The sequence below is a fragment of the Humidesulfovibrio sp. genome (assembly GCF_031082295.1).
Classification (GTDB): Bacteria; Desulfobacterota; Desulfovibrionia; order Desulfovibrionales; family Desulfovibrionaceae; genus Humidesulfovibrio.
Genome location: NZ_JAVHLD010000005.1, coordinates 1 through 55,036 on the forward strand (window position 1 = coordinate 1; position 55,036 = coordinate 55,036).

The window sequence follows — 55,036 nt, forward strand, 5'->3', positions numbered from 1 at the left end:
CCAGGGTGGACGGCTCGCCGCCCGCGGGCCAGGGTTCGGCGAGCAGCGCGCCTTCCGTTCCCGCGAGCAGGGCCGGGTCCAGCTGGCCCGGATCGGCCGTGGCGGGCCTGCCGCTGACGTTGGCGCTGGTGGCGACAAGTGCGCCGCCGACGCGGCGGCAAAGCTCGGTGGCCAGGGGGTGCGGGGTGATGCGCACGGAACTTAGGCCCTGGGAGTCGCGCACCAGGGTCGGCAGCTCGGGCCGGGTGGGCAGCAGCACCGAGAGCGGACCGGGCCAGAAGCGCGTGGCCAAAAGCGCCAGGTCGATCTCCAGGGGCTTGGGCAGCGGCGCCAGCAGGGCGCGCAGTCCTGCCATGTCGGCCACGATGAGCGGGAACGGCTTGGACTCCGGGCGGCCCTTGAGCGCGGCCAGCCGGGCGCAGGCGCTGGCGTCGCGGGCGTCGCAGCCCAGGGCGTAGAGGGTCTCCGTGGGGTAGATGACCACCCCGCCAGCGCGAATGCTAGCCGCTACCGACTCCATGTCCATGCACTTCTCCTGTGGGCCTGAGCCCTTGTCCATAACTCGGGCCGGGGACACCGGGCCGAGGTCGCGGTCTGCTAAACGTTTGCCGGCCGCGCGCTTTTCATCCGCGCCCGGATGCCGTAGAAAGCTCCCAGACCTGGAACATGAGGAGGACCAATGGCCCGTCCGCTCCCGTCCGGCTTTCCGGCCCCATCCATAGCCCTCCCGGCCCTTGCTGACAAGCTCCGGCAGGCCCTGCCGCAGTGGTGCATGGGTCTGGAAGAGCCCGGCATGGCCCGCCACCTGGCCGCCAGGGCGCTCCTGTCCGGCGATGCCGACCTCTTCGCCTGCGGCGCGGGCCTGGCCCTGTGGACCTGGCAGCGCGCCCCCCTTGAACCGGAGCGCATGGCGCTGTTGCTCGAAGCCCTGGCCGCCTTCGGCCCGTCCTCCATGTCGGCCGCAAGCCCGCTGGGCGCCCTGTCCGAATTTTTGAACCGCCTCAAAGCGGGCCTGGAGGGGCAGCCCGACCCGGACGAGGTCGCCGCTCTCCTGGCATCGGGCGACACCGGCCTGGCCGTGCGCCTGCTGCTGCCGCGCCTGCGCGATCCGGCCCAGGGCCTGGGCTGGCTGGCCTCGGCCTGGGACGGCATGCTGCGCCTGGGCAGCCAGGACCTCTGCGCCGCCGCCCTCGCCGCCTGCCCCTGGCCCGAGGCCTTTCTGCCCCTGCGCGCCCGCCTGGAGGCGGAGCTGTCCTTTCTTTTCGACGCGCCCGAGACCGCCCTCGCCGCCCTGGACGACGTGGACGACGTCCTGTTCGGGGCCTGGGCCGAGTATCTGCGGGCTGAGCTGCTCTTGCGGCTGGACCGCGGGCAGGCCGGTCGTGAGCTGTTGGCCGGGTGCTTCCAGGCCATGCCCTGGCACACGCACCTGGGCCTGAAGCTGCACGGCCTGGCCTTTCCCCTGCCGGTGGCCCCGCCAGAGGCCGCCAACGACGCCGTCATCCTCGTGTACTCCTGGAACAAGGCCGCGCTGGTGCGCCAGACGCTTGAAAGCCTGGCCCGCACGGACATCGCGGGCGCGCGCATCGTGGCGCTGGACAACGGGTCGACCGACGGGACGGGAAATGGCGACGGGACGGGCGAGACCATGGAGCAGTGCAGGGCGTTGTTCGCGCCCGGGGCCATGAGCGTGGTGCGCCTGCCGGTGAACATTGGCGCGCCCGCCGCGCGCAACTGGCTGTTGTCCCTGCCCGAGGTGCGCGAACGGGCCTGGGCCGTGTTTCTGGACGACGACGTGCTCCTGCCGGAGCGCTGGCTCCTGCGGTTGCTGGGCGCTGGCCGGGCCGAGGAGCGGGCCGGGGCCGTGGGCTGCCGCATCGTCTCGGCCAGTCGGCCCGTCTGCCTGCAATCCGCCGACTATCAGCTCTTTCGGCCCGGCACCGGCGCGCGGACCTTCGAGGGCCGCCCGGACCTGGTCAACGTCTTCGACAACTGCTCGGGCGGGCTCGACTTCGGCCTGTTCAGCTATGCGCGCCCGGCGGCCCATGTGTCCGGCTGCTGCCACGCCCTGCGCATGAGCGTTTTGCCCGAGCTGGGCGGCTTCGACATCGCCTTCTCGCCCACCCAGTTCGACGACCTGGACCGCGACCTGCGCTCCGCCGTGGCCGGGCGCGGGGCGGTCTATTGCGGCGACGTTGCGGTGGCCCACGTGCAGCACTCCAGTCTGGCCAAGGCCAAGGGGACGGCGGCCATAGGCCAGGTCATGGGCAACAAGCTCAAGCTGGAAGGCAAGTACGCCCAGGCCGATCTTGAAGCCGTTTCCGAGGCCGGGATGAACGCCCTGTGGGCGGACCTGGCCGCCAAATGGGCGGCGTTGGCCGAAGTCTGAGTGAACCGCAAAAGGGGCCGGGGCTGGGCGGCACAGCCGGAAGGGCTTTGCATTTTCGGCCCCCTGTGCTAGGGCTGCAATCATGGAACAGGTATTTCGATCTTCTCCGTGGCCCGCAGTCCGCTGGCCGTTGCGTTTGCCGTCTTTGGCGTTGTTGGCGCTGGCGGCGCTGACGCTGTGCAGCTGCGCGCCGGTGGCCCAGGACGTGGCGCACCTGCGCCGCGACGCCTGGTCCCTGGAAGAGCCCCGCTCCCTGAAGGTGAACTTCATTCGCTTCGACTACCAGATCCAGCCCGTGGGCGGCGAGGTGGCCGGGGTCAAGGGCTGGGCCTACCTGGATACCACCATGGTGCCGGACTGGGCCAAGTGGGTCGATTCCCTGGCCTTGACCGTCTACCTGAGCGACCCCGAGGGCCACGTGATGGCCCAGGATACGCGCGAGTTCCTGCCCCGTCCGGCCAGCGCCGCCGAGGGCGTCCCCTTTGAGTTCTCCCTGCGCCCGGAACAGTGGGGCAAGCGCGCCCTGTTCGTCACCTTCGGCTACAGGATTGTCCTGACCGAAGGGCGTGACGCGGCGGGCGGCAGCCAAACGTTTTTCGCAAGCGAAGACGCAATCACGAGGTGATCCATGCCCCTTCCCGGCGGTCAAGACACAGTCGTCATGAAGCGCGTGAGCCAGGGCTCGTTCCTGCAGCGCACCGTGCTCAAGCACAACGTCATCTTCACCGAGGGCAGCAAGGGCGACGAGGCCTATCTTCTGGTGGACGGCAAGGTGGAGATTTCCGGCGCGGTGGACGGCCGCAAGAAGGTCTTCGCCATCCTCCAGCCTGTGTCCATGTTCGGGGAGATGGCGCTGTTTCTGGATGATCGCGGGCGCACGGCCACGGCCATTGCGCTGGAAGACTCAAAGGTCGTGGTGCTGAACCGCGACGATCTGGAGGGTTTCATCCAGGCCGCCCCGCCCGCCATCTCGGCCATGCTGAACACCATGGTCGCCCGGCTGAAGAGCACCACCAAGAAGGCCCTGCGCGCGCCCAACGTTCCCATGGGCATCGTCCGCATCCTGGACCTCATGGAGTCCAACGGTTGCAGCGAAATCGGCTATGACCAACTGGTGCGGCACATGTCGGACATCTTCGTGTGCAGCCCGCAGACCATCGAGGGCTATATCCAGGGGCTCGCGTCCAAGCACCATGTCCTCGTGGACACCAGCGGCGGCAGCGGCCCGGCCACCAGCGGGCGGCGCGTGCTGCGCATCCTGACCCCGCAGCTGCTTCAGGAAGTGATGAACGCCCCGAAGCCGGAGGCCTAGCCCTCCAGCGCCACCAGTTCCATCTTTCCCCACACCCCGAGCTTGCCCCCGGCCTGGGCGAACACGCCCTCCAGCCCGAGGGGCGCCATCTTGCGCGCGCTGGCGAGCACCAGGTCCAGGTCGTCGCCGCTGTCGATCAAGTTGGCCAGTGCCGTGGCCGCTGCGTCGGCAAAGGCTCCGCTCTTGGAGCGCACCACCACCAGTTCGCCCTGGCCGAGGGACAGCGACGGTCCGATGGTGGCCGAGGACGCGCACAGGCTCACGGGGAATTCGTTCTTCTTCAGCCGCAGGCCCAGGCGCGCGCCGCTTTTGGGGTCGCCCAGAAGCGCCACCAGGCGCTCCCTGGTGGAGTGCATGGTGATGTCTCCGCCGTTCTCGACGATGATGTTGGGACTCACGCGGGCGAAATGGTCGGCCACAAGCTGGGCGAAGGTTCCGGCCACCGCAGCCATGGGGCCGACGTTGGCCAGGTCGGCGGCGCGGGCCATCTCCTGCGCGATTCTGGGGGCGGTGTCCGGTGCGGGAACAGGGCGCAGGCTTTCGCGAAAGCCGGGAGTCAGGAGCATGAAGCTCTTGAGCTCCCCGCGCAGGGCGCGCACCAGGTCGAGCATGGGCTCGCTCAAGTCCCGCTCGGCGGTGACGAAGAGGTCCGTCTGCTCCACGACGACCTGGAACGTCACCTCGCCGTGTTGCGGCGCAATGGCCTCGCGATAGTTGCGGTGGGGCGAAAGGAAGGCTTGCTTCGTCATGCGTTAGAGGGTACCAGAATCAAGCGGCGGCGAAAAGAGACAACTCTCGCTTCCGCCCGAGCCGGGCAGGCCGCCGGGGGCTTGACGAGCGCCGTCGACCCGGCTATAGGGCTTGGTTCCGCATCGGCGGAGAAAAAAATAGACCGACACTCCCAGGAGAAATAATATGAGCAAGCGTACTTATCAGCCCAGCAAGATCAGAAGGAAGCGCACCCACGGCTTCCTCGTCCGTTCCCGCACCAAGGGCGGCCAGGCGATGATTCGCCGCCGTCGCCAGAAGGGGCGCAAGAGATTAGCCCTTTAGGCTGGCCAAGAAGCCGCCGCCTGCTTGCGAGCTCCGGATTCACGGCCTGCTACGAGCAGGGCCGGAAGTTTTACACCCGGCATTTCGTCCTCTTTGTTCTGTCCCGCGTAGACGCGGGCGAGGGCTTCAGGCTTGGGCTCACCGTGAGCCGGAAGGTCGGGCGGGCGGCGCGGCGCAACCGCATACGACGCGTGTTGCGCGAGTATTTCAGGCTGCACCAGGAAGATATCGACAGGCCCCTTGACATCGTCGTTGTCCCGAAACGCAATCTGGACCCGAAGACCGTCGATTTGGCCCTGGTGGAACAGGAGTTCCCCCCCGTGCTCTCCCGCGTGCTGCGGGAGACGCCGGCGGCGGCGCCCCACGAGAGGCCCTGATGCGCATAGACCTGCGCTCTTCACTGCGCGTTCCGGCGCAATCCGTTCTGCTGGGGCTCATCTGGCTCTACCAGCGGCTTCTCTCCCCCCTGTTCGCGGGCTCTTGCCGTTTTGAGCCCTCCTGCTCTGAATACGCCCGGCAGGCCGTGTTGATTCACGGTCCGGCCAAGGGCAGTCTGCTGGCAGCTGCGCGACTTTTGCGTTGCCAGCCCCTGTGCAAGGGCGGGTATGATCCCGTGCCGCCGCACATCGTACACAACGTCCCCGACCCCTACGCGAGATGACACCATGGATACAAAACGCCTGATCATCGCCCTTTCCCTGTCCCTTGTCGTCCTTTTCGGCTGGAGCTACCTCTTCCCGCCTGCCGAGCCCGTCACCGCGCCCGCTCCCGCCGCCCAGTCCGATTCCAAGACCGCCGCTGGCGCCAGCGCCGCCGTTTCCGCCGCAGAGGCCGTTCAGGCCGTGGCCCCGGCCAGCCAGGCCCGCAAAATTTCCGTCAAGACGCCGCTGTTCTCCGCCCGCTTCAGCAGCCAGGGGGGCGTGCTGGAGCGTTTTGACCTGCTCAAGTTCCGCCAGACCATCGACCCCAAGTCCCCGCCCATCGACATGGTCGGCGACAAGGCCCGCGACCGTTCTGCCCTGGGCGTGATCCTCAAGCCCGCCGGCCAGGAGATCCACACCTGGAACAGCCCAAACTGGACCTCTGACGGCCAGGATATGGAGCTGAAGGCCGGCGAGAAGAAGACGCTGACCTTTACCGGAGAGGCCGGGGGAATGCGCCTGGAGCGCCGCCTGACCGTGAGCGCGGACTCCTACCTCATCACCGAGGAACTGCTGGTGACCAATCCAGGCCAGGACGCCATCGCCGGACACGTCGCCTTCACCGCCGCCTCCGAGGGGCTCTCTCCGAGCGAGGATGACAAGTACAATCCCACGCGCATCGCCTACGGCTCGGTCAAGACCGGGTTCGAGGAAGTGACCAGTGTGGACGACATGGAGAAGCAGGGCGTCGACTCCAAGGGCGCCGTCAACTGGGGCGCCATCGAGAGCAACTACTTCCTCTTCGCCATTCTGCCCGGCCAGGGCGAGTCGCAGCTGAACGGGCTGCTCAAGTCCGGCGTGTACAATCTGGCCGTGTCCCAGCCCGCCAGCATCGCCGCGGGCCAGACCCAGAGCTTCAAGTGCTCCTACTACATGGGCCCGGCCGATCGCGACATCCTGGCCGACATGCCCAACAAGCTCGCCGAGGCCGTGGATTTCGGCTGGTTCCACCTCATCGCCGTGCCGCTGCTCAAGCTGTTGAACTGGTTCTACAAGTACGTGCACAACTACGGCGTCGCCATCATCCTGCTGACCGTGCTCATCAAGATCATTTTCTGGCCATTGTCGCAGAAGAGCTACAAGTCCATGGACCAGATGAAGAAGCTGCAGCCCATGCTGACCAAGCTGCGCGAGAAGTATGCCGACGACAAGGAGCGCATGAACCAGGAAGTCATGCAGCTCTACAAGACGTACAAGGTGAACCCGGCCGGCGGCTGCCTGCCCATGGTCGTGCAGATTCCCGTGTTTTTCGGCCTGTACAAGGCGCTGCTCGGCTCCATTGAGCTGCGGCACGCCGCGTTCATCAGCCATGTTCCTTTCACGGACCTGGTGTGGATGGCCGACTTGTCGGTGAAGGACCCCTACTATGTGACGCCCCTGATCATGGGGGCCACCATGTTCATCCAGCAGAAGATGACCCCCACCGGAGGCGACCCCACCCAGGCCAAGATCATGCTCCTCATGCCTGTGGTCTTCACCTTCATGTTCTTGAACTTCCCGGCGGGCTTGGTCGTGTACTGGCTGGTGAACAACGTTCTCTCCATCGCCCAGCAGTGGTGGATGATGCGCAAGGCTTAAGCCGGGTGGCCAAGAACGACCTGCTGGGAGGACAACCGTGAGCGACGCAAAAGAATTCCAGGGCAAGAACCTGGACGAGGCCATCGAGGCCGCATGCAAACATTATGATCTGAAACGTGACAAGCTGGAGATCGAGATCATCTCTGGCGGCTCCTCGGGCATCTTCGGCCTGGTGGGCGTCAAGAAGGCCACCGTGCGCGCCAAGCCGCGCGGCAGCTTCAAGGCCCTTGACGACCACGCAGAGCCCAAGCCCGAGCGCCACACTGAACGGCAGGCAGAAAAGCCGCGCCGCGAAGACCGTCCGCGCCAGGAAGACCGTCCGGCCCGCACTGAGCCCGAGGCCGACGCAGCGCACGAGGTGCAGCCCATCGTCCCCGGCCAGCCTTCCGCCCGCCCTGATGTGCCCGAAGGCCAGGACGCGCGCGGCGGCGAGCCCCGGCGCAGCGAACGTGGGCGCCGTGGCCGCGGCCGTGGCCGTGGCGACCGTCAGCCCGAGTGCGACGGCACCCGTCCGCCCGCTGGGCAGGATGAGCCCAACGGCAACCGCATCCCCGAGGAGAAGCCTCTGCCGCCCGACCGCGACGGCAACCGCATCGCCACGGAGCCCCGTTCCGGTCGCCAGTCCGAACGCCAGTCCGACAGAGGCCGTGGCCGTGGCCGCGACCGCGACCGTGATCGCGACCGTCCGCGCCGCGACTCCGGCGAGTCCCGTCCCCCGCGCCGCGACGCCCAGCCGGGCGACTTCGGCTCCGAGGAGGAGAATGGCGCTCCCCAGGGCATCGGACATCTGGACCAGGCCCTGCTTGAGCAGGTGGCCCTCGAGGTGACCCAGAAGCTGCTCCTGCCCCTGGTGGAGAACGCCCAGGTCAGCGTGACCCTGCTCTCCGACCGCGTCAGCGTGCGCATCGAGGACCCCGAGAATTCCGGCCTGCTCATCGGCCGCGAAGGCCAGACCCTGGCCAGCATCCAGTATCTCGTGAACCGGCTGGTCAGCAAACGCATGGACGCCTCCGTGCGGGTGCAGATCGACGCTGGCGACTACCGTGAAAACCAGGACGAGAGGCTGCGCCAGATCGCCCGGCACCTGGCGGACAAGGCCATGAGCACTGGCCGCACCCAGAGCACCCGGCCCATGAGCTCGTACCACCGCCGCGTGGTGCACCTGACCCTGCAGGACGACGAGCACGTCTTCACCCGCAGCAAGGGCGAGGGTTCCATGAAGCGCGTGCTCATCATGACCAAGCGCAAGGGCAAGAACGGCGAGTACATCGAGGACGGCCCCGCGGATTCTTCCGAGCCCATGGGCCAGTCGAACCAGCCGAGCCAGCCGAACCAGATGGACCAGCAGGAACATCTGGATAAGATCTACCAGGATTTGAGCGAGCCAGCCGCGGAGTAGCCCCGGCCAGACCCGACACGCCGCCGCCGGGGCAGGGGACGCAGCTTCGCGTTCCCGCCCCGGCGATTTCTTTTGGAGGCCCAGTGAGCAATAGCGCCCGCGATACCGTCCGCGACACGATCGCGGCCATCGCCACGGCCCCTGGCCCCGGCGCGGTGGGCATCGTCCGCGTGAGCGGGCCACAGGCCCACGTCCTGGCCCACGCCCTGTTCCGCCCCAGCCACCCCGGCTTCACCGGCCTCAAGCCCCGCCGCCTGCACCACGGCAGCCTCCTTGATGCCGAAGGGCGCGTGCTGGACGAGGTCCTGGCGGCGTTCATGCCCGGCCCCGGATCCTTCACTGGCGAGGACACCGCGGAGTTTTTCTGCCACGGCGGTCCGGCCGTGCTGCGCGCCGTGCTGGAGGAACTGCTCGCGCGCGGGGCTCGGCTGGCGCGGCCCGGCGAGTTCACCCTGCGCGCCTACCTGAGCGGCAAGCTCGACCTGACCCAGGCCGAGGCCGTGGCCGAGGCAATCGCCGCGCCCACGCGGGCGGCCCTGCACCTGGCCCAGCTCAAGCTCTCGGGCGCGCTCTCGCACCGCATCGCGACTCTGCGCGAGGCCCTGGAGTCCCTGCGCGCTCGGCTGTGCCTGGCTGTCGATTTTCCGGAGGAGGACGTGGAGTGCCTGCCTCTGCCCGAGTTGCGGCAGGAGGCGCTGGCCGCCGCGCAGGACGTTGACCGCCTGCTGGCCGGAGTGGAGCGCGCCCGGGCCTGGCGCGAGGGCGTGCTGGCCGTGCTGGCGGGGCGCGTCAACGCGGGCAAGTCCAGCCTGCTGAACGCGCTTGTGGGCCGCCGCCGTGCCCTGGTTTCCGCAACGCCGGGCACCACCCGCGACTACCTGGAGGAGCAGCTCGACCTCTCCGGCCTGCTGGTGCGGCTGGTGGACACGGCGGGCCTGCGCGGAGCCGCTTCGGGGTCGGGGCCGGAAGACGTGGACCCCGTCGAGGCCGAGGGCCAGGACTTGAGCCGCGACTTCATGGGCCGCGCCGAAGCCGTGCTCTACGTGCTCGACGCCTCCTGCCCGCTGCATGGTGTCGATCGCGTGTCGCTTGAGGGGCTCGACCCCGCGCGGACCCTGGTGGTGCTGAACAAGTCGGACCTCGCCGCCAGCCGGGAGCCGGGCGACGAGTCGCAAGTCGTGGTCAGAGGCCTCGGGCTTGATTGCGTGCGTGTGTCGGCCAAGACCGGCGACGGGTTGGAGGAGCTGTGCGCACGGCTGCGGGAGCGGTTGCTGGGAACCTGCGCGGAGCCGGATCAGGACGAGGTGGCGCCCAATGCGCGCCAGGCCGCGGTGCTGCGGCTTGCGAGGGCGGAGCTTCAGGCCCTGGCCGCCGACGCCGAAGCCGGGCTGCCCTACGACATCCTTGGCGTGCGCCTGGAGGCTGCCTGTCGGCAACTCTCCGAACTCACCGGCGAGATTGCGCCGGACGAGGTGCTGAACAGCATCTTCTCAAAATTCTGCCTCGGAAAATAGCCCTGCTTGTGCCCGTTTCGGGCCGAGCCGCACGACTTCGACACGCATGGCAGCCGCATGGCCGCATGTCCCTTCCTCCGCGCCGACCGTCCTTCCGCAACTCCACAGGGAACTCCTGCTCTCCAGATGCAAAATACGAAAGCGCCGGATTGTCAAAATGGAAATCGTATGATAAGCTTTAAAGACTTTGGGGAGATGCGCCTGGGGCTGCGGGGCCGATGGGGTCGGCCGGATGCATGGGACGTGGCTCAACCCGGCGTGCAACATTGAGGGGGAACCTGTGAAGAGAGTATTTGCCTTGCTTGTCGCCGGACTTGTGGTGTGCCTAGCCGGAACCGCCTTGGCGGAAGGCCCGCACGACTTGAACTGCATGGACTGCCACACGACCCACTACGCCAAGGGTGACTATGCGTTCGGCGTTCAGCCGAAGGTCATGATGAATCCCGCGAGAACCAGAACCTCCGCGGACATCGACTCCCTCGACGCCCTCTGCCTCGGTTGCCACAACGATGAAACGGGCATCAAGCCCATCAAGATGCACACCACCCACCCGACCAGCATCCGGCCCGTCTCCGCCAAGGTTCCGGCCAAGCTGCTCTGGGACGGCAAGCTGACCTGCGTGAGCTGCCACAATCCCCACCCGTCGAACGCCAACAGCAAGTATCTGGTGGTTCAGACCAAGGGCGCGGGCATGGGCACGTTCTGCGCCGTGTGCCATCCCGATCAGTCGAGCCCCGAAATCATGAAGAAGATGTCCTCGGTGGTGATCCATTCTGACGCTGCCCAGGCTCCCATCGTGCAGGTGACTGGCGTCAAGGCCGCGCCCAAGGCGACCCCGGTCGTGAAGAAGCCTGCTCCGGCTCCCGCCAAGGCTCCCGCGCCCGCTCCGGCAAAGCCGACCGCGCCCGCGGCCAAGCCGGCCGACATGCCCTACTAGTTCCGGGCGAACAAAAAACGCACAGGACCCCGCGGCGAGAGCGCTCGTCGCGGGGTCTTTCGTTGGTGTCGCACAGTCGCCCCGGGCATTCGCGCGACCGACCGGCGCAAAACAAAACGGCCCGCAGAAGCGGGCCGTCCAGATTGCTCCCTGCACCGGGCTATTCGCCCTTCAACTCCCGGCTCATAAGGTCGCGCACGGCCTGGGAAGGATCCTTGTCCTCGTAGAGGATGCGGTAGACCTGCTCGGTCAGGGGCAGCTCCACGCCCAGGTTGCGCGCCAGAAAGTGCACGGACTCGGTGGTGCGCACGCCTTCGGCCACGGTCTTGGTCTCGGCCAGGATGTCCTTCAGCTTTCGGCCCTGGCCGAGCTTCATGCCCACCTGGCGGTTGCGCGAGAGGTCGCCGGTGCAGGTCAGCACCAGGTCGCCCATGCCGGACAGGCCCATGAAGGTCTTGGGCTTGGCGCCCATGACCTTGCCCAGGCGGCTCATCTCTGCCAGGCCGCGGGTGATGAGCGCGGCGCGGGCGTCGTGGCCAAAGCCGAGGCCGTCGCAGATGCCGGCCGCGATGGCCATGACGTTCTTGAGCGCCCCGCCAAGCTCCACCCCGAGGAAGTCCTCGTTGGTGTAGACCCGGAAGGAATCGGTGGAGAACAGGGCCTGCAGCTCCTTGCCGAGCTTCTTGTCGGCGCAGCCCAGGCTCACGGTGGTGGGCATGCCCAGCGCCACCTCCTTTGCGAAGCTGGGGCCGGAGAGCACTGCGTAGCGCGGGGACAGCGGCTCCAACGCCTCGGCCACCACCTGCGACATGGGGGCCAGGGTGCCGTTCTCGATGCCCTTGCTGGCGCAGACCACGATGGGCTTCCTGGGCAGGATGTCGCGAAAGCTTGTGAGGGTGGAGCGCAGGAACTGGCTGGGCACCACCAGCAGGAACACCTTGGCGCCGGCAAAGGCCCGGGCCGGGTTGGCGTGCAGCGCCAGATCGGGAGAAAGCTCATGGTCCGGCAGGAACCATGTGTTGCGGCCCTTTTCCTTCATCTCGGCCAAGAGCTCGGGCTCGCGCACCCAGAGCGTGGTGGCCACGCCCTTTCGGGCCAGCATGTCGGCCAGGGTGGTGCCCCAGGCACCAGCGCCGACAACGGCGATCTTCATGGATTATGCTCCTCGGCGGGTTTGATGCCCCGGTGCGTCAGGCGCCGGGACGGTGTGCCCTTCTACCCCCACCGGGGCCTGTGACGCAAGCCCCTGGACGACGTACCCCCGCGCGGGCTGGTAGAGGGCCATCCGCGAGTTGCAAGCGCCCGCGCTTGCGGGTACAAGAACCCGTCCTTGCCTTATGAAACGACTTGAACAAGCGAGCGCCACATCCCATGAGCCACACCGCAGCCAAGAATCAAGCGCCAACATTCACCGAGACCGAGCAGCGCATCCTGGCCCTTGCCGGGGCGGATCTGCCCGACGGCCCCGCGCCCTTCGCCGCCATCGCCGAGCAGGCGGGCTGCACCGAGGACGAGGTGCTCGCGCTCCTCGCCCGCCTGAAGGATGACGGCGTCATCCGCCGCTTCGGAGCCACCCTGCGCCACCAAAAGGCCGGGTACGGGCACAACGCCATGGTCTCCTGGCGCGTGGACGATCCCGAGGAGGCCCAGCGCGTGGGCAAGCTCATGGCCGAGCGCCCGGAGATCAGCCACTGCTACATCCGCCGCACCTACCCGCAGTGGAAGTACAACCTCTACACCATGATCCACGGCAAGGCCCCCGGCGACTGCATGGAGGTGGTGAACGCCATCTCCCGGGCCACGGGCGTCACCGACTATCAGATTCTGCAAAGCGTGCGGGAGCTCAAGAAGATCTCCATGCGCTACTTCTAACCGAAAAACGACGGAGAGCAGCATATGCCCAGCAAGTCCGAAGCATTGTTCCAGCGCGCCGCCAACATCCTGCCCGGCGGCGTCAACAGCCCCGTGCGCGCCTGCAAGAGCGTGGGCTGCGAGCCCGTGTTCATCGACCGCGCCAAGGGCTCGCGCCTGTGGACCGTGGACGGAGAGGAACTCATCGACTACGTCATGAGCTGGGGGCCCATGCTCCTGGGCCACGCCGAACAGAGCGTGCGCGACGCCGCCCTGGCCGCCATGGACAAGGGCGCCAGCTTCGGCGCGCCCTGCCCGGCGGAGGTGGAACTGGGCGAGCTGATCCGCCAGATCATGCCGAACATGGAGATGGTGCGCATGGTGAGCTCCGGCACCGAGGCCACCATGAGCGCCGTGCGCCTGGCGCGCGGCTACACCAAGCGGGCCAAGGTGCTCAAGTTCGACGGCTGCTACCACGGCCACAGCGACGGCTTCCTGGTGTCCGCAGGCTCCGGCGTGGCAACGCTCTGCATCCCCGGCACCCCGGGCGTGCCCGACGCAATCGCCAACCTGACGCTCTTGGCCCCGTACAACGACCTGAAGGCCGTGGAGGCCCAGTTTGCGGCGCACGGCGCGGACATCGCCTGCGTCATCATCGAGCCCGTGGCGGGCAACGTGGGCCTCGTCGAGCCCGCGCCCGGCTTCCTGGCGGGCCTGCGCGAGATTTGCACCAAGCACGGCGCGCTGCTCATCTTCGACGAGGTCATCACCGGCTTCCGGGTGGCCCTGGGCGGCGCCCAGGAGCGCTATGGCATCAAGCCCGACCTGACCACCCTGGGCAAGATCATCGGCGGCGGCTTCCCCGTGGGCTGCTACGGCGGCAAGCGCGAGATCATGGAGCACATCGCGCCCAGCGGACCGGTGTACCAGGCGGGCACCCTGTCCGGGAACCCGGTGGCCATGGCCGCGGGCATCGCAACGCTCAAGGGCCTCATGAAGAGCGACTACGCCGCCCTGGAGGCCCGCACCAAGGCCTTCGCCTCGGAAATGGCCGACATCCTGCGCGCCAAGGGGCAGGCCGTGACCCTGAACCACCTGGCCAGCATCTTTACGCTGTTCTTCACGGCCACGCCGGTGACGGACTACGAGACCGCCAAGACCGCCAACGGCGCCACTTACGGCGAGTTCTACCGCCAGATGCGCGCCCAGGGCGTGAACCTCGCGCCCTCGGGCTTCGAGTGCGGTTTTACCTCCTTCGCCCACACCGACGCGGACCTTGCCAAGACCCTGGACGCCGCGCGGGCGGTGAAGCTGTAGGACGCAGGCCGCGTCATGCAGTGGCGCAGGGGCGGGTACACCGTCACGGATGACCGGGCGGCCCTGGACACGGAGGTTGTGTTCGGCTTCCTGAGCGAGTCTTACTGGGCCAAGGGCATCCTGCGCGAGACCTGCCTGCGCTCTCTGGAGAATTCGCTCTGCTTCATGCTGCTGCAGGGCGACCGACAGGTGGGCTTCTGCCGTGCAGTCACCGACCGCGCAACCTTCGCCTATCTTGCGGACGTGTTCGTGCTGCCGGAGCACCGGGGCCAAGGTTTGGGCAAGTGGCTGGTCGCCTGCGTCCTGGCGCACCCGGAGCTCCAAGGCCTGCGCCGCTGGATGCTTGCCACTTCGGATGCGCACGGACTTTACTCCAGCCAGGGCTTCAACCCCGTGCGCGATCCGGCTGTTTTCATGGAGATCGTGCGCCCCTACAAGCCCTAGCAGGGCTCCGCTCCGGAACTCCGCCGGGGCTCTGCCCCGGAACCCCGCCGGGGGGAATGATTCCCCCCGGACCCCCTTTCGCTGGAAATGGGATTCCAAAGGGACTCGTCCCTTTGGCCGCAGGAGGCATATTCTCTTCCGCTAGGGCTTGGCCTCGCGCACGGGCCAGACGTGGAACTCCGCGCCGGGCTTGAAGCCCACGCCCACGGCTCCCTTTTGGACGTAGAGCACGAAGGCCCAGGCCGGATCGAAGCCGCTGGTGGTGGCGGACCAGAATCCTTCCGCCGAGAGCGCCACGGGCAGGGCCAGCTCCGCGGCCAGTTCGAGCGGCAGAGCCGGGTTGGCGCGGTCCGCATCCACCAGGGACTCCAGCTCGTTGATGTTTGGCAGCCGCCAGCCCGAGCCGAAGGACGTGGCGACGCTAACGGCCTCGTGCCAAATGCGGATTCGTTCCGGCAGGAGTTGCGGGGCCAGCCAGCACAGGCCCGTGAGGCGGTCCAGCAGACCCTCACCGCTGTGCGTGAAGCGGGGCGAGGGCCAGGCCTCCCCTGCCTTCAGGTCGGCGTCCTGGCCTGTGCCGGGGCAAGGGATGGCCTCGCCCCTGGCACCGAAGCAGGAGTTTTGTCCTGTCCTGGACAGGGTATCACTCGTGCCCCGCACGGGCCAAAGCAGGCGGAACTCGTCCTTGCGGCTGTAAAACAGGCGGCCGCCTTCGAGGTGGACATTCCAGGCGTAACCGGTTTGCCCGGCCTTGGTGGTGCTTGTCCAAACCCAACCCAAGAACACGTCGCGGAAGGGGTGGCCTGTGGGCAGGGCGGGCTGCTTCGCGCCGTGGCAGATGAGCGAGCGCAGTTCCCGGCGGTTCGGCATGCGCCAGTCGCGCGCGCCCAGGAATGCGTCCCGGTTGAACCCGGCCACGGCGTCCAGGGCTTCCTGCCAAGTCAGCGCCGCGCCCAGCGGGTTGGCCGAACGCGTCCAGATGAGCCCGGTGTCGGCGTCCAGCACCACCTCGCCCTGTTCGATAAAGCGCGCGGCGGCACCCGGCGCGTCATTGCCTCCGGTCCTGTCGGCGGCGGTGCAGTCGTCTGGGTCGGGGATGCGGAAGGTCATGAGTCCTCGCTGCGGTTGGTGCCTGCCGACCATACACCCAGCGCCTAATTCTGCGCAAGGGCAGGTCAACTCATGCCGTGTTTCTTGGGAGCCGTAAACTGCTGTGATGTGTTCGGAATCAAATGCTTCGCCGCTGCTGCTGCAGCAAAATCTGATACAAGACGCGTCGGATATGATTAATGCTTGATGTCTGAGGGGCGAGAGTTTCAAGAAATGTGTGCTATCGGCTGGTCAGAGTTGATGTTCTATGGTAACGGTACTTGCAAGTTCGACGGATCCTTTGCACGCAACAATTAAACAAGGAGCATGGGAATGAAACTGAGCAAGCTTTTCGTAATCATATTGATGGCTATGGCTTTGCTGCTTGGTCTTTGCGGTTTGGCTGGCGCCCAGATGTACGGCCCGGGCATGATGTACGGCCCGGGCATGATGGGCGGTGGCGGCTGGGGGGGCGGTGCAGATTCTGGTCTCACCCAGGAGAAGTACGCAGCCGTGCAGAAGCTCTACAGCGAGCACTACCAGGTCACGGCGGAGATCCGCCAGCAGCTCTATGCCAAGTCCTCCGAGCTGAACGCGCAGCTTTACGGCGGCAAGACAGACGACAAGCGCGTCCAGGCCCTGACCAAGGAGATCTCCGATCTCAACGCCAAGCTCTTCGCGGACCAGGTGAACCTGCGCAAGGAGCTGGTCAAGCAGGGGCTGCCCGTCGGCGGCATGGGGTACGGCGGTGGCATGATGCACGGCTACGGCGGTGGAATGGGTCACGGCGGGGGCATGATGATGAATGGCTATGGTGGCGGCATGGGCCCCGGCTGGGGCATGCACGGCGGCTACTAGGCCCCAGCGCCGGAGCACATCAATGACAGGGGGGGAGCGCACGCTACCCCCTGTGGATGTGCCGGTACGAGATGTCGGCCGGGGCGGCGTTGGCGATTGCTTCGGCTATTGGCTCCGGGCCGCGCGGATGGCCCTGAGGGTGTCTCCAAAGGCGGGCCGCGACGGCTCGAGGCTTACGGCGCGTTCGGCCAGGGCCTCGGCCTCGGCGGGCGCCTTCTTGCGGGTGTGCAGCAGCCAGGCCAGGTTGTTCAGCACCTCGGCATTCTCCGGCAGCGCCTTCTGGGCCGCGCGGTATTCGTCCTCGGCGTCGCCGAGCTTCCCCTGTCCGAACAGCAGATTGCCCAGGTATAGATGGGCCAGTGGCTCCTGCCGGACGGCAAGGCGGTACTCGGCGTCGGCCCTGGATGTTTCGCCTTTAGCCTCGTAGGCCATGCCGAGCTTCAGGTGCTCCTTGGGCGTGAGCGGGTCGTCGTGGATCACGATGTGCGGCAGGGCGCAACCGCCCAGCAGGGCGAGGCAGACCGCCAGCAGCAGGGGCAGCAGGAGCCTGTAGCTCATGGCTTGTCCTTGCGGGCCACCAGCAGGGCCCAGTTGTCCGCGCCCTTCCAGGCTGTGAGGAACGCCTCCCAGGACATGGGCTGCTCCCTGCGGCGGCCGGAGTTCACCAGCACGCCCTGCGGCTCGTAGCCCACCACCACCATGTAATGGAAAAGGCGGATGCCGCCGAAGCCCTCGTCGACCATGACCAGGAGCGGGAGCCCGTCGTTCGCGGCGGAGACGACGTCGGCCGCGGTGCCGCGGAAGAAGCGCGTGGTGAAACCGCGCGTGCGGGGGTACAGGGCCAAGTCCAGGCTTACTGTGCCGCGCAAGTCCGAGCGGAAGATGTCCCGGGCGATGTCCTCGGGCGTCACCGGGTCGCCCAGGCGGTTCAGCACCATGGCCAGGGCCGCCGGGCCGCACTGGTGGTCTTCCTGCGGGTGGAAGGGCATGTCCTGGAGCACCGCGCGCGTGTGCGGCGGCGTGAAGCCGGCTGGCAGGCTCCCGGCGCAGCCGGAAAGCAAGAGGCAGAGAGCGGCGCAAAGGACCGCCCGGACAAGCGGATGCGTCATCCGTTCCAGGCGGTCCTGTCGCGTCGTGCGGTCGTGGCTCAATGGACGCTGACGGTCTTGTTGCTGAGCTTCAGGATGACCACCACCAGCAGCACGATGACCAGCAGCGTGACGACGATGCCCAGCCCGTCGCCGCCGGCGTCAAGGGCGTTGAGCTGCGAGGCCAGGCTGCTCAGCTCGTCGTTGGAAAGCAGGGACAGTTTGCCGGAGATTTCCTGGTCGGTGTAGCCGAGGGCGGAGAGCCTGGCCTTGACGGCCTTGTTCTCCAGCACCTTCTGGACTGTGGAGAGGTCCTGGTCGCGCGCCTCTGCGACCATGGTCAGGGATGTGGGCACCATGCTGGCCTCAGCCCTGGGCACGAAGGCCAGCGTCGACATCAGCATGATGAGCAGGAACGCTGTGTTGCGCATGACCATTGCACCGGGAAGTGTCGTCATAAGCTCCTCCAGTCGCTGAGTGTTGACCATGCCGACAAGCCGGGGCCGACGCACTGCCAACCGCCGCACCGACTCGTCATCGTATCTGTGTGTATAGCTCAAGGCCCAAGGGATGGCAATATGGATGGGAATATAGTAGAGCGTTGCAGCGCCCGGTGAGAGACGGGCGCTCTCCTAGCCTGCCTGCGCCTCTTCCCGCACGGCCTTGGCGAACTGCTCCACCTCGGCCTCGGTGGTGGCGAAGCTGGTCATCCAGCGCACCACGTTGGCCTCGTGGTTCCACACGTAGAAGGCGAAGCGGGCCTGAAGCCGCGCGATGGCCGCCGGAGAGAGCTGCGCGAACACGGCGTTGGTTTCGACGCCTTGGATGATGGCGACGCCGGGGATGCCCGCTACGCGCTCGGCCAGCAGCCGGGCCATGGCGTTGGCCCTGGCGGCGTTTTCGCGCCACAGGCCGCCCTGGCCGTCGTCGCGCAGCAGCTCCAGGAACTGCGCGGCGATGAAGCGCATCTTGGAGCAGAGCTGCATGCCCTGCTTGCGGATGAAGGGAAAATCGCCCACGAACTCCGGCCGGAAGAATACCACTGCCTCGCCGAACATAAGCCCGTTCTTGGTGCCGCCGAAGCTGAGCGCGTCCACGCCTGCGTCGGCGGTCATCTCGCGCAGCTCGCAGCCCAGGGCGACTGCGGCGTTGCCGAGGCGCGCACCGTCCATGTGCAGCCACATGCCGTGCTCGTGCGCGAAGCGGGCCAGGTTGCGGATCTCGTCTAGGGAGTAGAGGGTGCCGAGCTCCGTGGCCTGGGCGATGGACACCACGCGCGGCTGGTTGTGGTGCTCGTTGCCCAGGTGGTGCAGGAAGGGCAGCAGCAGCTCCGGCGTGAGCTTGCCGTCCGGCGTGTCCACGCTCATGAGCTTGCAGCCCAGGTGGGCCTCCGGGGCGCCGCATTCGTCCACGTTGATGTGCGCGCTGGACGCGCAAAGCACCGCGTGGTGCGGCCTGGTCATGGCCTGGAGCGCCAGCACGTTGGCGGCGGTGCCCAGGAACACGAAGAAGGCCTCGGCGCTGTCGCCCAGCAGCTCCTTGAACCGCGCGCGGGCGGCCTGGGTCAGCTGGTCCGCGCCATAGGCCGGGGCCGGGGCAGGGGTAATGCCGCCATAATCAGGGCCGCCATGTTCGGGGCAGTCGTTGGCGGCGGCCAGGGCGGCCATGACGCGCGGATGCACGCCCGCGTAGTTGTCGCTGGCGAAGCAGGGCTGCATGTGGCTTACGCCCTCCGTCTACAGCGAAAGCGCGCGCTTGATGCGCGCCAGCGATTCGGCCTTGCCCAGCACGCACATGGTCTCGAACAGGCCGGGGCTGGCGGTCTTGCCGGTGAGGGCCACGCGCAGGGGCTGGGCCACGGCCTTGAACTTCAGCTCCCTGGCGTCCAGGAAGGCCTGGGTCGCGGTTTCCAGCGCCTTGTGGTCGGTGTAGTCGCTTGCCTCCTCGTAGATGGGCAGCAGTTCGGCCAGCAGCGCGCGCGCCTCGGGCTTCAGCTGGTCGGCCACGGCCTTCTCGTCGTACACCAGCTTGTCCGTGGGCAGCAGGAAGAAGCGGGCCATGTCGGCCATCTCCACCAGGGTCTTGGCGCGCGGCTGGAGCAGCGGGATGATGCTCGCCAGGTAGGCCGGGTCGAGGTTCAGGCCGTCCGTGTCCCCGAGGAACTCCGGCAGCAGGGCGGCCAGGCGCTCGGGCGCGGATTCCTTGATGTAGTGGGCGTTCAGCCACTCCAGCTTCTTCATGTCGAAGACCGAGGGCGAGTTGCCGAGGTTCCCCGCGGGGAAGAGCTTCACCAGCTCCTCGCGCGAGAAGATCTCCTGGTCGCCGCAGGCCCAGCCCAGGCGGGCCAGGTAGTTCACCAGCGCCTCGGGCAGGTAGCCGAGCTTCTTGTACTCCATCACGGAGAGCGCGCCGTGGCGCTTGGACAGCTTGGCCTTGTCCGGGCCGAGGATCATGGGCACGTGGCCGAAGGACGGCACGTCCCAGCCAAAGGCCTGGTACAGCAGGATCTGGCGCGGGGTGTTGGCCACGTGGTCGTCGCCGCGCAGCACGTGGGTCACGCCCATGTCGTGGTCGTCCACAACCACCGCGAGGTTGTACGTGGGCGCGCCGTCGCTGCGGCGCAGGATCATGTCGTCAAGCTCGCTGTTTTGCACCGCCGTCGGGCCTTTCACCTTGTCGACAAAGGCGGTGACGCCGTCCTGCGGGGTCTTGAACCGCACCACGCGGCCCGCCCCTGGCCCGAGACCGAGCTCGCGGCAGCGGCCGTCGTACTTGGGCTTCTTGCCCTCGGCCCGCGCCTTTTCGCGCATGGCCTCGACCTCCTCGGGCGTGCAGGAGCACCAGTAGGCGCGGCCAGCGGCCAGCAGCTGGTCGATGTAGCTGTTGTAGAGGTCGAAGCGCTCGCTCTGGAACACCGCGGTGCCCTCGGCGGCAAGGTCCAGCCAGGCCATGGCCTCGATGATCGCGTCAGTGGCTTCCTGGGTGCTGCGCTCGCGGTCGGTGTCTTCCACGCGCAAAAGGAACGTGCCGCCTTGGCTCTTGGCCAGCAGCCAGCTGAACAGCGCGGTGCGCGCGCCGCCGATGTGCAGATAGCCAGTGGGGCTGGGCGCGAAGCGGGTGACGGTGGTCATGGGGTATGTCTCCTGAATGTATGGTGAATAAAGAGGCGAGGGCGAGCGTTGCGGAGCGTTGTGGCGTTAGGCCTCGTCCACGGCGACGACGGCCTTGAGTCCGCGCACTTCGCGCAGGACGATGCGCTCCACGCTGCCCTGCAAGGTCTGCTGGGACATGGGGCAGGTCTTGCACCGGCCCGTGAGCCGGACCTTCACGATGCCCTTGTCCGTGACCTCCACCAGCTCGACGTCGCCGCCGTCTGCCTGGAGCATGGGCCGCACCTTGGCCAGGGCGGCCTCGACCTTTTCGCGCATGGGCCTTCCTCCCGAAATCGATGCGCGCAGAAGTACGGGGTTTGGCCTGGGCTGTCAACGCGAGCGGCCTTGGCGCGCGGGGACATAAGGGCCTCCGGACTCCCCAGTACGCCGAAAGGGCTGCTCCAGGTTCCTCCTGAAGCAGCCCTTCCGGCGTGAGTCTGTCCCGTGGCTAGTGGCCTTCGCCGTGGTGGCATTCGTGTCCGTCGCCGTGGGCCATGCACAGGATCTGCTTGTCGGCCAGCTTGCCGTCCTTCCAGGCCTGCAGGGCGGCATCCACGGGTCCGGCGGCGCCGCGGACGACCTTGATGCCTGCCTGGCCCAGGCGCACCACGGCGCCCTCGCCCATGTTTCCGGCGATGAGCTGGGACACGCCCATCTCCACCAGTGTGGGGATGAGGTTCGACTTGCAGCCGCAGGCCGGGGGAGGAGTGAAGCTCTCCTGGCTGGCCACGGACTTGTCGTCGTTCAGGCTGTAGATGGTGAAGGATTCGCAGTGGCCGAAGTGTTCGTCCACGGCCCCGCCGCGGGTGGGAATGGCGATCTTGAGCATGATGAATCTCCCTTTGGGTTAGGCGTTGGTGTCCTTGGTCGCTGGGCCGCAGGCGGACGCGCCGTGGCAGCCTTTGCGCCGGAAATTCTCGCTGCCGCAGGCCGGGCAGGCGTCGGGCCGGCCGGTGCCGAAGGGCTCGGTCCAGGAGTGGGCGCAGGCGGCGCAGGCAAAGGCGCGCACCGTGGGCAGCTGCGCGGCCTCGGCCTCGGGCACCTCAATGCGCAGCACCAGCCCCAGCACCAGCGCCAGCGCGACCTTGCCGCGCGCGGCCTCGATGGTCCGGCCGAAGGTCTGGCGCGAGACGCCCATGCGTCCGGCCGCCTCCTCCTGGTAAAGCCCCTCGTAGTCCGCCAGGCGGATGGCTTCGTACTCGTCGAGGCTCAGCACCGCCTCCTCCACCGAGGACGCGGGCACCCCCATGGGCTTGAACAGTTTGCAGGCGGGTTGGCCGGAAACCTTCCGGCAGCATTTGGGTCGCGGCATGAGAGCCCTCCGTGAGAGGGATAATTATGGGCATATGCTCATAATGTCAACAGGGAAAATGGCGGCAGCCTGACTGGGGACGAAGGCTAGCGCTTGGTGAGGCCGTACTTCTTGAGCTTGTACTGCAGGGTGCGGCGGCTGATGCCCAGCGCGTCGGCGGTTTTTTCGCGGTGCCCGGCGTAGGTGTCGAGCGCGCGCACCAGGGTCTCGCGCTCGGCGTCGTCCATGGCGCTTTCCAGGGCGTGGGGCGCGTCGGCCAGCAGGGCGCTTTGGATGTCGCCGGGGACGGCGCAGGCGTTTTTGCTGACGAGCCCTGCGAGCTGCGCCGGCAGCAGGTCCGGGCCGAAGGTGTCGGAGCGGGCCAGGATGAGCGCGCGTTCCAGCACGTTCTCCAGTTCGCGCACGTTGCCGGGCCAGTTGTGGCGGTTCAGGGCTTCGAGGAAGCCCGGGCTCACGGCGCGGATCTCCTTGTGGTTCTTCTGGCCGAGCTTGCGCAGCAGAAAGCTGGTCAAAAGCGGCAGGTCTTCCAGGCGCTCGCGCAGGGGCGGGATGGGAATCTCCAGCACGGCAAGGCGGTAGTAGAGGTCCTCGCGGAAGCGGCCCGAGGCAACGTCGGCGCGCAGGTCGCGGTTGGTGGCGGCCAGCACGCGCACGTCGGTCTCAACAGGCTTTACGGAACCCAGCGGCTCAACGATCTTCTCCTGCAGGGCGCGCAGCAGCTTGGCCTGGAGGTGGCTCGGCATGTCGCCGATCTCGTCCAGGAACAGGGTGCCGCCGCTGGCCAGCTGGAAGCGGCCGGGCTTGTCCTTCACGGCGCCGGTGAAGGCACCCTTCATGTAGCCGAAAAGTTCGCTCTCCAGGAGGTCGGCTGGCAGGGCCGCGCAGTTGACCTTGATGAGCGGCTTGCGCGAGCGGGTGCTGGCGCGGTGCAGGCCGTCGGCCACCAGCTCCTTGCCGGTGCCGCTCTCGCCCAGGATGAGCACTGTGGCCTCGCTTGGCCCGGCCTGTTCGATGAGCTCCCGCACCCGGGCGATGCCGGGGCTGGCGCCGATGATGCCTCCGCCCTGGTCGGTGCGCTCGGCGCGCAGGCGAGCGTTTTCCTCGATGAGGCGGCGGTAGTCGTAGCTCTTCTCCAGAACCGCCTTGAGCTCCTCGTTGTCGGCGGGCTTGGTCAGATAGTCGAAGGCGCCCTGCTTCATGGCGTCCACCGCGGAGCCTACGCTGCCGAAGGCGGTGAGCAGCACCACGGGCAGCCCGGGCATGCGGGCGTGCAGCTCGCGCATGAGGGTCAGGCCGTCCATGCCGGGCATCTTCATGTCGACCAGGGCCACATGGGGCTGGGTCTTGCCGAGCAGCGCCAGGGCCTTGTCGCCGCTCTCGGCGTCGGCCACGGTCCAGCCCTCGTCCTCCAGCACGGCGCGCACCATGAGCCGGTGGGCGGGCTCGTCGTCGACAATCAGGGCGGTGCGTTCGTCGGTCGTGGTCATGCGTCGTCACCTCCGTCATCAGGAGCGGAATTATCGGGGCAGTCCGGGAAGAACAGGCGCACGGTGGTGCCTTCGCCGGGGGTGGAGTCGATGAGGGCGCGGCCCTTGTGGGCGCGCATGATGCCCTGGACGATGGCGAGCCCAAGGCCCGTGCCCTGGCGCTTGGCCGTGAAGAAGGGCTCGAAGGCCTGGTTGCGCACGGCCTCGTCCATGCCGTGCCCGTTGTCCGTCACGCTGACCCAGACGCCGGGTCCGTCCAGGACGCCGTCCGCCGGGCTGGAGCGCCGGGAGGCCAGGGTGAGGCTTCCGTCGTTTTCGGGGAGCGCGTCCAGCGCGTTGACCATGAGGTTCAGCAGCGCCTGCTTGAGGCCGTCCTGGTCGGCGCAGAGCCGCGTCTCGGCCAGGTCGAGCCTGGGCGTCACGCCCTTGGCCTCCAGGTCGAAGCGCAGCAGGCCGTGCAGGCTTTCCACCACCTGGGTCAGATCGATGGGGTCCGGGGCCAGCTCGCGCGGGCGGGCCAGGTACAGAAGGTCCGTGACAACGCGGTTCAGGCGGTCGGCCTCCTGGACCATGGTGCAGGCGTAGGACGACAGCGGCTCCTGGCCCTTGAGCTTGGTGGCGAAGAGCTGGGCGAAGCCGCGCAGGGACGACAGCGGGTTCCTGATCTCGTGCGCCACGCCTGCGGCCAGCGAACCGATGGCCGCCAGACGCTTGGCCTCGGCCAGGTCGTCCTCCAGGCTCTTCATGCGCGTGCGGTCACGCAGGAGCACCAGCTTTTCCTCGGTGGGGGCCGGGTGCTGGCCCGCCAGGGCGCATGGCGGCTGGCACGTCCCGTCCTCGGTCTGGAGCGGCAGGCAGAGCACCTCCAGCAAGCGCCCGTCGTGTTCGTACTGGCGCCACTGGTCCGGGCTGGTGCCGTCCGTGGCGGCCATCTCGGCAAAGGGGAAGTCGCGGAAGTTGCGGCCCGTGAGGTCTCCTTCCGCCCCGGCCTCGGCATCCGCGGCCTTGTCGCCCAGCAGCAGGCGCGCGGCAGAGCCGTTGGCCGAGAGGATCAGTCCGCCTGGGCCGAGGGTCAAAAGGCCGTCTGGCATGTTGTCCAGCAGCTTGGAGTGGAAGCGTTCCAGACGCGCGGCCTTGAGCGCCTGGTTGCGGCGGCTCAGATAGGCCAGGGCCAGGAACCAGAGCACGGCGGCCGCGCCGAGCACGTAGCCCGTCTGGAGCAGGGCCGCTCGGCGGTAGGCGTTGAACTGGGCCAAGTGCTTGGAGGGGCTCAAGGCCGCCACCAGGAACATGGAGGGCACCTCGGGCATGCGGGCGGTGCCGGGCTCGTCCGGCGGCGGCATCATCCCACGGCCGCCACCGGCGCCCATGCCAAGGCCCATGCCACCGCCGCGCCCGCGGCCCATGCCGCTTCCTGGGCCACGGCCAGGGCCGCGCTGGCGCATTTCCGGGGGCAGGATGGGGACGCCCTGGATCACGTCGGAGCAGATGCGCGAGAGGCTGGGGCGCGCGCGCAGGGCGGCGAACAAGGCTGTCTTGCCTTGGTAGCGCAGTGGGCCTTCCCAGTGGCCCCTTGTCTCCAGCTCGGCCAGAATCTCCTCGGGCAGGGCGATGGATTCCGGTGTGTCGTCCTTGGTCGAGGCCACGACCAGGGAGCCGTCATCGGCGAAGACGCCGAGGAACACGATGTCGCCGGAGGCGGTGATCTCCTGGAAAAATTCCTTGATGGTGGGGAAGAGGTGGTTGCCCATGTCCGGGGAGCGCGCCATGGAGTGCATGATGCGCATGAGGTTGGCCTCGACCCCGTGCAGCACGGCCCCGGCCGAGAGCAGCAAGTGCTGGTCCACCAGCTCGCGCTGGCGGCGGATGTTCTGCCAGGTGAGGAAGATGCTGCCCGCGCCCAGAATCAAAAGCGCGACCACCGCGGCAAGCAGCGGGCCTTTGTCTTTGTTGAAGGAGCGCAGTTCCATGTTCCTGTACCCGTTGCCGCGGCGGTGTGTGGTGGTGGCCTGGATTTCAACCAGGCTCGTTTGTGAATGGCCGCTTCAGCGGCGGCTGTCAACAAGCCTGGGGGATTTATGGGAAAGGCGGCCCGGCTGGGGGGAGCCAACCGGACCGCCTGAAGGGAAGGTCGTCGTAGAGGTAAAGTGGGGCTAGTAGCCGCCGCCCATCATGCCGCCACGGGGGCCGTAGCCGCCGCCAGCGCCCGGGCAGTCGCCGCTGGTGATGCCGGGGCAGCCGCCGCCAGCGCCGCCGCCGAAGCCCATGCCGTAGCCGCCGCGATGGTAGCCGCGACCGAAGGAGGTGATGCCGGTTTCCTTTTCGATCTCGGCGCGCATGGCGTCACGCTCGGCGTTCATGGTGGTGCGCAGCTTGGAAATGTCGCTGATCAGGGACTGGATGTCGTTCCTCTCGGCCTTGCCGGAGCGGCTCAGAGCCTGGAGCTCGGTCTGCTTGGCCCAAATCTGCTCGCGCAGCTCGACGAGCTTCACATGGTGCTTGTCAACGATCTTCTCGACAGCGGCCTGCTTCTCGGGGGTCAGGGTGGGCTCGGCGTTGCGAGCGCGGTTGCCCTTTCCGGCGGCCATGGCGAAAGCCGACATGGAAACAAGGGCCAGGACGGTCATGGCGATGATGATGCGCTTCTTCATGGGGGATCTCCTTAAGGTTGAGTTATGCTCTGTGCGTTTGTGCGGGCTGTCCGTGCCTCGCTCCGCGTGTGTTGTTTCCTGCTTAGCATCCTCCGTGCCAACATTGAAATTTAGTAATATCAATATGTTGAATGTTTGAAACGAGAGGTTTTGTGCATCATGCTGCACAACCATTGCACAAGTAGCCTTGCGCAAGCGCTGCACAAGAGGTTGTGGTCTTGACAGCCCGCCCGCGAGGACACACCTTTCCGCAGAGGATTCGCCAAAAGGAGCACGCCATGCCCATTTACGAGTATGCCTGCAAAAAGTGTGGGAAATTATTTGAGGAACTTGTGTTTTCGGCCTCGGACGAGTCCGGGGTGGTCTGCCCGGACTGCGGCGCGGCCAAGCCTGAGCGTTGCCTGTCGGCCTGCGCGGCGGTCATCGCTGGCGAGGGGGGCGGTGCCGGGGCGGGCGCACCGGCGCTTGGCGGGGGCTGCGGATCGACCAGCCCTGGCGGCGGCGGGTTCCGCTGAGGGGCGTAGATCCTGGCTTCGGTCCGAAGCCGTTCAGGTGAAATTTACGATTTCAGCCATTTGTCCATGCCGCACAGGCCGCACGCCTCGCAGCCGCCCTTGGGGCAACCGGGGGTGTGCAGGGCGCGTCCGGCACGGGTCCATTCGCGCCACAGGCTGGCGCGCGAAACGCCCGTGTCGATGACCTCCCAGGGGAAGGCCTCATCCTCGCCGCGCTGGCGGTCGAGAATATTCGCCGCCTGGTCGGCCCAGAGGCGCATGGCTTTTTTCCAGCCGCCTTCGCTCGCGGCCAGCTGCACAAGCTCGAAGGCTTCCTCCCCCCCGCGCGAAAGCACGCCCTGGAGCCGTGCCTGGAACGGCGCGTCCACCTGCAGGGCCACTCCGCGCAGGTGCCTGGTCATGTCCTTCAGGCGCTTTTGCGCTGCCAAAAGCGTCTCTTCAGACGCCATCCCGGCCCACTGCATGGGCGTCCAGGGCTTGGGCACCAGCGAGCTTGCGCCGAGGGTGATGCGCATGAACTCCTTGGTCTTCCTGCCGTGGCCCCGGTCTCTTGCCTCGCAGATGCGCGCCAGGAAGCCCTCCAGTTCGTCGTAGTCCTCAGGTCCCTCCCAGGGCCAGCCCAGAATCAGGTACACGCGCAGGTGGTTCACGCCCAGGCGCGCCGCGCGCTCCACGGCGGCCAGGAACACCTCGGCGTCGAGCTTCTTGTTTGCCGCGTGTCGCAGCCGTTCGCTCGCGCCCTCAAGGGCCAGGGTCACGGTGCGGATGCCGCACTCGCGCAGGAAACCGAGCAGTTCCTCGGTGAGGCCGTCGGCCCGGAGCGACGACAGCGAAAATTTTGTCTTGCGCGCATGCAGCCAGCGTAGGAAGGCCAAGAGGTCCGGCCAGTCCGTGAGCGCCGTGCCCACTAGGCCCACCTTGGGCGGGTCGGCCTCCTGCACCAGGGCTTGCAGTGACTCGATGCTGGCGTGGCGCGGCGGGCGGTACACGAACCCGGCGGCGCAGAAGCGGCAGGCGTGGGGGCAGCCCCTGTTGACCTCCAGCAGCAGTGCGTCTGGGAAGGCGGCCTGCGGCCCGGTGAAGCACGACGAGGCTGGCGCGCCGAGAAGCCCGCAGTCGCCGGGGCTTATGTCGAGCACGCGGCGAACCGGGGTTTTCGAGAGCCCAGGCACGTAGATGCCCGGCATGTCCTTCACTGAGTGGAGGAAGTCCTGCTTGCTCACGCCGTCGAACACGGCCTCCTTGAGCTTCAGGCAGAAGTCTACGAGCCCGGCCTCGGCCTCGCCCACGAAGAAGGCGTCGGCCAGGGGCGCAAGGGGCGCGGGGTTCAAAAAGGCGATGGGTCCTCCCACAAGCACCAGCGGATAGTCCGGGCGTTCCGTCCGGGTGGACGGAACGCCCGCTGCGGCGAGCGCCCTAAGGAAGGGGAGGAAGTCCTCCTCAAAGGAGACGCTCGCCGCCATCAAGGGGAAGAGTCTGAGATCTCTCTGACTGTCCGCTGAGACGGGCGCATCGAAGCCCTTGCCGAGGAAGAAGCGTTCCACGGCGATCTCTGGCCTGGCCGCCAGCAGGCGATACACTGCCTGCCAGCCCAGGGCCGAGAGGCCCAAGCCTTCGTCGCCGGGAATCACAAGGGCCGCAGGGAGTCGGCCGCCGTGGTCCGGTGGCGCGGGCATGGACTTTCCGGGGCGGGTGGCGGGTGGGCGCCTGCGCTGGCGCTTCTCCTCCGCCCCGGAAGGGCGTCTCATGAGCGCTCCTAGTCCGCGTTCTTGCGGATGTAAGCCGGGGTGTCCAGCTCGTCATCCTCGAACAGGAAGTCCTCTTCGCCGGGCGCGCCCATGGCGCGCAGCGCCTGGCGCTGGGTCTGGGCCTGGCCTTCCACCGGGGCCGCGGCGCCGAAGCGCATGAAGGCCGGGACCTCGCGGTTGTTTCCGGCGATGACGCTACTGATCGTGTTGCGACGCGGGCGCGGGGTGATGCCCTGCACCGGGGTCAGGATGGCGCGCGCGCCGCCGACCAGGGTCTCCGGCTTGGGCGCGACCTCGCGCTGCTCGATGCTGGTGGCGATGACCGTGACGCAGAGCTCGTCGCCCAGGCTGTCGTCGGCCACGACGCCGAACACGATGTTGGCCTGCTCGTGGGCTTCCTTGCTGATGAGGTCGCTGACCTCCTGGATCTCGTCGGTGCCGAGGTCGGCTCCGGCGGTGATGTTGTACAGAACGCCGCGCGCACCGGCGATGGACACGTCCTCCAGCAGCGGGCTGGTGATGGCCTTCAGGGCGGCCTCGCGGGCGCGGTTCTCGCCGGAGGCGATGCCGGTGCCCATGAGCGCCATGCCCGAGCCGGTCATGATGGCCTTCACGTCGGCGAAGTCCAGGTTGATCAATCCGTGCACGGTGATGAGGTCGGAGATGCCCTTGACGGCGTAGAACAGGACCTCGTCGGCCTTTTTCAGCATGTCGGCGAAGCCGGCCTTCTTGGCGGCCATCTGGAGCAGGCGGTCGTTGGGGATGGTGATGATGGAGTCCACCACCTGCTTCAGCTCGGCGATGCCTTTCTCGGCCTGCTGCATGCGGCGCTTGCCCTCGAAGTAGAAGGGCTTGGTGACCACGGCCACGGTGAGCGAACCGGCCTCGCGGGCGGCCTGGGCGATGACCGGAGCCGCGCCGGTGCCGGTGCCGCCGCCCATGCCCGCGGTGATGAACACCATGTCGGTGTTCTGGAGCACGTCGCGGATCTGGTCGATGCTCTCCAGCGCGGCGTTGCGGCCCACCTCGGGGTTGGCGCCGGCGCCAAGGCCCTTGGTCAGCTTGCCGCCAAGCTGGATGGTGTGGTCGGCCAGCGACTTCTCGATGTCCTGTGCGTCGGTGTTGGCGGCAATGAAGCTGACGCCGGTCAACTGCGACTGGATCATGTTGTTGATGGCGTTGCCGCCGCCGCCGCCGCAGCCGATGACCTTGATTTTAGCGCTCATGTCGTTGTCGATCTCGAAATGTGCCATGACTTCCTCCTCCCTGGAGCTGTGATGATGCGTGAAAAACCCCTATGGCCACACCGCGCTTAGGCGATGTCCACAAACCATTTCTTCATCCGGCCGAGAATGCGGTTGAACACATTGTCGTCGCGGATGCGGAAATCACCCCCGCCGCTTTTCACGACCCGGTTTTCGGCTCCGTAGAGCAGAAGGCCGACGGCAGTGGCGTATTTGGGGTTGTTGACCATGTCGTGCAGGCCGCCCACATACTCGGGGTAGCCCACGCGCACCGGCAGGTCGAACACCTGCTCGGCCAGGTCCTGCATGCCGTGGATCAGCGAGGTGCCGCCCGTGAGGACGACGCCCGCGGCGATCTGGTTCTTGTAACCGCTCTTGATGAGCTCCTGGTCCACCAGGGCGAGGATCTCCTCGCACCGGGGCTCGCAGATCTCGGCCAGCACGCGTTTGCTCATGGCTCGGGAGTCGCGCCCGCCCACGCTCGGCACCTCGATGCCCTCGTCCACCTTGACCAGTTCGGCCAGGGCGCACCCGTGGTCGATCTTGATCTTTTCGGCGGCTGTCATGGGGGTGCGCAGGCCAAAGGCGATGTCGTTGGTCAGGTTGTTTCCGCCAAGGGCCAGCACGGCGGTGTGCTTGATGGAGTCCTTGGAGAAGATGGCGATGTCCGTGGTGCCGCCGCCCAGGTCCACCAGGCACACGCCGATCTCGCGCTCCTCTGCGGAGAGAACGGCTTTGCTGGAGGCCAGGGACTCGAGCACGATGTCGGCCACGTCGAGGCCCGAGCGGTGGCACGAGCGCACGATGTTCTGGGCCGAGGTCACCGCGCCGGTGACGATGTGGACCTTCACCTCCAGGCGAACGCCGGCCATGCCCAGCGGATCGGCGATGCCGCGCTGGTCGTCGACGATGAACTCCTGGGGCAGGGTGTGGATGACCTCGCGGTCCAGCGGAATGGCCACGGCCTTGGCGGCCTCGATGACGCGGTCAACGTCCTTCTGGGTGACCTCGCCGCCCTTGACGGCGATGACCCCGTGGCTGTTGAAGCCCTTGATGTGGCTCCCCGCGATGCCCGCGTAGACCGAGTGGATCTCGCACCCCGCCATCAGCTCGGCCTCTTCCAAAGCCTTCTTGATGGACTGCACAGTCTGTTCGATGTTCACCACCACGCCCCGGCGCAGTCCCGTTGACGGACTTGTGCCGATGCCGATGATGTCCACCACTCCGTCGTCCTTGGCTTCGCCCACCACGGCGCATATTTTCGTGGTGCCGATGTCAAGGCCGACAATGATGTCGCTCTTGGCCATGTTTTCCTCCCTTGTTAGACTCGCCAAAGGGCCGGGCCTTCCCTATTCTTCCCCGTCAGGAAGCCCCGTGCTTCTGCCTCTTCTCCACCCAAACTTTTCCGCCGCTGGCCTCGATGGCCGCAACCTGCCCGGCTTCGCCGCGCAGCTTGAGGTCCCGCCAGACGGTTTCAATGCGATTAAAATGCGTCTCCCAGTCGACCAGTTCCGTGCGCACGCGGATGCGCAGCGCGTCCAGGTACATCTCCACCTGGCCGGAGTCCGTGAACTTCACCCAGGCCATCTGGCCCAGGGCGAAGGGCAGGTCCTGCTTGTTCATGCGCGCCACCATGGCCTCCACCACCTGCTGCTGGTCCGCAAGCTCCGGGGAGATGTCCAGCAGCGGCAGAGAGGCGGAGTCGCCTGGCGCCAGCTGCGTGATGATGGCTCCCTTGGCGTCGGCGAAGTAGAGCTGCCCGTCCTGGCGCACCCAGAAGGAGGGCTGGCGCTCCACCATGGTGATGAAGAGCTTGTCCGGCAGCTCGCGGCGCACGGTGACGAACTCCACCCAGGGGTTGCGCGAGAGCGAGGCCTCGACCCGGCTCACGTTGACGCCGAGGCTGTTCTGGCCCAGGCGCAGGCCCGCGATCTCCAGCACCTGCCCGTAGGCCAGGCGCATGTTGCCGCTGACGGTGATCTCGGTCAGGCCCAGGGCCGGGGTGGTTGTCACGAAGCGGTAGCCGTAGATGAGCCCCGCGCCCAGGCTGCCCAGCACCGCCAGGGCTGCGAAGAACAGCATGACGTTCTTCACGGCCACTGCGGTGTCCATGACCAGCCCGGAGCCCACGTCCTTGCGCGGCCGGTTCAGCCGGACCGCCGGTTTGCGCGTCTCGCGCGGCTTGCGCTGCACTCCGCCGGGGCGAATCATGTGAGCACCACCACTTCGGTTTCAAGGTTCAGGCTGAAGCGGTCGAAGACCATGGCCCGCCCGTGTTCCAAAAGCTCCAGGGCCTCGGCCGCCGTGCCGCCGCCCTCGTTGACCAGGAAATTCGCGTGCACCGTGGAGAAGGCCATGCCGCCCAGGCGCTTGCCCTTGCACCCCGCCTCGTCGAGCAGCCTGCCCGCGCCCATTCCCGCGGGCAGCCCCTGCGGGTTCTTGAACACGCAGCCCGCGCTTTTGGCGGTGACGGGCTGGGTGGCCTTCTTTCTGGCGTAGTTCTCCTCCATGCGCTTGCGAATGGCGAAGGGCTTGTCCGCGAGCAGGATGAACTCCGCCTCCCAGATGAGCCAGAAGCTGGCGCCCATCCGGGGATCGAAATGCCGGTAGCCGAAGGAGCAGTCCCTGGCCTCGCGCCAGGTGAGCCCGGTCTCGGGCGTCCAGATGCGCACCCGGGAGAGCCGCGCGCCCAGCTCCACGCCGTAGGAACCGGCGTTCATGGCCACGCTGCCGCCGATGCGGCCCGGCACGCCGGTGAGACCTTCCAGCCCGGTGAGCCCGGCGCGCTGGCAGAAGCCCACCAGCCTGGGCAGGCGCAGACCAGCGCCCGCGCGGACGAGGGTTGTGCCGTCCTGCTGCTTGAAAATCTGTGCCGGGGCGTTGTTGGCCGCGCGCACCAGCACCAGCGCGTGGGGGGGGTCCGCCGCCAGCAGGTTGCTGCCCGCGCCAAGCGCCAGGGGCCGACCGCCCAGGCCGGGCAGGACGCGCGCCAGTTCGTCCAGCCCGGCCTCGCACGAGACCACGGCCTCGGCCAGGGCGGGGCCGCCCAGGCGAAGGGTGGTGCGCTCCTTCAGGAGCACGTCGCGCGTGAGGGTCAGGGGCATGTGCGTTTACGCCTCGCTCGAAATGGTTGCGTCGTCTTCGGGCTCGTTCAGCCAGAACTCGCCGATCTTCCAGATGCTCCCGGCGCCCAGGGTCAGGAACAGGTCGCCCGGTTTCAGGATTTCCTTCAGCTGGCGCTCAATGCCCGCGAAGTCGGGGAAGAAGCGCACCTTGGTCTTGCTCACCTGCTTGATGCCCTGGGCCAGGGACAGGCCGTTGACGCCGGGGATCGGGGCCTCGCTGGCCGGGTAGATCTCGGTCAGGAGCAGCAGGTCGGCCTGTGAGAACACGGTGCAGAACTCGCCGAACAGGGCCTGGGTCCGCGTGAAGCGGTGCGGCTGGAAGGCAACGATGAGCCTGCGGTCGGGGTAGCAGGCCTTGGCGGTCTCCAGCGTGGCCTTGATCTCGGCCGGGTGGTGGCCGTAGTCGTCCACCACGAGCACGCCGTGGCGCTCGCCCTTGCGCTCGAACCTGCGGCCCACGCCGCCGAAATTCTCCAGCCCCTTCATGATGGCGTCCTTGGGCAACCCGGCCTCGATGGCCACGCCGATGGCGCCCAGGGCGTTCAACACGTTGTGCAGGCCCGGGTGGGCCAGGGTCACCTGCCCCCAGCTCTCGCCGTCCATGCTCACCTCGAAGATGCTGCGCAGGCTTGAGGCGGTGATCTGGCCGCGCAGGCGGTTCTTCTTGCCCAGGCCGTAGGTCAGGCAGGGACGCTTGATGAGGGGCAGCAGGCGCTGCACGCCCGGGTCGTCGCCGCAGACCACGTTGACCCCGTAAAAGGGAATGGCGTTCATGAACGTGGTGAAGGATTTGTCGATGGCGTCCATGTCCGCGTAGAAATCCATGTGGTCCTTGTCCACGTTGGTCACCACCGTCATGATGGGCGAGAGGCAGAGGAAACTACCGTCGCTCTCGTCGGCCTCGGCGATGAGGAACTCGCCCTCGCCCAGGCGGGCGTTGGAGCCGTAGGTGTTCAGCCGTCCGCCGATGATGACGGTGGGGTCCAGCCCGGCCTCGGTGAAGATGGTCGCCAGAAGCGAGGTGGTGGTGGTCTTGCCGTGGGTTCCGGCCACGGCGATGCCCGTGCGCATGCGCATGAGCTCGGCCAGCATCTCCGCGCGGGGGATGATGGGGATGGACAGCTCGCGGGCGCGCACCAGCTCCGGGTTCGAGTCCTGGATGGCGGTGGACTTGACCACCACGTCGGCCTTGCCCAGGTTGTCGGCCCCGTGGCCGATGAACACCTGCGCGCCGAGCTTTTTCAGGCGGTGCACGGCGCTGCCTGCGGCCATGTCCGAGCCGGTGACGGTGAAGCCCATGTTCAGGAGCACCTCTGCGATGCCGCTCATGCCCGCGCCGCCGATGCCCACCATGTGCACGGTGGAGACGCGGCTGTACATTGCCGGGCTGGCGCTGCGGCCGGGGACTGCGATGGTTGTCGTCTCTGTCATGGTTTCACCTCTCTCTTTCGCCTGCCGGTGCTACCGCGCCGCCTGGCGGCACAGTTTTTCCAGTCCGTCGACTATGGCCGAGGCGGCGTCCGGCCGCGCAAAATCCTTGGCCGCGCGGCCCATGGACCCAAGCCGCGCCGCGTCGCCCAGCAGCCCCAGCACAAGGATCGCCAGGGTCGTGCCGTCGAGGCGCTTCTGGTCGGCCAGGATGGCCGCGCCCAGGGCCTCCAGGGCCTTGGCGTTGACGCGCTGGTGGTCGTGGGCGGCAAAGGGGAACGGCACCAGCACCGACGGGGTGCCCGTGGCCGCCAGCTCGAAAATTGTCGAAGCCCCGGCCCGGCACAGGGCAAGATCCGCCCAGGCGTATGCCCCGGCCATGTCCTCCACAAAGCCCTGCACCTGGGAGTCGTCCGCCCCGGCGGCGCGGTAGGCGGCGCGGATGCGCTCCACATCGGCCTTGCCCGCCTGGTGCAGGATGTTCACCCGCGCGGCCATGAGCTGCGGCAGGGCGGCCACCACCAGGTCGTTCAAGGGCTTGGCGCCCTGGCTGCCGCCCAGCACCAGCAGGTTGCGCCCGGCGCCCGGGGTGCGGTCCACGCTGGCGATCTCGGCGCGCACTGGGTTGCCTGTGCGCAGCACCTTGGAGGCGGGGAAATTCTTGTGGCGGTCCTCAAAGGACACGAACACCTTGCCCACCAGCTTGCCCAGGATGCGGTTGGTGACGCCCGCCACGGAATTCTGTTCGTGCACGGCGCTTGGGATGCCAAGCAGCGCCGCGGCCAGCACCGGGCAGAAGCCCGCGTAGCCGCCGAAGCCGATGACCGCCTGGGGCTGGAAGCGCCGGAGCGCGCGCGTGGCCAGGATGACGCTTTTGCCCACCCAGACCGTGGCCAGCAGCGCCTTGACGCCCTTGCCGAGCACGCCGCTGGCGGGCAGCGCCTCAAAGGACAGCCCGGCCTTGCGCGCCAGCTCGCCCTCCGGGCCGTTGCCGCCCAGGAAGAGCACGCGGGCCTCGGGGGTGCGGCGGCGCACTTCGGCAGCCACGGAAAGCGCCGGGAAGATGTGCCCTCCCGTGCCGCCGGTGGTGACCACCAGCCGTGAAATGTGCTGCGCCGTGCTCATGTGCGGTTCCTCGAAAGGTTGAGGAGGATGCCCACGCAGATGAAGGACACGATGAGCGAACTGCCGCCGTAGCTGATGAAGGGCATGGGCACGCCTTTGGGCGGCACGGTGCCGAGCACCACCGCCAGGTTCATGCACGCGCCCAGCGCCAGCACGATGGTCATGCCGAAAGCGGTCAGCCTGTCCATGAGGTCCTCTTGCAGGAAGGCCACGCGGAAGGCGCGCAGGAACAGGAAGCCCATGAGCAGCAGCACCAGCGACAGGCCGAAGAAGCCCAGCTCTTCGCCCACCACGGCCATGATGAAGTCGTTGTGGGCCTCGGGCAGGAAGAGCAGCTTCTGCTTGCCCGCGCCAAGCCCGGCCCCGAAGAACCGGCCCGAGCCGAAGGCGTAGAGCGACTGCACCAGCTGATAGCCGGTGGTCTTGGCCGTGGCGAAGGGATCAAGGAAGGCGGTCCAGCGCTTGAGGCGATAGGGAGAGGAGGCGATGAGCAGCCAGCCGCCCCAGCCGCCCGCCAGCATTGCGCCCACCAGATAGATGATGCGGGTGCCGCCGGCCAGGCACATGAACATGAGCAGGATGGCCAGGAGCATGGCGCCGCCGAAGTCCGGCTGCATGAGCAGCAGCAGGCTCAGGATGCCCGTGGCCGCGAAGGGCGGGATGAAGCCGACGCTGAAGGTCTTGACCTGCATGATCTCCTGCTTGCGCGAGAAGAAGTAGGCCAGGTAGAGCACCAGCGCTGGCTTGGCGAACTCCAGCGGCTGCAGCGAGATCGGCCCGAGGGAGATCCAGCGCCGTGCGCCGCCTGCCGTGGTGCCGATGACCAGGCACAGCCCCAGCAGCGCCACGGCCAGGAACATCCACACGTAGGTCAGGTCGTAGAAGAATTTGCGGTTCACCCGCGCGCAGAAGATCATGGCCGCGATGCCCACGACGCAGAACACCGCCTGCTTTTTGAAGAACAGGTACTTGTCGTGGTAGAAGCGCTCGGCCATCATGCCGGAGCTGGAAAAGACCATGATCAGCCCGAAGCCCGCCAGCAGCACGGCGGCGAACAGGAGCCAGTAGTCCATGGGATAGTACTGGGTGCCGCGGCGCTGGTTCATGAGCGCACCTCCGCGGCAAGGGCCGCCGCCACGCGGGCGAAGTCGCGGCCGCGCTCGGTGTAGCCGGAGTAGGCGTCGAAGCTGGCCGTAGCCGGGGAGAGCAGGATCGCGTCGCCGGGCTTTGCCAGGCTGAACTGGCGGCGCACGGCGGCCTCCAGGGTCTGGTCCCAGCTAACGGGGAAGTGCGGGGCCAGGGCGGGCTCGAAGACCTCGCGGCTGGCGCCGAACAGGCCCACCGACACCACGCGTTCCTTCAGCGCGGGCAGGATGTCCTCCACAACGCCGCCCTTGAACACGCCGCCCATGAGCAGACGCACTGGCCTGTTGAAGCTTTTCACCGCCGCGGCGACGGAATCAAGGGTGGTTGCCTTGGAGTCGTTGACGAAGACCACGCCGGCTGCCTCGCCCACAGGCTCGATGCGGTGCGGCAGGGCCTTGAAGGCGGCGATGGCCGCGCGGGCCTGGGCTTCAGTCACGCCGAAGGGGCGCACCATGCGCCAGGCGGCGGCGATGTTCTCGCGGTTGTGCTCGCCCGGCAGGCCCGGGCAGTCGAAATCCGTATCGGCGGAGAAGTAGTCGCGTTGGGCCTTGGTGAACCCGCGCGCCTCAAGCTCCTCGCGCATGGCCGCGGGCGCGATGGCCAACGCGCCATGGTCCTGGCGTGCGAAGAGGTTCAGCTTGGCCGAGAGGTACTCCTCCATGTCCAGGTGGTAGTCCAGGTGGTTGGCGGAGAAGTTGAGCAGGGCCGCCACTCTGGGGGCGAAGGTCCGGCAGTTCTGGAGCTGGAAGCTCGAAATCTCGATGACCAGCACGTCGGCGGCGGCGTCCCGCATGAGGTAGTCGCACAGGGGCGTGCCGATGTTGCCGCCGACAAACGGCGTCAGGCCCGCGTGCTCCAGGATGTGCCCGACGAGGGTCGTGGTGGTGGTCTTGCCGTTGGTGCCGGTGATGGCGATGACCGGCTCGTCGAGGAACCAGGAGGCGAACTCCATCTCCGCCACCACGCGCCAGGGCTCCACTCCCGCCAGCACAACCGCGAGTTTCTTCACCGGCACGCCGGGGGAGAGCACCACCAGGTGCGCATCGCTGAACTGCTCCGGCCGGTGCGGGCCGACTTCAAGGGTCAGGGCGGCTGCGGCCGGGTTGTCCGTCACCTTCAGAAGAACGTCCTGCGAAAGGTCGGCCTTGGCATCGACGAGGCGCACGCGGGCGCCCATGGACAGCAGGAAACGGCAAGCGGCAAGCCCGGAAACGCCCGCGCCGACGACGACGACGAGACGGTTCTCGAAAATCTTTAGACTTTTCAGGCTGTCACGTTTCCTGTCCATGCCGGCCACCTAGCGCAATTTCAGAGTGCTCAGGGCCATCAAGGCCATGAGGATTGAGAGGATCCAGAAACGGATGATGATCTTCGACTCGGGGATGCCCTTGAGCTCGAAGTGGTGATGCAGCGGGGCCATGCGGAAGATGCGCTTGCCGCCGCTCATCTTGAAGTAGCCAACCTGCAGGATGACCGACAGGGTCTCGAACACGAACACGCCGCCCACCAGCGCCAGCACCAGCTCCTGCTTGGCCAGCACGGCGATGAAGCCCAGCGTGCCGCCCAGGGAGAGCGAGCCCACGTCGCCCATGAACACCTGGGCCGGGTAGGCGTTGAACCAGAGGAAGCCCAGGCCCGCGCCCACAAGCGCTCCGCAGAACACCGTCACCTCGCCCACGCCGGGCACCGGGGTGATGTTCAGGTACTGGGAAATGACCGCGTTGCCCGCGGCGTAGATGAACAGTGCGAAGCAGGCCGTGGCGACGACCATCGGCCCGATGGCGAGCCCGTCGAGGCCGTCGGTGAGGTTGACGGCGTTTGACGCGCCCACCAGCACCAGCACGGCGAAGGGCAGGTAGAACAGCCCCAGGTCCGGGTGGAAGTGCTTGAAGAAGGGCACGGCCAGGGTGGTGGAGTATGCGGGCTGGAAGATCAGAAGGGCGATGGCGGATCCCGCCACGGCGATCTGCCCGGCCAGCTTGGCGCGCGGGGAGATGCCCTTGTTCTGCTTCTTGACCACCTTGGTGTAGTCGTCCCAGAAGCCGATGGCCCCGAAGCCCACGAAGACGAGCAGCGTGAGCCAGATGTACACGTTGGTCAGGTCGCCCCAGAGCAGCACGCTGGTGACCAGCGACACGGCGATGAGCAGGCCGCCCATGGTCGGAGTGCCTTCCTTGGCCTGGTGGCACGCCACTTCCTCCAGAATGTGCTGGCGGCAGCGCAGGGCCTTCAGCCACTCGATGAGCCGGGGGCCGAGGAGGATGGAGATGACCAGCGCCGTCAGCAGCGCGTACACGCTGCGGAAGGTGATGTAGCGCAGGACGTTGAACAGCGTGAACTTGGCCGCGAGGGGGAAGAGCAGGTGGTAGATCATGCGCGGCCTCCGTTCGTGGTCTCGGCGAGCCCGTCAAGCAGGCCCTTGGCGTAAAGCTCCATGCGGCAGGATCGCGAGCCCTTGACCAGCACGACGCCGCGGGCAGCGGCCTTGGAGGCGTCCAGAAGCGGCATATGGGCCAGCACCTGGGCGGGCTCGGAAATCTTTGTCACGGCGATGGCGCTCCCGGCGCCCTTGGCGACCGCGGCGGCGAACTCGCCCTGGAAGAACACGGCGGCGGGGGCAAGCTTCGGCAGCAGCGCGCCCAGCTCTTCGTGGGCCTTCTCGGCCCCGGCGCCCAACTCCTTCATGTCGCCCAGCACCAGCACCAGCGGCGCGCCACCGGCCAGAAGCCTCGCGGCCTCCATGCTGCGGCGCATGGACAGCGGGTTGGCGTTGTAGGAATCGTCCACCACGCACCAGCCGCCGACCTCGGAGCAGCAGAAGCGCTGTCCGGGCAGCTCGGCCTTGCCAAGCCCCTCGGCGATCTGGTCCGTGCTCAGGCCCAGCATGTGGCAGGCTCCGGCCACGGCGGCGGCGTTCTCGGCGAAGTGTGCGCCGCAGGCAGGCAGCTCGGCCCAGAAGGACTCGCCGTCAACGATGATTTCGTACAGGCCGCGCCCGCCGGACAGGGCTTCCTCAAAACGGGCGTAGTAGGTGGCAAAGCTGTTCTGAGCGGAGAAGCCGACAACGCCCGGGAACACCTCAAGGGCGGCGTCCCAGAGTTCCGGGTAGTCCATGCTGCACAGCCCCAGGCCGCCCTCGCGCACATGCGCCAGCAGCGAGGCCTTGGCCTCGGCCACGCCCTCGATGCTGCCCAGGCCCTCCAGGTGCGCAGGTCCGATGTTCAGAACCAGCGCCAGGTCCGGGGCGATGATGACGCCCAGCTCGGCCATGTCGTGGGGTTTGCTGATGCCCACTTCCATGACCCAGGCGTCCTCCTGCCCGCTCGCGGCGAGCATGGACAGGGGCAGGCCCACCTGGTTGTTGAAATTCTTGTGGTTCTTGGCCACGTTCTTGCTGTGCGCCAGGGTCTGCGCCAGCAGCTCCTTCACCGTGGTCTTGCCCGCCGTCCCGGTTATGGCCACCACCTTCGCGCTGGTCATGTCGCGCCAGGCGCGGGCGAGACGCCCCAGGGCCAGCAGCGTGTCGTCCACCAGGATGACCGGGCAGGCGACGTCGGCCAGGGCGTGCGCGGCCACGATGGCTGCGGCGCCGGCCTGGGCCACCTGCGCGGCGAAATCGTGGGCGTCGAAGTTTTCGCCCTTGAGGCAGACGAACAGGTCGCCGGGCTTCACCTCGCGAGAGTCCGTGCGCACGGTCGTGACAACGCGCGCTCCTTCCGGTCCCGGCAGTCCCGTGCCGGTGAGGGCGCGGGCGATGGCGTCAAGGGTCATGTTCATGCCCGCACCCCGCCATGCACTTCGCGGATGGCGCGGCCCACGGCCTCGACATCGGAGAAGGGGTGCTTCACGCCGCCGATGAGCTGGTAATCCTCGTGTCCCTTGCCCGCGACGAGCAGGACGTCGCCCGGGCGCATGAGGCCCACGGCCTTGCGCAACGCCTCGTAGCGGTCCGGCTCCTCGATGATGACGAGGTCCGCCGGGCCGTTTTGCAGGCCTGGGCGGGCGTCGGCGATGATCTGGAGCGGGTCCTCGAAGCGCGGGTTGTCGCTGGTCAGCACTGCCACGTCGGAAAGCTTTGCCACGGCCTGGGCCATGAGCGGGCGCTTGGTGCGGTCGCGGTCGCCGCCGCAGCCGAACACGGTGATGACGCGGGAGAACTTGAGCGCGCGCAGGGCGCCGAGGACGTTGATGAGCGCGTCCGGGGTGTGCGCGTAGTCCACGAAGATGTCCAGGCCCTGGTCGTTCAGCACGCGCTCCAGGCGGCCGGGAACGCCGGTGAAGGGCTTGAGCGCCTGCATGTCGGCGGGGCCGAGGCCGAGGCCGAGCCCAACGGCCTGGGCGGCCATGAGGTTGCTGGCGTTGTGCGCGCCCACCAGCCCGGAGTCGAGCGTCCAGCACTTGCCCTCGAACTCCATGCGCAGGGACACGCCCTTGCCCGTGCAGGAAACGAGCTCGCCGTAGAGCATGCGGTTGCCGGAGGCCTTGGCGCGGCACAGGGTGAAGCCCACGGCGTCGGGCTGCTCTGAGAGCAGGCGCAGGCCGAAAGCGTCGTCGGCGTTGGCGGCCTTGAACTTGTCCTGGCGCGGGTAGCTTGCGAACAGCATCTTCTTGGCCTGGTAATACTCCTCGAAGTCGCCGTGATAGTCGAGGTGGTCCTGGGTCAGGTTGATGAGCACGGCCGCGTCGAATTCCAGGCCCGCCACGCGCTTCTGGTGCAGGGCGTGGGAGCTGGTCTCCATGACCACGGTGTCCACGCCGTCGGCGGACATGCGCGAGAAGAGCTCGTGCAGACGCCAGCAGCCGGGGGTGGTCAGGTTGGCCTCGATGGTCGTGCCGGGCCAGCGGTAGCTCACGGTGCCGAGCACGCCGACCTTGCGGCCCGCGGCTGTGAGCAGGCCTTCCAGCAGATAGCTGATGGTGGTCTTGCCGTTGGTGCCGGTGATGGCGACCGCCTGCATGCCCTGTTCGAGGGTCCGGAAATGCTTTGCGGCCAGCTGGCCAAGGGCCTCGGGCACGTCGGGCACGGTCATGAGCCTGGCCTTGGCGCTGTTCGGCAGGACGACGCCCGTTCCCGCCACGATCCAGGCCGCGCCCTTTTCCAGGGCCTGGGCCAGGTAGGTCGCGCTTTTGTCGCCAGCGGCGGGCATGAGGGCGAAGACCTCGCCGGGGCTCACCTCGCGAGAGTCCGTGCGGACCATGAGTCCGCGGCCGACCATGGCCAGCAGCTCGTTCCAGCGTGCCTTGCGCGCGGCGGGCATTACTTGCCCCCCTCTTGCAGCCACAGGACGAAACCGCCGTCCTTGGCGCTGCTCTTGGCCTCGGGCCAGGCTTCGCCGGGCAGAGGCTTCTGGTGGTCCACGACCATGCCGGAGCCCTTGAGGGTGGGCACGATCCCCTTCTTGCCCAGGACCTCCAGCGCACGTCGCACAGGCAGCCCGGTGAGGTCGGGCACGTTGGCCCCGGCCTGGGCCGAGGGCGCGCGCGTGGCCTTTTCATGCATGGATGACTCCGAAGGCTCGGCCTTGGGGTCGGCGGCCTTGGCCTCGGGCAGGCGGTTGTAGTAGGAGAGCGTCTTGATGGCGATTTCGCGCACGGCGGGGGCGCAGACGATGCCGCCCAGGGCCACGGGCGAGGGCTCGTCCACGATGGCCATGATGAGGAACTCCGGCTTGTCGCCGGGGAACAGGCCCACGAAGGAGGCCACGTTGCCGGTGCCGTAGCCTTTGCCGGTGGCGGCGGCCTTCTGCGCGGTGCCGGTCTTGCCCGCCACAACCACGCCGGGGATGCGCGCCAGCTTGCCGGTGCCGTCCTCTTCCACGACTTCGCGCATCATGGCCAGCACGGTGTCCACGGTCTGCTCGCTGAACACGCGCTCGGACGGCGGCGGCGGGGGGCCTGCCGGTTCGAGCACGAGCTTGAGCGGCTTGGTGACGCCCTTGTTGGCCAGGACCATGTACGCATTGGCCATCTGCAGCCCGGTGACGCCGATGCCCTGGCCGAAGGAGATGGTGGCCAGGTCGAACTCGCCCCATTCTTTGGCCGGGCGCAGCAGGCCCGCGGATTCCGAGGGGATGTTCAGGCCGGAGCGCTCGCCGAAGCCCAGCTTGCGAAGGGTGTTGTAGTAGGGCTGCGCGCCCAGGGCCAGGCCGATCTTGGCCGTGCCGATGTTGCTCGAATAACGCAGGATCCGGTTGGCCGAGAGCCAGCGGTAGGGGTGGGTGTCGCGGATGGTCTTGCCGCGCAGGACCCACTTGCCGTTTTCGCAGTCGAAAATCTTGTTGGCGTCGATGACCTTCTGGTCCAGGGCCGCGGCAAAGACGAAGGGCTTCATGGTTGAGCCGGGCTCGAACATGTCGAGCGCCGCGCGGTTGCGCCGGGCGGCGGGCTTGGAAAGGCCGGCGGCGTTGGGGTTCAGGAAGGGGAAGTGCGCCAGGGCCAGGATCTCGCCGCTGCTGACCTTGACCACTATGGCCATGCCGGAGCGGCCGTTGTACTTGGTGACCGCCTCGGCGAGGGCCTGCTCCGCGGCGTCCTGGATCACTGTGTCCAAGGTCAGCTGCACGTCGGCCCCGCGGATGTCCATCTCGCGGCCCTGGTCGTCCAGGTAGAGCCTGCGGCCGGTGGCGTCGCGCTGGACCACGTACTTGGCCTGGCGCCCGGCCATGCGCTCCTCGAAATGCTTCTCCATGCCCTCCAGCCCCACGCCGTCGACGCCGACAAAGCCGAGCACCTGCCCGGCGGAGTGGTGGTTGGGGAACATGCGGCGATACTCGCTGGTCAGGAACACGCCCGGCAGCTTTTCGGACTCGAGAATCTGCGCCTCGCGGTCGCCGATCTGCCGCTTGATCCAGACGAAACCCTTCTTCGTGCCCAGTTCGCGTTCGATGTTCTTCTGGGGAACATCGAGCGTCTGTGCCAGAATCTGGGCGGTCTGGGCCGCATTGTCGACCTTGATGGGCGAAACGTACACGGACTTGCTCTCCACGCTTGTGGCCAATATGGAGCCGTTTCTGTCATAGATGCGGCCCCGTTCACCCAATTCAAACCCAGTGGCCAGGCTCTGCTTCTCGGCGCCCTTCTTGAGCTCCGGCCCGAGATAGAGCTGGACGTATGCGGCCCGGCCCCACAGCGTCACCCAGATGCCCGCGAAGAGCAGGCCCACCAGCAGGAGCTTGAGCTTGCCGGTGTCCGTCTTGGCCCTGGCGGGAGAACCCTCCCGGCTGCGTGACACGCGCTTGGTCATGGCCGCCCCTGCCGCTTACTTTCCCTGATCCTGCCCCGTCATGAGGCGCATCTGCCCCGGCCCCACAGGCCCAAGCCCGTAGGTGGCCGCCAGGCGCTTGAGACGGTATGGCGAAATCAGGTTGTTGCGCTCAAGCTCAAGCTTGGAAGCCAAGGCGGTGCGGTTGCTCAGCTCCTTCTCCAGCTTGTTCACGTCGTAGGCCAGGTCCATGCGCTCAATGTTCAGCCACACCGACGAGAGGCTCAAGAGCATCACGCCGCCGATGGCGAAGAAAAACGACAGCAGGGTTCCCCTGAGCGCGCTCATGACCGGCCGCCCTTGGCGGTTTCGCCGCCCGGCTTGTCCAGGCGCTCCGCCACGCGCAGCTTGGCGCTGCGGCTGCGGGGGTTGCGGTCCATCTCGAGCTGCGTGGGCAACTGCGGCTTCTTGGTCAGGATGCGCGCCAGCGGGGCGCGGTCGCAGGTGCAGATCTGCTGCTCCAGGGGGCAGCGGCAGCCCTTGGCCCAATGCTTGAACGCCTCCTTCACCACGCGGTCCTCCGCGGAGTGGAAGGAGATGACGGCCAGGCGGGCTCCGGGTTTCAGATACTGCACTATGCGCTCCAGAAAATCTTTGATCTCGCCGAGTTCGTTGTTCACCGCCATGCGCAGGGCCATGAAAGTGCGCGTGGCCGGGTGGTTGCGGGCTTCCCTGCGGCGGTCGGGGGGATACGCCTTGGCCACGATCTCCGCAAGTCTTGACGTGGTCCGAATCTCTTCCTGCTCCCGTACCCGCACGATCGCCCTGGCGATTTTCCCACCCAGGGGCTCGTCGCCAAGGTCGCGGATGATCTGCTTCAGGTCATCGAAATGCAGCCTGTTCACCAGCACCCGGGCCGAGTCCATGCCGCTGGTGGCGTCCATGCGCATGTCCAGCGGGCCGTCGGCCATGAAGCTGAACCCGCGCTCGGCCTCGTCCAGCTGGAGCGAGGAAACGCCAAGGTCCAGCACCGCTCCGTCCAGCATGTCCCAGCCTGCCTCCGCAAGTGCCGACTCGAAGTCGCTGAAGGCCGTGTGGAAGGTTCTGGCCCGGCCCGGAAATTCCTTGAGGCGCTCTTGCGCCAGGGCCAGGGCCTGCTCGTCGCGGTCCAGGCAGACGAGCTGTGCCTCGCCGCCGGAGGCGCGCAGCAGCCCCAGGCTGTGCCCGGCCAGGCCCAGTGTGCCGTCGAGGTAGCGTCCGCCCGCCCTGGGGGCGAGATAATCGACGATCTCGTCGAGCATGACCGGGATGTGGGGGACCTCCTGTGCATCGCTCATGCCTGCACCCGCCTAGAAGGGCAGGGCGATGTTCGCCCTGGCCATTTCCTCGGACACATCAACATGGCTCTGCTCCAGCAGCGCCTCAAAGCGGTCCTTGTCCCAAATCTCAAAGCGCTTGCCCACGCCGGCCAGGACGATGTCCCGGTCGATGCGGCCGCTTTTGCGCAGGTGTGTGGGCAGCTGGATGCGGCCCTGCTTGTCCAGGGCGACCTCGACGTATCCGGCGTAGGCCACGCGGCGCATGTCCTGCAGCATGCTTGAGGGGGCGGCGAGCTTGGTCTCCAGCTCCAGCACGAAGGCTTCCCACTGCGCCGGGGTGATGCCGATGATCTGGCCCTGGAAAAGGGTCAGCACCACAGTGCCCCCGGGCGATTCCGCCAGGAGCTGATCTCTGAACTCCGGGGTCAGCATGAGCCGTCCCTTCGGGTCCAGACTGCGGTGGGCATGACCAAGTAGGCGCACATTTCCCCCTATTCGTACCACTAATTTCCACGTATTTCCACTTCGCCCCACCTTTTTATGAATTCCAGGGGAAAGTCAACACAAAAAACATTTTCATCTGCTCGAAATGAGGGTAGTGCTCAGTCCAGACCTCAAGGCGGCACCGGGATCGCTCGGAACAGTGAGCGATGCGTGCTGGTTACGGCACCGGCTTCGAAGCAGTCAGTTTTTGGGCTGTAAAAAAAATATCGGCGTCTGGGTCGGGCGGGAATCATTCTGCGTCCGGGCTGGGGGCGGGTTCTGGCCCGCCGGAGCCTCAAAGCGGGAACCAACAGGCATGGCAGAAAAAAAGAAAGTCGACATCCCCGATGCCCTGGACGAGGAATATTACCAGATCAACCTGGATATCCTTGAGAGCTTCAGCAAGTACCGCCCCCCGCTCGACCTGTTCCGGTTCAAGGAGGATGTGGCGCGCATCGTGCCCTTCTGCCGGGGCGGGGAACGGCTGACCAACGAGCAGGTGGAGCAGTTGGCGTTGATGGTGGAGGAGGGGCTCATCTTCGTCTCCCGCGCCGACCATCCCATCTACGTCAAGCACATCAGCTACCAGCTGGATCTTGTGCTGGTGGACAAGAACCTGCACGAGACCGAGATCGCCGACATCTTCACCCAGGCCCTGACCCGGCGTTTGGCGGAGTTCTTCGACCAGCCCGTGCCCATGGTCCTCGCCAGGCTCTGGACCGACGTCATGGTGCTGACCGAGTATCTGTACCACGACATCCACCGCATACGCGCCCTGACCCGGCGCCTGCATAGCGTCCACAGCCTGGAGAACCATTCCTTCAACACGGGCATCATGGGCCTGGCCATCCACTCCAAGGTCAAGGCCGCCCAGTACGAGGCCGGAGACATCAAGCGCAAGGTCTTCGATCACCTGGCCGCGGGCCTCTTCCTGCACGATCTGGGCATGACCAAGGTTCCGAACTTCATCCGCGAAAAGGACAAGCCGCTGATGCCGGACGAGCGCACCAAGCTCCAGCGCCACACCCAGACCGGGTACGAGATGCTGGCCAAGCTCGACCTCAAGTTCCCGGAGGTCGAGGAATGCGTCACGGATCACCACGAGCGCGTCAACGGCAGCGGCTACCCGCAGAAGAAGATCGCCCTGGGCGATGTGGGACGTTTGTGCGCCCTGGCCGATTCCTATTGCGCCATGACCGTCAAGCGGGTCTACGCAGAGGCTCTGGAACCCATGAAGGCCGCCGCCGCCCTGGTCCAGGATCCCGGCTACGATTCCGAGATGTCGCGCGCGCTCCAGGGCATGCTGGTCACCATCGGCAAGCACAAATAGTCCACCGCCCGAAGAGAACTACGTAACGTGCCTCGTTGGCTTTAGTTTTTTGTTCCCGCCCGTCCCTGTGTCGTGCTACGGTGCAGGCTGATCGCAGATTAAAGCGGGAGGATATGATGGGCGGAGACAACAGCCGGGCCGTCTTGGTGCTTACGGAGCGGCCCGATGACTACAGTCGGGACCTGGGCCGCCTTGGCCTCAAACCGCATTTCGCCAACAAGGTGTCTGGCCTGCTTGACCGCTTGCAGGAAGTTCCGGCCTGCGGTTTCGTGCTGGAGGTCGACCGCGTCATGCACGCTCATCGGGTGGAGCGTGATCACCTGCTCAAGCTCGTGGGCTCCTTCCCGCTGCTCAGAACCATGCGCAAGGGCGAGGAGAGCGCTCTGTCCTATCTGGACGACCCCTCCTGCTTCGCCGCCAACGTCAAGGGGTTCAGCCCGCGCCGGGTGCGCAGCCACGCCCGCGTGCCGGTGCGCCTGAACGCGCTTCTGGCTCTGGAGGACGACTTGGCTCTGGCAAATGGGTATCGCACCAATCTGCTGGACCTCTCTGCAAGCGGCGGTTTTGTTTACAGCACCCACGATTTTGCCGGGCACGAGCTGTTGCGCGTGCGCATCCTTGAGCTTTCCGACCCCACTCCCATCGTGGCCCACATCCGCTGGCGCAAGCCGTGGGGCGCTGCGCACGTCCTGCCGGGCCTTGGGCTGCTGTTTGTCGACATGCGCCCCGGCCAGTTGGACGAGCTGGTGACCCGCTTCATCGCGCCTCCAGAGGACGATATTCTGCTGAAAACAGTCTCCTGAAGCGTTTTTTTCGATCAATAGGCGCAACCCACCGGATTCTCCTGGCATTAGTTTTAAGTGCCAGAGCTGTCATTTCAGGCGTCCTCGCTTCCTTTTATCACGAAATCTGCTATGACGTATTTTGAATCGTCAGGGGATGAGAGGAGGACGCCATGGGGAATGAGACGAGCCAGGGAAGGAACGTGTTCGTTCTGACCGACAAACCCTGGGACTACGACCAGGACATGCGGCGGCTGGGGCTGACGCCAATCTATGCGCCTTCTTCGGCCCGCCTGTTGGAGCAATTGCAACAAGAGCTTTCCAGCGGCCTCGTGCTTGAGGTGGACAAGGTCATGCGGTCGTCCGGACCGGAGCGTGAACAGCTCTTCCAACTGGCCGACGTGTTTCCGGTGCTGCGCGTGCTGCGCCGGGGCCTGGACCGGGAGATGGTCTACCTGGACGACCCGGACGGGTTTTCGACGAAGGTCGAGGCTTTCCTCCCGCGTGAGGTGCGCCACAGCGGGCGCGTTCCGGTGCTGCTGCATGGGGTCATGGCCTCTGGAGCGGACGGCGACTTCTCTACGCCTTTGCAGGCGAGCATCCTTGATCTCTCTGACTGCGGCGGCTTCGTCAGCTGCAATGGCGACATCGGTGACGGCAACCAGGTGCTGCTTCGGATCGCGGAGATGGACGACCCCACGCCGGTGCTGGCGGGCATCCGCTGGCGCAGGACGAACGGCACGCGTGCGCGCCGAAACGGCATGGGTCTGCGATTCCTGAGCATTCGCTCCGGCCAGTTGCGCGAGTTGGCGGCCCGCTATCTTGGATCGCAGTCTGGCGCGTGCATGGCTTAGGCTGGCTTTCCTTTGCGCTCGCGCAGGAACTGGGCGTAGTCCTGGTCGGCGGTCAGAATGTGCTCGCCCCACCAGGTGGCGAGATACTCGTTGATGTGGGTGGCGCAGGCCAGGAAGCCTTCCTGCCCGGCCTTGTCGGCCTTGGCCAGCTCCACGTGCAGCTCCGCGGTGAACTGCTGCAGGCTGCGCAGGAAAAGGTCGTGCTGGCTCATGTGTCCGTATATCCGGGGATACCCGTACTTGAGCAGCAGGGTCTCCTCAGTGTGGAAATGCTTGAACGCGTAAGCGCGCATGTCGTAGATCAGATGAATGACGTCCGCCAGCTTGATGGGCTTGTTTCGAGCTGACTCGCAGAGCGTGGCCGAGTTGAGGCAAAGGTCGAAGAAGCCTTTGTGCTGCTCGTCGATGACGTCGACATCGAGCAGGTACTCCGGTTTCCACAGGTTCACTGGCGTGTCCATCTGTCCCCTCCTTCCGTGCGGTTGCAAGCGGTCGTGAGAGTGTAATGCAACACTCTCAGCGTGCTGACAAGCCGCAAGCGGCCTTTGCCGTTGCCTTGACTGGCTGTTCCTGAGAAGGTGGAGCGCCTCAGGCCCCGCACCACCCAGGAGCTTTGCCAAATGAAAACACCCGCCCTTGCCCTGAAGTGTGTCCTGTCCCTGCTCCTCTGGGGAGCGCTGGCCGCAACTCCCGCCGCGGCGGCGGAACCTGCCGCAAGTTTCGGCTCCGCCGCGCTGCTGCACGGCCTCTGGACGTCCGCCCAATTGGCCGGGACCGAGGCCGACCGGAGCATCGGCGCGGTGACGGCCCCGGACACCACCCCGCCGCCCACGCTGCCGCCGGAACAGATGGACCAGCTGGCCCTGCCGCCGGTGCGGCCGGAACTGCGCGGGGTCATCCGCCGGGTGAGGGTGAGCCCCGATGGCCCGGGAGGCGGCCGCAAGGTGGTGGCCCTGACCTTCGACCTCTGCGAGCGCGCCAACAACGTGGCCGGGTACGACAACCGCATCATCAACCTGCTGCGGGCCGGGGGGCACAAGGCCACCTTCTTCGCGGGGGGCAAGTGGATGCGCTCGCACCCGGAAAAGGCCATGCAGCTCATGGCCGACCCGCGCTTTGAGCTGGGCAGCCACACCTGGACCCACGGCAACCTGGCGCTCATGGACCAGGCGCAGATCCGCGCGCAGATGGAGCCGACCCAGGTCCAGTACGCGCTGCTGCGCCAGGAGCTCGGCCGCCGGGCCGAGGCCAGGGCTTTAGGCGCCCAGATGGCCCTGGTGCCGAAGGCCCTGCCCTTCATGCGCCTGCCCTATGGCCGCAGCTCGGCGCTGGCGCTGGAGGAACTGGCGCGGTCCGGGTACCCGGCCATCCAGTGGGATGTTGAGGGGGAGCGCGACGAGGAAGTGCACTCCCCGGCGAGCATCGCGCGCACCGGTCTTTCGCTCATCCGGTCCGGCTCCATCGTGCTCATGCACGCCAACGCCGTGCCGGAGAAGACCTTCGCGGTCCTGCCCCGGGTGCTGAAGGGACTGCGCAAGCGCGGTTTCGAGCTGGTGACGGTGAGTGAGCTTTTGCGGCTGGGGCCGGTGGAAACGGTGGCGGAAGGGTATTTCAGCGAACCGGGCGACAACCTGCAGTACGACGCGCTCTTCCCGGGCAAGGGCACGCTCAAGCCCGATCGCACCCGGCCCTTCACCACGGTGCCGGTGCCCTGAGGCCGGAGCGGTCTACCCGGCCGGGAACTCCTGCCCGACCTTGATCAGGTGCGCGGCGAGCGGTGAGATGGGCTCGTTCACGGCGCGCACCAGGTTCACCGGGCTCATGTACTCGTTCGACCAGTCAAAGGTCAGGCGCACGCCGTTCTGGCCTTCCAGCACGGCCTCGGCCAGCAGCTTGCGCACGTCGGTGGGCTTGGGGCCGTTCTTGCTCTTGCGCTCCACCACGCAGGTGTCCTTCCGCAGCAGCTCGGCCCAGTGGCCCAGCCAGCGCGACACGTCCTCGGACTCGCCGGTGTAGCGCACCAGGAAGCGCTCGCGCACGGGCTGCTTGCTGCGCTCCGTCACGCCCATGGGCTCGATGCGGATGGGCATGAGCCCGTCGGGCATCTGCGCGGCCAGGGTGTCCAGCACGAATTCCGGCGCCAGCTTCTCGCGCAGGGTCAGGGTGAACCACTCGGCCATGCTCTCCACGCCCACGGGCAGGGCGCGGCCAAAGGAGATGCGCGGCATGGGGTGGAAGCCCGCGCTGAAGGACAGGGGGAAACGCGCGCGGCGCAGCGCCCGTTCGAGGATGCTCTGCAACTCGAGCTGGCTCAGGTACGCGGCCTCGTTCAGCTTCTCGTACCAGATGCGGTACTGGGCCTGGCGCTCAGACAGGTCGAGCTTGCGCTCGGCGTCCTCGGCCACGAGGCTCGCCGTTTCCGCGGCAGCCGCGGCCTTGCGCTCGGCCTGTTCCGCCGGGGTTTCCGAGGCCAGGCTCGCGGCCTCTTCCTGGTCGCGACGGGCAAAGACCAGGCGCGGGCGGATGTCGTCGCCCCCGCCCTGTCCCGCCAGGCGCGACACGCGGCCCTCGTGCCCGCACACGCCGCAGTTGCGGCAGGCCCCGTAGCGGCAGTCCTCGGTGAGCTTTCCGGCCAGGGCGCGCCCAAGCTCGGTGCGCAGAAAGTCCTTGGACACGCCGCAGTCCAGGTGGTCCCAGGGCAGGGGCGCGCCCGGGTCGCGCGGGGCCTGGTATTCCTCGGGCGTCAGGCCGTGCTCGGCCAGCGCCTCTAGGTACGGCTCAAGCCGCAGGTGGTCGCGCCAGCTGGAGAACAGCGCGCCCTTGCGGTAGGCGCTCTCGATGACCGGGCCGAGGCGGCGGTCGCCGCGCGAGAACACGCCCTCAAGGTAGCTCATCTCCGGCTGGTGGAACTTCAGCGTGATGCGCTTGTGCGGCCTGAGCGCGTCCTTGATGCGGTAGACGCGGCGGCGGATCTCGTCCATGCCGATCTGCCCGGCCCACTGGAACGGGGTGTGCGTCTTGGGCACGAAGGGCGACACCGCCGCCGTGACCTGCAGGCGCTTCACGTGGCGTCCGGCGGCATCGCGCACCTTGACGCAGAGGTCGGCGATGGCGTCCAGGTCCTCGTCGGTTTCGGTGGGCAGGCCGATCATGAAATAGAGCTTCACCTGCTGCCAGCCGTGCTCGAACAGGGTGCGCACGTGCTCGATGAGCGCCTCTTCGGTGACGCCCTTGTTGATGACGTCGCGCAGGCGCTGGCTGCCCGCCTCGGGCGCGAGGGTGACGCCGGTGCGGCGGATGCTGGCCATGCGGCCCATGATGCGCTCGGACAGGGAGCCAACGCGCAGGCTCGGCAGGGAGATGGTGACCTGCTCGGCGGCGCAGCGCGAGAAGGTGGTTTCGAACAGCGCCTCCAGGGCGGAGTAGTCACCCGTGGACAGCGAGAGCATGGACACTTCCTCGAAGCCCGTGGCGCTGATGGCCTCCACAAGCTGGACGTCCAGGCGCTCCGGGCTCTTCTCGCGCACCGGGCGGTAGACCATGCCCGCGTGGCAGAAGCGGCAGCCGCGGGTGCAGCCGCGCGCCAGCTCCAGGGTGTAGCGGTCGTGGATGGCCTGGCCGAAGGGCACTGCCGGGGAGGTGGGGAAGGGCGCGTCGGCGATGTCGGGCACCAGGGCCTTTCGCACGCGCTCGTAGCCGGGCAGCAGCGGGCGCAGCGGCTGGTCCGGGCCGTCCCACGCGAACAGGCTCGGCACGTAGACGCCGGGCAGGGCGGTGAGCTGGCGCAGCAGCTCGGCCTTGGGGGTTCCGGCCTGGCGGGCGGCTGCCACGGCTTCCAGAATCTCCGGCAGCGCCACCTCGCCGTCGCCCAGCACAAGCAGGTCCATGTACTCGGCGATGGGCTCGGGGTCGAAGCAGGCTCCGCCCCCGGCCATGATGAGCGGCCAGTCTCCGCCGTCCTCCTTGGCAGCGAGCCTTTCGGCCGCGCGCAGCGGAATCTGCGCCAGGTCGAGCATGTACAGGATGTTGGTGTAGCAGAGCTCGTGGGTCAGGCTGAAGGCCACCGCGTCCATCTGCGTGAGCGGCGTGTCGGTCTCCATGGTGGCGAGCTTGGCGTTGTGCTCGCGCAGGATGGCGGCCGTCTCCTGGCAGGGGGCGTACACGCGTTCGGCCTGCATGCCTTCGCGCTCGTTCACAGCCTGGGTCAGGATCTTCTGGCCCAGGTAGCTCATGCCGACCTCGTAGAGGTCCGGGAAGGCCAGGGCCGCGCGAACGCGAAGGCTCGCCGGGTCCTTGCGCACGGTGCCCCACTCGTTGCCGAGGTAGCGGCTGGGACGGGGCAGCAGAGGCAAGAGTTCCTTCACGCGGGCTCCTTGGGCTTTTTTGGATGCTGTGTTTCTGGAAACAGGAAACGGGGCGGCAGGACCGTTTGGCCCACCGCCCCGGTCATGGACGAGAAGCGTTCAGGCTGGTGTGCCGAACCTATTTGAGCAGGCTGGAGATGCTGCCGCCGCCGGGAGCGGAGAGCGTCAGGCTGCTCGCGGCCTCCAGGTACTTGGTCTTCAGCTCCTCCGGGGCTTTCTTGTACTCGTAGAGCACGTGGGCCGTGGAGATTTCGCCGGTGATCTCCTGCTCAAAGGGGTAGCCGAAGGGAAGCAGCATCATCTGCACGCCCTGCTGGCTGGGGACGGTCTGAAGCACGGCAGGGTCGGTGATGGTCTTGCCGTCCGCGCTCCACTTGCCGATGACGGATTCGCCGTTGATGAGCTTCACGAGCCGGATATCGTAGGGCATGGAATGACTCCTTGGTTTTGGTGAGGCGGAAGGTAGGGGCTCGGGCCTGCCCTGTCAAGGGATGCGCCCTTGCCAGGAACCCGCGACCAAGGGTAGGGTGGAGGCATGTATCGCCTGAAAACGCACGTTCCGCTTCGCCTGGCCACGCTGGCGCTGGTGTTGCTGTTGCCGCTGCTTCTGCAGGGCTGCTGGACTTTGGAGCACTACATGGTGCGGGTGCGCATCGAGGTCGATGGCAGCTACAAGTATTTTGCGGAGGGCTCGGCCTCGCACTCGGAGACGGTCTTCGCCCTGCGGCGCGCGCAGTATGAGGCCAAGGCCGGCAAGACCAAGGCTGGCGAAGCCAAGGGGGGCGGCCACAAGTCCGAGGAGCCCAACAAGGCGCAGAACGAGTCGGCGACTTCCTTCGCCAAGGACCTGGCCCAGGCGCGCAAGGACCCGCGCGTGCATGACCTGGTGGACATCGGGGGGGGGCGCGTGCGCTTCGCGATCTCCGGCAAGGGAACCATCTCCGGCGGGGAGATTATATTTATGGAGCGCGAGTCACCCTTGTCCTACGCGCAAGGTCCGGGCGGCACCCTGAGCGTGCGGCTCAAGGACGCCGTGGTGGGGCGCAACGCGGAGGCCCTGGGGATCAAGTCCGTGGGCGACGTGAGCATCAAGCTTGCCGAAGGCATCCAGGTGCTGGAAAGCAACGCCGACAAGTCGCCCAGCGGCCCCGGCGGGGCGTACCGCTGGCATATCGAGAAGCCGGACCAGCCCGCGCCGCACCTTGTCTTGCGTCTGCCGAAGCAATGATTCCTGTGTCGGGCGGCCTAAAAAAGTCTTGTCCGCCGGAAGGAAACGCGCTAAACGACTTTTCCGCGCCCGGCAACGGGACGGCTTCGGGGACGTAGCTCAGCTGGGAGAGCGATGCGTTCGCAACGCATAGGCCAGGGGTTCAATCCCCCTCGTCTCCACCAAAGAAAACAATGGTTTACGGCAAAATGCTGTAAACCATTTTTTCGTTTTGCTACCTTATTGCTACCGGTGCAAAATGCATATGTGCCGAATGACCAAGCATGAGCGACCACGCTTTATCCCAAGAGGAGCTTACTCCTACTGCTTCGTGCGCAATGGTGACCGCTTTTATCCTTCAATCTAGCACAGCCTTGTCCATAATCCGGGGTGAAGAACCCTTTGCGGGTTAACTTCTGGCGCTGGTCCATTGTCTTCCTGATGGCTCCTTGCTTTTCGACAGGCTTGTCGGACGACAAGGACGACCTCAAGGCCCAGGTTTAGGGGGGCAGGTCACTTTGAATGGGCCAGATTCCGGTGGACAGCTCAACCACGTCTTCTCCGTGGACCACGCGGAGTTAGTATTCAGTGAGATCTTTGCCCTGGAAACCCTCGATGTTAAATTCCGAAGGCAGATGGCTGTCAAGGGCCAGGGCCGAAGCCCACCGCCTGGGTCAGGCCTTGGAGAAGTGTCAACCGCGAGACTCGCTACCCACTGGCTTCCCCACCAGGAGTCGACGTCCCTCAATGGATGTTGCGCCCTTGCCCTTACGGCCTGTCAACTCGAAGACCATCGAAATTTGGGGCTTTCCCCCATGTTCGGGACATACTCCCAATGTGCGCCATCCATTCTCCGCAACAAATCAGTGCATACCCCTATTTACCCGACAGGACTCCACGCATACACGACACCATCATGGGAATCTCACCTAACGATACGGTTGCATCTTCCCTCTGCTGATTGGCGAGGATGCGGCACTTGGAGGGGGGCAATATGTCACGCGATGCTGAGTACGCGCAGAAGCAGTTCCAT

Annotated in this window: 55 protein-coding genes and 1 tRNA gene (1 of these 56 cut by a window edge); 22 read left to right on the forward strand and 34 right to left on the reverse strand. The window is 67.0% G+C overall.

Translation table 11 applies throughout. The features are described from left to right. Positions 1-526 (reverse strand): L-threonylcarbamoyladenylate synthase (locus RDU24_RS04210; protein ID WP_308734486.1); only part of this gene is annotated, 526 nt, incomplete at its 3' end. A 153-nt stretch (positions 527-679) separates the two neighbouring features. On the opposite strand from RDU24_RS04210, the gene RDU24_RS04215 reads away from it, so the two are divergent. The 3 genes from RDU24_RS04215 (at position 680) to RDU24_RS04225 (ending at position 3,701) form a co-directional block, all read left to right on the forward strand. Continuing rightward, complete coding sequence (locus tag RDU24_RS04215) at positions 680-2,389, forward strand: glycosyltransferase family 2 protein (RefSeq protein WP_308734487.1); 1,710 nt, start codon at positions 680-682, stop codon at positions 2,387-2,389. Positions 2,390-2,471: 82 nt separating this feature from the next. Continuing rightward, complete coding sequence (locus RDU24_RS04220) at positions 2,472-3,014, forward strand: hypothetical protein (protein WP_308734488.1); 543 nt, start codon at positions 2,472-2,474, stop codon at positions 3,012-3,014. Between the two features lie 3 nt (positions 3,015-3,017). Then, on the forward strand, positions 3,018-3,701 hold the full coding sequence (locus tag RDU24_RS04225) for a cyclic nucleotide-binding domain-containing protein (protein WP_308734489.1): 684 nt from the start codon (positions 3,018-3,020) through the stop codon (positions 3,699-3,701). Here the strand turns inward: RDU24_RS04225 and RDU24_RS04230 are convergent. Continuing rightward, the gene (locus tag RDU24_RS04230) at positions 3,698-4,450 is read right to left on the reverse strand and encodes a UPF0280 family protein (RefSeq protein ID WP_308734490.1); all 753 of its coding nucleotides are present in this window, start codon (positions 4,448-4,450) and stop codon (positions 3,698-3,700) included. The genes RDU24_RS04225 and RDU24_RS04230 overlap by 4 nt on opposite strands. Before the next feature lie 166 nt (positions 4,451-4,616). Between RDU24_RS04230 and rpmH the strand changes: the two genes are divergently transcribed. The 7 genes from rpmH to RDU24_RS04265 all read left to right on the forward strand — a co-directional run bounded on the left by rpmH (position 4,617) and on the right by RDU24_RS04265 (position 10,883). Continuing rightward, positions 4,617-4,754: a 50S ribosomal protein L34 gene (gene rpmH / locus RDU24_RS04235; RefSeq protein ID WP_308734491.1), complete on the forward strand. Its 138-nt coding sequence runs from the start codon at positions 4,617-4,619 to the stop codon at positions 4,752-4,754. Further along, positions 4,742-5,131, forward strand: a complete 390-nt coding sequence (gene rnpA, locus RDU24_RS04240; RefSeq protein WP_308734651.1) for a ribonuclease P protein component — start codon at positions 4,742-4,744, stop codon at positions 5,129-5,131. Before rpmH ends, rnpA begins: the two co-directional genes overlap by 13 nt. After that, positions 5,131-5,415, forward strand: coding sequence for a membrane protein insertion efficiency factor YidD (yidD, locus tag RDU24_RS04245; RefSeq protein ID WP_308734492.1), 285 nt, complete (start codon positions 5,131-5,133; stop codon positions 5,413-5,415). Before rnpA ends, yidD begins: the two co-directional genes overlap by 1 nt. Before the next feature lie 4 nt (positions 5,416-5,419). Then, on the forward strand, positions 5,420-7,033 hold the full coding sequence (gene yidC / locus RDU24_RS04250; protein WP_308734493.1) for a membrane protein insertase YidC: 1,614 nt from the start codon (positions 5,420-5,422) through the stop codon (positions 7,031-7,033). Positions 7,034-7,070: 37 nt separating this feature from the next. Next, a complete protein-coding gene (locus RDU24_RS04255) occupies positions 7,071-8,432 on the forward strand; it encodes a Jag N-terminal domain-containing protein (RefSeq protein WP_308734494.1) in 1,362 nt (453 codons plus the stop codon). Between the two features lie 83 nt (positions 8,433-8,515). Continuing rightward, on the forward strand, positions 8,516-9,946 hold the full coding sequence (mnmE, locus tag RDU24_RS04260) for a tRNA uridine-5-carboxymethylaminomethyl(34) synthesis GTPase MnmE (protein ID WP_308734495.1): 1,431 nt from the start codon (positions 8,516-8,518) through the stop codon (positions 9,944-9,946). Positions 9,947-10,226: 280 nt separating this feature from the next. Next, positions 10,227-10,883 (forward strand): cytochrome c3 family protein, encoded by a 657-nt coding sequence (locus tag RDU24_RS04265; protein ID WP_308734496.1) that lies wholly within the window; start codon positions 10,227-10,229, stop codon positions 10,881-10,883. A gap of 160 nt (positions 10,884-11,043) precedes the next feature. Here the strand turns inward: RDU24_RS04265 and RDU24_RS04270 are convergent, their stop codons facing one another. Beyond that, a complete protein-coding gene (locus RDU24_RS04270) occupies positions 11,044-12,036 on the reverse strand; it encodes an NAD(P)H-dependent glycerol-3-phosphate dehydrogenase (RefSeq protein WP_308734497.1) in 993 nt (330 codons plus the stop codon). A 218-nt stretch (positions 12,037-12,254) separates the two neighbouring features. Between RDU24_RS04270 and ahbB the strand changes: the two genes are divergently transcribed. Genes ahbB through RDU24_RS04285 form a run of 3 tightly spaced genes read left to right on the forward strand, consistent with a single transcriptional unit; the run spans position 12,255 to position 14,495 of the window. Next, entirely contained in the window at positions 12,255-12,755 is a 501-nt protein-coding gene (gene ahbB, locus RDU24_RS04275; protein WP_308734498.1) for a siroheme decarboxylase subunit beta, read from the forward strand. Between the two features lie 24 nt (positions 12,756-12,779). Continuing rightward, positions 12,780-14,051 carry a glutamate-1-semialdehyde 2,1-aminomutase gene (gene hemL, locus RDU24_RS04280; protein WP_308734499.1) on the forward strand — a complete coding sequence of 424 codons (1,272 nt, stop codon included), beginning with the start codon at positions 12,780-12,782 and terminating at the stop codon, positions 14,049-14,051. Positions 14,052-14,066: 15 nt separating this feature from the next. Further along, the gene (locus tag RDU24_RS04285; protein ID WP_308734500.1) at positions 14,067-14,495 is read left to right on the forward strand and encodes a GNAT family N-acetyltransferase; all 429 of its coding nucleotides are present in this window, start codon (positions 14,067-14,069) and stop codon (positions 14,493-14,495) included. Positions 14,496-14,636: 141 nt separating this feature from the next. Here the strand turns inward: RDU24_RS04285 and RDU24_RS04290 are convergent, their stop codons facing one another. After that, complete coding sequence (locus RDU24_RS04290) at positions 14,637-15,605, reverse strand: Lcl C-terminal domain-containing protein (protein ID WP_308734501.1); 969 nt, start codon at positions 15,603-15,605, stop codon at positions 14,637-14,639. A gap of 312 nt (positions 15,606-15,917) precedes the next feature. On the opposite strand from RDU24_RS04290, the gene RDU24_RS04295 reads away from it, so the two are divergent. Next, positions 15,918-16,442 carry a periplasmic heavy metal sensor gene (locus tag RDU24_RS04295; protein WP_308734502.1) on the forward strand — a complete coding sequence of 175 codons (525 nt, stop codon included), beginning with the start codon at positions 15,918-15,920 and terminating at the stop codon, positions 16,440-16,442. A 105-nt stretch (positions 16,443-16,547) separates the two neighbouring features. Here the strand turns inward: RDU24_RS04295 and RDU24_RS04300 are convergent, their stop codons facing one another. The 11 genes from RDU24_RS04300 to RDU24_RS04350 all read right to left on the reverse strand — a co-directional run bounded on the left by RDU24_RS04300 (position 16,548) and on the right by RDU24_RS04350 (position 26,132). Then, positions 16,548-17,000, reverse strand: a complete 453-nt coding sequence (locus RDU24_RS04300; RefSeq protein WP_308734503.1) for a tetratricopeptide repeat protein — start codon at positions 16,998-17,000, stop codon at positions 16,548-16,550. Beyond that, positions 16,997-17,551: a cysteine peptidase family C39 domain-containing protein gene (locus RDU24_RS04305; RefSeq protein WP_308734504.1), complete on the reverse strand. Its 555-nt coding sequence runs from the start codon at positions 17,549-17,551 to the stop codon at positions 16,997-16,999. The genes RDU24_RS04300 and RDU24_RS04305 overlap by 4 nt, the downstream gene beginning before the upstream one ends. A gap of 38 nt (positions 17,552-17,589) precedes the next feature. Next, the gene (locus RDU24_RS04310) at positions 17,590-17,988 is read right to left on the reverse strand and encodes a PA2779 family protein (RefSeq protein ID WP_308734505.1); all 399 of its coding nucleotides are present in this window, start codon (positions 17,986-17,988) and stop codon (positions 17,590-17,592) included. Between the two features lie 174 nt (positions 17,989-18,162). Next, positions 18,163-19,248 (reverse strand): threonine aldolase family protein, encoded by a 1,086-nt coding sequence (locus RDU24_RS04315; RefSeq protein ID WP_308734506.1) that lies wholly within the window; start codon positions 19,246-19,248, stop codon positions 18,163-18,165. A gap of 18 nt (positions 19,249-19,266) precedes the next feature. After that, the gene (gene gltX, locus RDU24_RS04320; protein WP_308734507.1) at positions 19,267-20,661 is read right to left on the reverse strand and encodes a glutamate--tRNA ligase; all 1,395 of its coding nucleotides are present in this window, start codon (positions 20,659-20,661) and stop codon (positions 19,267-19,269) included. A gap of 66 nt (positions 20,662-20,727) precedes the next feature. Further along, entirely contained in the window at positions 20,728-20,958 is a 231-nt protein-coding gene (locus RDU24_RS04325) for a NifU family protein (protein WP_308734508.1), read from the reverse strand. Positions 20,959-21,130: 172 nt separating this feature from the next. Then, the gene (locus RDU24_RS04330; RefSeq protein ID WP_308734509.1) at positions 21,131-21,511 is read right to left on the reverse strand and encodes a NifB/NifX family molybdenum-iron cluster-binding protein; all 381 of its coding nucleotides are present in this window, start codon (positions 21,509-21,511) and stop codon (positions 21,131-21,133) included. A gap of 18 nt (positions 21,512-21,529) precedes the next feature. Further along, entirely contained in the window at positions 21,530-21,994 is a 465-nt protein-coding gene (locus tag RDU24_RS04335; protein ID WP_308734510.1) for a DUF134 domain-containing protein, read from the reverse strand. 86 nt (positions 21,995-22,080) lie between these two features. After that, positions 22,081-23,481 (reverse strand): sigma-54-dependent transcriptional regulator, encoded by a 1,401-nt coding sequence (locus RDU24_RS04340; RefSeq protein WP_308734511.1) that lies wholly within the window; start codon positions 23,479-23,481, stop codon positions 22,081-22,083. After that, positions 23,478-25,451, reverse strand: coding sequence for a two-component system sensor histidine kinase NtrB (locus tag RDU24_RS04345; RefSeq protein WP_308734512.1), 1,974 nt, complete (start codon positions 25,449-25,451; stop codon positions 23,478-23,480). The genes RDU24_RS04340 and RDU24_RS04345 overlap by 4 nt, the downstream gene beginning before the upstream one ends. A gap of 183 nt (positions 25,452-25,634) precedes the next feature. Further along, positions 25,635-26,132, reverse strand: coding sequence for a Spy/CpxP family protein refolding chaperone (locus tag RDU24_RS04350; protein ID WP_308734513.1), 498 nt, complete (start codon positions 26,130-26,132; stop codon positions 25,635-25,637). Positions 26,133-26,410: 278 nt separating this feature from the next. Here RDU24_RS04350 and RDU24_RS04355 point away from each other — a divergent pair, with 278 nt between their 5' ends. Beyond that, complete coding sequence (locus RDU24_RS04355; RefSeq protein ID WP_308734514.1) at positions 26,411-26,647, forward strand: FmdB family zinc ribbon protein; 237 nt, start codon at positions 26,411-26,413, stop codon at positions 26,645-26,647. A 44-nt stretch (positions 26,648-26,691) separates the two neighbouring features. Here the strand turns inward: RDU24_RS04355 and RDU24_RS04360 are convergent, their stop codons facing one another. From RDU24_RS04360 to RDU24_RS04435, 16 genes are all read right to left on the reverse strand, one after another. Beyond that, on the reverse strand, positions 26,692-28,395 hold the full coding sequence (locus tag RDU24_RS04360; RefSeq protein ID WP_308734515.1) for a radical SAM protein: 1,704 nt from the start codon (positions 28,393-28,395) through the stop codon (positions 26,692-26,694). A gap of 8 nt (positions 28,396-28,403) precedes the next feature. After that, on the reverse strand, positions 28,404-29,648 hold the full coding sequence (ftsZ, locus tag RDU24_RS04365) for a cell division protein FtsZ (protein WP_308734516.1): 1,245 nt from the start codon (positions 29,646-29,648) through the stop codon (positions 28,404-28,406). Between the two features lie 59 nt (positions 29,649-29,707). Next, complete coding sequence (ftsA, locus tag RDU24_RS04370) at positions 29,708-30,946, reverse strand: cell division protein FtsA (protein ID WP_308734517.1); 1,239 nt, start codon at positions 30,944-30,946, stop codon at positions 29,708-29,710. A 55-nt stretch (positions 30,947-31,001) separates the two neighbouring features. Next, positions 31,002-31,850 carry a cell division protein FtsQ/DivIB gene (locus RDU24_RS04375; RefSeq protein ID WP_308734518.1) on the reverse strand — a complete coding sequence of 283 codons (849 nt, stop codon included), beginning with the start codon at positions 31,848-31,850 and terminating at the stop codon, positions 31,002-31,004. Then, positions 31,847-32,743, reverse strand: a complete 897-nt coding sequence (gene murB / locus RDU24_RS04380) for a UDP-N-acetylmuramate dehydrogenase (RefSeq protein WP_308734519.1) — start codon at positions 32,741-32,743, stop codon at positions 31,847-31,849. Before murB ends, RDU24_RS04375 begins: the two co-directional genes overlap by 4 nt. Before the next feature lie 6 nt (positions 32,744-32,749). Then, complete coding sequence (gene murC, locus RDU24_RS04385) at positions 32,750-34,144, reverse strand: UDP-N-acetylmuramate--L-alanine ligase (protein WP_308734652.1); 1,395 nt, start codon at positions 34,142-34,144, stop codon at positions 32,750-32,752. Between the two features lie 81 nt (positions 34,145-34,225). Then, the gene (gene murG / locus RDU24_RS04390; protein WP_308734520.1) at positions 34,226-35,317 is read right to left on the reverse strand and encodes an undecaprenyldiphospho-muramoylpentapeptide beta-N-acetylglucosaminyltransferase; all 1,092 of its coding nucleotides are present in this window, start codon (positions 35,315-35,317) and stop codon (positions 34,226-34,228) included. After that, positions 35,314-36,423 (reverse strand): putative lipid II flippase FtsW, encoded by a 1,110-nt coding sequence (gene ftsW / locus RDU24_RS04395; RefSeq protein ID WP_308734521.1) that lies wholly within the window; start codon positions 36,421-36,423, stop codon positions 35,314-35,316. The genes murG and ftsW overlap by 4 nt, the downstream gene beginning before the upstream one ends. Next, entirely contained in the window at positions 36,420-37,751 is a 1,332-nt protein-coding gene (gene murD, locus RDU24_RS04400) for a UDP-N-acetylmuramoyl-L-alanine--D-glutamate ligase (protein ID WP_308734522.1), read from the reverse strand. Before murD ends, ftsW begins: the two co-directional genes overlap by 4 nt. Positions 37,752-37,760: 9 nt before the next feature. Continuing rightward, positions 37,761-38,837 carry a phospho-N-acetylmuramoyl-pentapeptide-transferase gene (mraY, locus tag RDU24_RS04405; protein WP_308734523.1) on the reverse strand — a complete coding sequence of 359 codons (1,077 nt, stop codon included), beginning with the start codon at positions 38,835-38,837 and terminating at the stop codon, positions 37,761-37,763. Continuing rightward, positions 38,834-40,240 (reverse strand): UDP-N-acetylmuramoyl-tripeptide--D-alanyl-D-alanine ligase, encoded by a 1,407-nt coding sequence (locus RDU24_RS04410; protein WP_308734524.1) that lies wholly within the window; start codon positions 40,238-40,240, stop codon positions 38,834-38,836. Before RDU24_RS04410 ends, mraY begins: the two co-directional genes overlap by 4 nt. Then, positions 40,237-41,721: a UDP-N-acetylmuramoyl-L-alanyl-D-glutamate--2,6-diaminopimelate ligase gene (locus tag RDU24_RS04415; protein ID WP_308734525.1), complete on the reverse strand. Its 1,485-nt coding sequence runs from the start codon at positions 41,719-41,721 to the stop codon at positions 40,237-40,239. Before RDU24_RS04415 ends, RDU24_RS04410 begins: the two co-directional genes overlap by 4 nt. Then, positions 41,721-43,706 (reverse strand): penicillin-binding transpeptidase domain-containing protein, encoded by a 1,986-nt coding sequence (locus tag RDU24_RS04420; RefSeq protein WP_308734526.1) that lies wholly within the window; start codon positions 43,704-43,706, stop codon positions 41,721-41,723. Before RDU24_RS04420 ends, RDU24_RS04415 begins: the two co-directional genes overlap by 1 nt. Before the next feature lie 15 nt (positions 43,707-43,721). Beyond that, entirely contained in the window at positions 43,722-44,012 is a 291-nt protein-coding gene (locus RDU24_RS04425; protein ID WP_308734527.1) for a hypothetical protein, read from the reverse strand. Further along, positions 44,009-45,001, reverse strand: coding sequence for a 16S rRNA (cytosine(1402)-N(4))-methyltransferase RsmH (rsmH, locus tag RDU24_RS04430; RefSeq protein WP_308734528.1), 993 nt, complete (start codon positions 44,999-45,001; stop codon positions 44,009-44,011). The genes RDU24_RS04425 and rsmH overlap by 4 nt, the downstream gene beginning before the upstream one ends. A gap of 12 nt (positions 45,002-45,013) precedes the next feature. Then, entirely contained in the window at positions 45,014-45,466 is a 453-nt protein-coding gene (locus RDU24_RS04435) for a division/cell wall cluster transcriptional repressor MraZ (RefSeq protein WP_308734529.1), read from the reverse strand. A 316-nt stretch (positions 45,467-45,782) separates the two neighbouring features. On the opposite strand from RDU24_RS04435, the gene RDU24_RS04440 reads away from it, so the two are divergent. The 3 genes from RDU24_RS04440 (at position 45,783) to RDU24_RS04450 (ending at position 48,432) form a co-directional block, all read left to right on the forward strand. Beyond that, positions 45,783-46,796, forward strand: a complete 1,014-nt coding sequence (locus RDU24_RS04440) for an HD-GYP domain-containing protein (protein WP_308734530.1) — start codon at positions 45,783-45,785, stop codon at positions 46,794-46,796. Between the two features lie 116 nt (positions 46,797-46,912). Continuing rightward, the gene (locus tag RDU24_RS04445; protein ID WP_308734531.1) at positions 46,913-47,599 is read left to right on the forward strand and encodes a PilZ domain-containing protein; all 687 of its coding nucleotides are present in this window, start codon (positions 46,913-46,915) and stop codon (positions 47,597-47,599) included. 152 nt (positions 47,600-47,751) lie between these two features. Next, a complete protein-coding gene (locus RDU24_RS04450) occupies positions 47,752-48,432 on the forward strand; it encodes a PilZ domain-containing protein (RefSeq protein ID WP_308734532.1) in 681 nt (226 codons plus the stop codon). On the opposite strand, the gene RDU24_RS04455 is transcribed toward RDU24_RS04450, so the two are convergent. After that, a complete protein-coding gene (locus RDU24_RS04455; protein ID WP_308734533.1) occupies positions 48,429-48,893 on the reverse strand; it encodes a bacteriohemerythrin in 465 nt (154 codons plus the stop codon). The two genes, RDU24_RS04450 and RDU24_RS04455, sit on opposite strands and share 4 nt — an antisense overlap. A gap of 159 nt (positions 48,894-49,052) precedes the next feature. Between RDU24_RS04455 and RDU24_RS04460 the strand changes: the two genes are divergently transcribed. Next, on the forward strand, positions 49,053-50,147 hold the full coding sequence (locus RDU24_RS04460) for a polysaccharide deacetylase family protein (protein ID WP_308734534.1): 1,095 nt from the start codon (positions 49,053-49,055) through the stop codon (positions 50,145-50,147). A gap of 12 nt (positions 50,148-50,159) precedes the next feature. On the opposite strand, the gene RDU24_RS04465 is transcribed toward RDU24_RS04460, so the two are convergent. Then, positions 50,160-52,796 carry a TIGR03960 family B12-binding radical SAM protein gene (locus RDU24_RS04465; RefSeq protein WP_308734535.1) on the reverse strand — a complete coding sequence of 879 codons (2,637 nt, stop codon included), beginning with the start codon at positions 52,794-52,796 and terminating at the stop codon, positions 50,160-50,162. Positions 52,797-52,914: 118 nt separating this feature from the next. After that, on the reverse strand, positions 52,915-53,226 hold the full coding sequence (locus RDU24_RS04470; protein WP_308734536.1) for a hypothetical protein: 312 nt from the start codon (positions 53,224-53,226) through the stop codon (positions 52,915-52,917). A gap of 105 nt (positions 53,227-53,331) precedes the next feature. On the opposite strand from RDU24_RS04470, the gene RDU24_RS04475 reads away from it, so the two are divergent. The 3 genes from RDU24_RS04475 to RDU24_RS04485 form a co-directional block, all read left to right on the forward strand. Beyond that, positions 53,332-54,024 (forward strand): hypothetical protein, encoded by a 693-nt coding sequence (locus RDU24_RS04475; protein ID WP_308734537.1) that lies wholly within the window; start codon positions 53,332-53,334, stop codon positions 54,022-54,024. A gap of 88 nt (positions 54,025-54,112) precedes the next feature. Further along, a tRNA-Ala gene (locus tag RDU24_RS04480) sits at positions 54,113-54,188 on the forward strand. 809 nt (positions 54,189-54,997) lie between these two features. Further along, positions 54,998-55,036: the 5' portion of a hypothetical protein gene (locus RDU24_RS04485; protein WP_308734538.1), read on the forward strand. 156 nt of this gene lie beyond the right edge of the window; only the first 39 of its 195 coding nucleotides appear in the window; it begins with the start codon at positions 54,998-55,000; the stop codon falls past the right edge of the window.

Bases quoted from the DNA above. Each gene is read 5' to 3' on its own strand.
- RDU24_RS04215 (WP_308734487.1), top strand. From the start codon at position 680: ATGGCCCGTCCGCTCCCGTCCGGCTTTCCGGCCCCATCCATAGCCCTC.
- RDU24_RS04220 (WP_308734488.1), top strand. From the start codon at position 2,472: ATGGAACAGGTATTTCGATCTTCTCCGTGGCCCGCAGTCCGCTGGCCG.
- RDU24_RS04225 (WP_308734489.1), top strand. From the start codon at position 3,018: ATGCCCCTTCCCGGCGGTCAAGACACAGTCGTCATGAAGCGCGTGAGC.
- RDU24_RS04230 (WP_308734490.1), bottom strand. From the start codon at position 4,450: ATGACGAAGCAAGCCTTCCTTTCGCCCCACCGCAACTATCGCGAGGCC.
- rpmH (WP_308734491.1), top strand. From the start codon at position 4,617: ATGAGCAAGCGTACTTATCAGCCCAGCAAGATCAGAAGGAAGCGCACC.
- yidD (WP_308734492.1), top strand. From the start codon at position 5,131: ATGCGCATAGACCTGCGCTCTTCACTGCGCGTTCCGGCGCAATCCGTT.
- yidC (WP_308734493.1), top strand. From the start codon at position 5,420: ATGGATACAAAACGCCTGATCATCGCCCTTTCCCTGTCCCTTGTCGTC.
- RDU24_RS04270 (WP_308734497.1), bottom strand. From the start codon at position 12,036: ATGAAGATCGCCGTTGTCGGCGCTGGTGCCTGGGGCACCACCCTGGCC.
- ahbB (WP_308734498.1), top strand. From the start codon at position 12,255: ATGAGCCACACCGCAGCCAAGAATCAAGCGCCAACATTCACCGAGACC.
- hemL (WP_308734499.1), top strand. From the start codon at position 12,780: ATGCCCAGCAAGTCCGAAGCATTGTTCCAGCGCGCCGCCAACATCCTG.
- RDU24_RS04285 (WP_308734500.1), top strand. From the start codon at position 14,067: ATGCAGTGGCGCAGGGGCGGGTACACCGTCACGGATGACCGGGCGGCC.
- RDU24_RS04290 (WP_308734501.1), bottom strand. From the start codon at position 15,605: ATGACCTTCCGCATCCCCGACCCAGACGACTGCACCGCCGCCGACAGG.
- RDU24_RS04295 (WP_308734502.1), top strand. From the start codon at position 15,918: ATGAAACTGAGCAAGCTTTTCGTAATCATATTGATGGCTATGGCTTTG.
- RDU24_RS04300 (WP_308734503.1), bottom strand. From the start codon at position 17,000: ATGAGCTACAGGCTCCTGCTGCCCCTGCTGCTGGCGGTCTGCCTCGCC.
- RDU24_RS04305 (WP_308734504.1), bottom strand. From the start codon at position 17,551: ATGACGCATCCGCTTGTCCGGGCGGTCCTTTGCGCCGCTCTCTGCCTC.
- RDU24_RS04310 (WP_308734505.1), bottom strand. From the start codon at position 17,988: ATGACGACACTTCCCGGTGCAATGGTCATGCGCAACACAGCGTTCCTG.
- RDU24_RS04315 (WP_308734506.1), bottom strand. From the start codon at position 19,248: ATGCAGCCCTGCTTCGCCAGCGACAACTACGCGGGCGTGCATCCGCGC.
- gltX (WP_308734507.1), bottom strand. From the start codon at position 20,661: ATGACCACCGTCACCCGCTTCGCGCCCAGCCCCACTGGCTATCTGCAC.
- RDU24_RS04325 (WP_308734508.1), bottom strand. From the start codon at position 20,958: ATGCGCGAAAAGGTCGAGGCCGCCCTGGCCAAGGTGCGGCCCATGCTC.
- RDU24_RS04330 (WP_308734509.1), bottom strand. From the start codon at position 21,511: ATGCTCAAGATCGCCATTCCCACCCGCGGCGGGGCCGTGGACGAACAC.
- RDU24_RS04335 (WP_308734510.1), bottom strand. From the start codon at position 21,994: ATGCCGCGACCCAAATGCTGCCGGAAGGTTTCCGGCCAACCCGCCTGC.
- RDU24_RS04340 (WP_308734511.1), bottom strand. From the start codon at position 23,481: ATGACCACGACCGACGAACGCACCGCCCTGATTGTCGACGACGAGCCC.
- RDU24_RS04345 (WP_308734512.1), bottom strand. From the start codon at position 25,451: ATGGAACTGCGCTCCTTCAACAAAGACAAAGGCCCGCTGCTTGCCGCG.
- RDU24_RS04350 (WP_308734513.1), bottom strand. From the start codon at position 26,132: ATGAAGAAGCGCATCATCATCGCCATGACCGTCCTGGCCCTTGTTTCC.
- RDU24_RS04355 (WP_308734514.1), top strand. From the start codon at position 26,411: ATGCCCATTTACGAGTATGCCTGCAAAAAGTGTGGGAAATTATTTGAG.
- RDU24_RS04360 (WP_308734515.1), bottom strand. From the start codon at position 28,395: ATGAGACGCCCTTCCGGGGCGGAGGAGAAGCGCCAGCGCAGGCGCCCA.
- ftsZ (WP_308734516.1), bottom strand. From the start codon at position 29,648: ATGGCACATTTCGAGATCGACAACGACATGAGCGCTAAAATCAAGGTC.
- ftsA (WP_308734517.1), bottom strand. From the start codon at position 30,946: ATGGCCAAGAGCGACATCATTGTCGGCCTTGACATCGGCACCACGAAA.
- RDU24_RS04375 (WP_308734518.1), bottom strand. From the start codon at position 31,850: ATGATTCGCCCCGGCGGAGTGCAGCGCAAGCCGCGCGAGACGCGCAAA.
- murB (WP_308734519.1), bottom strand. From the start codon at position 32,743: ATGCCCCTGACCCTCACGCGCGACGTGCTCCTGAAGGAGCGCACCACC.
- murC (WP_308734652.1), bottom strand. From the start codon at position 34,144: ATGTACAGCCGCGTCTCCACCGTGCACATGGTGGGCATCGGCGGCGCG.
- murG (WP_308734520.1), bottom strand. From the start codon at position 35,317: ATGAGCACGGCGCAGCACATTTCACGGCTGGTGGTCACCACCGGCGGC.
- ftsW (WP_308734521.1), bottom strand. From the start codon at position 36,423: ATGAACCAGCGCCGCGGCACCCAGTACTATCCCATGGACTACTGGCTC.
- murD (WP_308734522.1), bottom strand. From the start codon at position 37,751: ATGGACAGGAAACGTGACAGCCTGAAAAGTCTAAAGATTTTCGAGAAC.
- mraY (WP_308734523.1), bottom strand. From the start codon at position 38,837: ATGATCTACCACCTGCTCTTCCCCCTCGCGGCCAAGTTCACGCTGTTC.
- RDU24_RS04410 (WP_308734524.1), bottom strand. From the start codon at position 40,240: ATGAACATGACCCTTGACGCCATCGCCCGCGCCCTCACCGGCACGGGA.
- RDU24_RS04415 (WP_308734525.1), bottom strand. From the start codon at position 41,721: ATGCCCGCCGCGCGCAAGGCACGCTGGAACGAGCTGCTGGCCATGGTC.
- RDU24_RS04420 (WP_308734526.1), bottom strand. From the start codon at position 43,706: ATGACCAAGCGCGTGTCACGCAGCCGGGAGGGTTCTCCCGCCAGGGCC.
- RDU24_RS04425 (WP_308734527.1), bottom strand. From the start codon at position 44,012: ATGAGCGCGCTCAGGGGAACCCTGCTGTCGTTTTTCTTCGCCATCGGC.
- rsmH (WP_308734528.1), bottom strand. From the start codon at position 45,001: ATGAGCGATGCACAGGAGGTCCCCCACATCCCGGTCATGCTCGACGAG.
- RDU24_RS04440 (WP_308734530.1), top strand. From the start codon at position 45,783: ATGGCAGAAAAAAAGAAAGTCGACATCCCCGATGCCCTGGACGAGGAA.
- RDU24_RS04445 (WP_308734531.1), top strand. From the start codon at position 46,913: ATGGGCGGAGACAACAGCCGGGCCGTCTTGGTGCTTACGGAGCGGCCC.
- RDU24_RS04450 (WP_308734532.1), top strand. From the start codon at position 47,752: ATGGGGAATGAGACGAGCCAGGGAAGGAACGTGTTCGTTCTGACCGAC.
- RDU24_RS04455 (WP_308734533.1), bottom strand. From the start codon at position 48,893: ATGGACACGCCAGTGAACCTGTGGAAACCGGAGTACCTGCTCGATGTC.
- RDU24_RS04460 (WP_308734534.1), top strand. From the start codon at position 49,053: ATGAAAACACCCGCCCTTGCCCTGAAGTGTGTCCTGTCCCTGCTCCTC.
- RDU24_RS04470 (WP_308734536.1), bottom strand. From the start codon at position 53,226: ATGCCCTACGATATCCGGCTCGTGAAGCTCATCAACGGCGAATCCGTC.
- RDU24_RS04475 (WP_308734537.1), top strand. From the start codon at position 53,332: ATGTATCGCCTGAAAACGCACGTTCCGCTTCGCCTGGCCACGCTGGCG.